Raw genomic sequence first — 57671 nt, 5'->3', positions numbered from 1 at the left:
TGTTTTTTTCACCTTTTCCTTTGCTTGTTCAAGCTGTTGCAAGGTAGTCAACGGGGCCTTGTCGGTAAAATAATCCTTCCCCGCATCCATAGCGCGCAGTCCGAGCGCGCAACGCTCCGAAGGTATGGCAGCCCCCGCAATGAGCTGGACCGATGCATCGTTTAATATTTCTTCCTCACTGCGCGCCGCCTTCACCTGGGGAAATGCTTTGCAAAAGTTTTCCACCTTGGCCGGATCGGGATCATAGACCCATTTCAAGCTGGCCCCCGCTTCCGTCAGCCCGTTGCTCATCCCGTAAATATGGCCATGGTCCAAGCCGATTGCTCCAAATACGAATTCGCCTTCTTCGCAAACTTTACGGGGTTCTCCTTTCGGAGCATAGTTCATTCCGCTGGCTTTTGACATCTCGTGATTCCTCCTATATTTCTCTTCCGGTCGTGATCTGCTCGTTATTAAAGTTTTCCACGCTGGCCTTTTTTTCGTAAAAATGAGGGGTATTAGCCCGCATGCCTTCTACCGTATAGAAAGGGTCTTCCTTGGATAAGGGAAGCTTAACGGGCTGCTTGGTAATCGCCGACTTGTAGATGGCAGTGATCAGCTCCAGCGCTTTCTTGCCGTCTTCTCCCGAGATCAGCACCGGTTCGCCCGTTTCTAGCGCATGGAGCACGTCATCGATTTGCGGAGTATGATGTTGGTATTTCGCTTCCGGAAGGGATTCGTAATATTCCTGCAGTTCCCGTTCCAGGGCTTCGTTTCTTTGCGGAAATCCGTTGCTGGTGGAAACGGAGGCATAAACCTTCCAAGGCGCTGATATTCTCGCCTTTTTTCCTTGAAGCACGATTTGCTGCTCCTCTCCGTGATGCACGACAGAGCTCGTGATTTGTCCGAGAGCGCCATTGCCGTATCTCAGCAATGCGATGGAAAGATCCTCTACCTCCGCGTTGTCATGGGAAGTGTTGGTCATCATGGCTTGCACTTCTTCAGGCATCCCCATCATCCAAACCGCCATATCAATATGATGCACCGCATGGTTTAAGGTGCAGCCGCCGCCTTCCTTCTCCCACGTGCCTCTCCACCACAAATCATAGTAGCAATGGCCTCTCCACCAATACGAATCGATCTGCGCATGTACGATGTCTCCCGCCAGCCCTTGCTCCAGTATCTTTTTCAAATTTATGAACGCGGTCCTGAAGCGGTTTTGCGCCACAACGGACAGCAGCTTTTTATTTTTTTCGGCCGCCTCCAGCATGGCGTCGCATTCCTCAAGCGAAGCGGCCATCGGTTTTTCCACCAATACATGCTTGCCCGCATTGAAGCTGTTTATTGCTATTTCGGCGTGCACATAGGGCGGTGTACATATGTCGATTAAGTCGATATCTTCTCTGCCTAATATTTTCCGATGATCGTCGTACACCTCCGCATCGTTAAGATGGTATCTCTTCTTCTTTTCCTCCGCCTTTTCCGGATAAATATCCACCAAAGCTACAATCCTGCATCTGTCGGGGAACTCCAAATAACCGTCGATATGCGCTTGCGAAATACTCCCGGTACCCACAACGGCGACGTTGATCATGTTATCTCCCTTTCCTTTGTTGTATTATTTCATTTACACCTTATTATTGATTTGCTATTCTGACCATATATTATTTGATTGCTTTTGTACTATATCACGATGGTTTTGTGCCAAAGCAAGCCAGGGGGATAGGATGAACAAAAACTCCAACGACCATTTATACGAAATATTTCCGGAAATCTTCAACGTGGTGGATAGAAACGCTACCCCGTCCTGGAGACTTGATAATGTTGTAAATTCTCACAACCTGATGTTGATTTATGACGGCCGGGTGCAATTTGCGCATGATCACGTGCAATTCCGGGCATCCCGAGGAGATCTGGTCTATTACAAGCCCGGCGTGCTGCGCAAAGCGCATACGTTTCCCGAGCATCTGATGAAATGCTTTGCCGTAGACTTCCAATACACTTGTCCCGTGCTCATCGATGATCATTGGAAGCTGATGAAGGCTAACCTTCCATTTTCCTATATTCAAAAAATTGAAGACGAGTTTCTATTTTCAAAACTGCTGGACTTGTTCTCTCAGTTGACCAAATCCGCTTTGTCCGGAAAACATCATAACAAGACCAAGCAAAGAGCGATCTTTACGGAGATCCTTACGCTGCTTTTTCAATATAAAGAAGGCAACCAATATAACTATTCAAATATGCGAAAGGTGCAAAAGATCATTCACTACATGACGCAGCATTACGCAAACGGCATTACCTTGCAGGAACTCGCGGATTATGCACAAATAAGCCCTTCCTATATGGGGAGCATCTTCAAAAAGGTGACGGGCAAATCAACGATCGATTACCTGATCGAAATAAGGATCAACAAAGCAAAGTCTTTGCTGAAGGACGGTTTGTCCGTTTCCGAAACAGCCAAGCTTGTCGGCTTTAATGATATTTACTACTTCAGCCGAACGTTTAAAAAACATGAGGGACTAAGCCCCACCCAATATGCGGATATATCCAGGAGTGAATTTTGACTTTTCGTCAATATGTTAGTGGCGACAATCCATTTCATGTGAAAGTAAATTATCGGTAAATATAAAAGCTTCGAACGACGATATCTTGATTGTAGTTGCCGAAGCCCTTGCCATAGAGAGTGAGACCTCCTCGGCCCCGTCCTGAATCTTCCGCAGAAATTCGAAATGTCCAATTCATCGCGTTTGTCTCAATATCACAGAGACTGATATCGGAAATTCTCTGCCCGTCGATATAGGTGCCTGTCTCCTTAATGCGAAGCACCTTCAATAAACCATATTGATTAACGTCCGAATGCCACCAATCCGGCGTCAATCGCCCCCGCGTCTTCCCGAAGTCCCCCGGACTCCTCCATAACCCTAAAGGCTTCCCATTGAGATAGAAGCGAATGTTTGAAGGCCAATTCTCGTTTACGCGCGGCGCTTCTGAACCGATCTCCAGCGATATTTCGATCTCATGCAGCTGCTGATCTTTATGCAAATAATTTGGAATTTTATATTCCACCCATCCTTTGGCGGTCCATAGAATGCCCGCGTTCACTCTCTCCGGCTCGATGAAGCAAGCCGGATTATCGTATTGGCCGATTAGTTTCTCTGTGGTCGCGATGCCGCAGGTCGGCCAGACCTCGTAGTCGGTATAATGTCCGATAGGCAGGGATAACTCGTGGAAGCTTAGGGACGCAGGGTCATCTGGAGATAGCTTAATTTGCAGAAACTCCAACTTCACGAAACAAACCTTGTACGTTCCCCCGTTTATTCTCTTCATTCTGCTGCCGACGATGCCAACCTCTTCAAGCTTTCGAATATGCCCGCTGACGACCGCGTTGCTCAGGAACAACTCCGCTGCCAGTTCTTTAACATGTCTCTCTTTCTCAAATAATTTTTCGATGATTTTTAATCGCACTTCGCTGGCTAATGCTTCATAAACGCGAAGCGAGTTCAAATCGGTGGAAATCAACACATTCTCACCCCGCTAAGGATTTCGTTTTAAACGAATCCTAGAAATTATAGTTGTCAGTACAATTCCATTATGTTACGAATATTATAGAATTTCAATATTTCTTTGAATTCGCTTATTACTTAATTCTAAAGGAGATCATTTCATGACCATTCGCTCCAACATGCTTATCGACAAGCATTATGCCGTTTCCGCTGTGGACCCCCGGATATACGGCTCCTTTATCGAACATTTGGGACGGGCCGTATACGGCGGGATTTACGAACCTGGACATCCGACCGCCGAAGCCGACGGATTTCGGCGGGATGCGCTTGAAGCGATTAAGGCGCTCAAGGTCCCGATTGTCCGATACCCTGGCGGCAATTTCGTGTCTGGATACAACTGGGAAGACGGTGTTGGTCCAAAGTCTGAACGAAAGCGTAAACTGGAGCTCGCCTGGTGGACAACAGAGACGAATGAAGTCGGAACGAACGATTTCGCGGAATGGGCCAAGCTTGCCGGAACGGAAGTGATGATGGCCGTCAACCTCGGTACCAGGGGGATAGACGATGCCAGAAATTTCGTAGAATACTGCAACCATCCCTCCGGCTCCTACTGGAGCGACATGCGGATCTCCCATGGCTACCGCCAGCCCCACCGCTTCAAAACGTGGTGTCTCGGAAACGAAATGGACGGACCTTGGCAAATCGGAGCCAAGACGGCCGTGGAGTATGGACGAATTGCCAACGAAGCGGCCAAAGTTATGCGCTGGGTAGACCCTACAATCGAACTGGTCGCCTGCGGGAGCTCGTCCCGGGGAATATCCACCTTTGCAGAGTGGGAAGCGACGGTCTTGGACCTGGCATACGAGGAAGTCGATTACCTTTCGCTGCACGCTTATTACAACAATAACGCGGGAGATACGGGCAACTTCCTTGCCAGCTCGCTGGATCTCGACCAGTTCATCGCTAGCGTGTCTTCGATCTGCGACTATGTTCAAGCTAAAAAGAGAAGCAAGAAGAAAATCATGCTGTCGCTGGACGAATGGAACGTATGGCACACCATTGGTTCCAGCCGCGCCACTGAGCGCTGGCAAGTAGCTCCTCCCGAGTTCGAGGACGTGTTTACTTTTGAAGACGCCCTGGCCGTCGGCTGTTACCTGATTACGATGTTGAAGCATTCCGACCGTGTGAAGATGGCTTGCCTAGCTCAATTGATCAATACAATCGCTCCGATTATGACGGAGACAGGCGGATCGCTCTGGCTTCAGACGACTTATTATCCATTCCTCCATGCTTCCAATTACGGTAGAGGCACAGTTCTGCAGTCCATCGTCGATTCTCCCAAATACGATAGTAAGGATTTTACGGACGTTCCCTATCTTGAATCGGTCAGCGTGTTCGATGAGGAGCAGGGCGTTCTGACGATCTTTGCGGTAAACCGGCATCTTGAAGAGCCCATGGAGCTCAATATCGACGTCCGCTCCTTTGAGGAAGTTCGTTTAATCGATCATATCGTTCTGGAGAGCGACGACTTGAAGGCAGTCAACACCAAGAGCAATCCGAACCGGGTCACACCTCGCTCCGGAGGCCAGTCCAAGGTGGATAAAGGACGAGTGCATTCCGTGCTAAGCCGGGCTTCTTGGAACGTCATTCGCTTGGAGACAACAAGAATTTAAGGGGACCAGTGTACGAGGCCAGTTAATCCAAGCTATCCCGGAAGAATATAAGCCACTCAATTCCGAATCGGTATTGGTGGCTTATGTTTTTACGCAGTAACTCTATTTAGTTTACAATCTGCCATCTTTGGTTAGCGCTGCGGCTCCCCCATTGGCCCAGATCATCGCCGACTTTACTTGAGCTTCTGTTGCTCGCCTTCGTTCACTCTTCCATCTCGATTGTCATACGCCTGGCGTTACGTAAACTTAACGTCAAGTGCATACTCTCCAACCCGAATATTTCCGGAATCCGGATTAAGGATATGCTGATTATTGATTCGCAAATTTCGGAATTCCACTCCCTTTACGAATCTGGACTCATCGTAACCTGCAATCAGTGACGGGTTATCGCAAGTTCCGTTGAAAGCGATCTGATCGAAATATATATTTTCCACCCGGAAGCCGGGACATGGATTATATTTGGGATTAAAGAGAACTCGGATGTCGATCAGCTGTCCGAGCTCGAACTGTTCTATTCGGATATCCCGGTAAGTCACATTCCGAACTGTATTGTTATCGCCGCAGTTAATTGAAATACAGCCCCAATAATAAGGCTGCGGCTCATGATGCTCGAGCACATCGATATTTTCGAAGCGAATATTTTCGACGATGTCTCCTTTTTCGTGATTGCCATGTCCGCCGACATTCATTGGATGAGCTACATCCGCCCATAAGACGGAATTGCGGACGGTGATATCCCTTGTATCCCCTTGATAGACCCAGCGGCTGCCATAGATTGCGATGCAATCGTCGGACGTCCGCAGAAACACATCGTCAATGTCCACATGGGCACTGGCCATCATATCGATGCCGTCCGACCACCCTCGGGTACTGAACGATTTGATATTGCGGATCGCGATATGCCTGGAACTCCCGATCATTACGGTATAATGAGGCGGATCAATGACAATGATTCCTTCGACGGTGATATGCTCGGAGAACATAAGCTGGACCGCGCGATAAAAAGTTGTCTTCTCGAAGTCGGACATATAGATGATCCCCCGGCCCCGGATCGTCACACCCTGTACATGATCGCAGATGAACGCCCCATAGACAACCGATCCCCCGGCGATGTAGACCGTCACATCGGAAGGCAAGTGGAATTGCGGCTGCTCCAGAACATGTACGCCGGCATCGAAGTAGATGACCGATACTTCCGGCGTGATTCGACGCTGAAGCTCTTCGGTCTGATGTTTGCCCGGAGCAACGACTAGGACGCCCGGATCATCCTTCATCGGAGAATCTTCTTCGACCGGATTAGCGAAAATGTGCAAATTATGAAAGCGTTCCCCGTTCACCTCAAGCGATAATTTGCGTGGACCGTCCATTGTGAACGTCACCCGGTTCCCGTTAATGACGCCGTCAATCCCCGCTGCAACCGGACGGATCGCCACGTCGCGAACTTCTCCTTCGTTTTTGATCACTTCGACTTCAACCGCCCCGGCGCAATCAAAATAGACCATAGAGGCGTTCCGCACATCATGCATGTCCACCTTTACGTTATAGCTGAACAGATGCCGCCATTCACCTTTCCCCTGCCGGACGCGCACCGTAAAATCCGAATTTCCTACCGCTCCCTCGGGAGCGGCGTAGGTGATTAAGCGATTTGACTCATATGTCATGGTCGTCTCATCCTTTTCTTATCATCTTATTTTGGCCGCTGCGCTCCTTGTACACCTGATTGACCTCGTCTGTCAGGACTTGGCCGCCTGATTGCAGCCATTGCGCCTTGAATGTGTCCAAATCGGAATCCGCATTCTCTTCGCCGATGATCGCTTTGATCGGATCATTCCATTTCTGAAATTCGTTCCATTCCGAGCAACTTCATTCCGTACGTGCCGGGCATCGCCTCCAATCTGATCCAATGCCGCTCGGTTTGAAGAACGAAGGCCCCCCCTGCTTCGGTTTCCGTCCGCAATGCCGACGCGCCACGTTCCTTCGGATACAGCACGGTCAGGAATCCATTCTTCGCTTCCGCCACCGCCCGGATATAGCTCATCATGGAGAAGCTGCTGCCCTGGCTGCCGAAGAAAGGCGTGGATCGTCCTTGCTCCAACTGGATGGACGTCACAGGAGCAAGGAACACGGTCTCCAGATCCACCCCGTAAGTCCCTTGCGAATACACGCGATTCCCTTCAACGGTCGCTCGCTCTGCGGCTACGGGAAGGCTGAACAGCACCGAGCCGGCAAAGTTCTCTACCGTATCCCGGATGAGATACAGATCCGGCTCCCGAATATACGTGACATGCCGGACATGCCGGCCTGCGCCTTCCGGATTGGCAATCTCGATCGTGATGCTCTCCATTACGTCGCCAAAGGACCGTTCCAGCACCTTGCTCGTCCTAGGCACATCCGCCCACCCCCGCTCGAGGCTGTAGGTTCCGGCGGACAAATTGATAGCTCCCCCAGCGGTGATCGGCCTGTCGTTTCGCCGGGTGGCGAACTGCAGGCAAGCGTGCGAATAGGAGCTGATATGCCATGGCGTGCTGCTGTCGAAGTACCCTTCGATTCCCGAATCCATGACCAGGGGGATCGAGTTCTTGTACAGAATGAAGGACCCTTGGTCCAGGTGCCCATGACCGATGCGCTTGGGACTCGACATGATGGCAAAGTAGCTTTCCCTGCCGCTACCGAAGTCCTTGCGAAAAACGGTAATGCCCGCATCGGGATATTCACCTGTAGACACAAGCGACAGGGAAGAGGAGGGCTTATACGCATCCCCTTCGCCCAGAATGTTCTCCAAAGCGACGCTTTCTCCCCAAAACCTTTTGAAAGGCTTGCCGGCCGCATTCCACGTATGGTACATTCTGTCGGCTAACTCTCGGTCCAGCTTGGCCGCATCCGACAGATATGTGGCCATCATGCCGAATTCCGCGCCTCCACCCAAGGCGTGGTCGCCGAAGGGCGGCGTGCCGATTCGTCCGTCAAAATACGTATACCCAGGCGTCTGCATGTCGATGCTGAAGCCGAACATGGGCAGCAAAGGCGTATCGGCGAACCAGTTCTCGCCCAATACGTTGTCCGCGACTTTAGCGTAGCCGGCAAAACGCTCTAACGCCGCGTGGTGGTAGCGGATGGATTCAGGCCACGACGAATCCGGGTTCACATTCAACTCCAATTGGGCCTTCAAAATAAAATGGGCATTGTTCAACCAAGTAAGTCGGTTAGGGAAATCCGGCAAGGCCATCATCATATACGCGGTGCCCGCGCACATGTCCGTCTGCCAGTTGCTGCAGCCCTCCTGGGCTTCGAACGGAGTCCATTCGGTACGGTCCCGCAGGTCCAGCATGTACCGCAGCATATATTCCGTCAGTGCATAGAAGCGCGCTTTCTCCTCTTCGGCAAAGACACCGGCGTTCCGAATCAAAGAGTAGCTTACCGCTGCCGCGCACAGCATCCTCCCTCCTTGAACGGCGCCATAGCTGTCGCTGCCCTCCGGACGCAGGTTGGTCGCCATCCAATGCTCCGCTCCCTGACAGAAATCATGGAAAATGTATAGGAGCTGGTTCTTGACCTTGTGAGCCAACGCTAAATCCCCTGTCAGCGCGTATTGAATGGCGTCACATTGCATGGGAAGCAAGAAGCCTCCTCCGGGCAATGAGGACTTGCGATTGAAGTAGCAGCTGTAGACGCCGATCACCTGATCGGTCCGATTCTTAAACGTGATCACCGCCTTCAGACCACGCTTGAGCTTCCCGTCCAGCTTGGCTTGGAAGGTCAGCGTGTAATCCCCTTCGCCATCTACCTCGACATCTTGCGTACATGTCCATGCCCCTTCGTCTTGCCCGGTCGGGTTACATATATAAAGCGAACGATTAGCTCCCTTTTTCGGGCTTGAAGCGTGAACCTGCGAAGACGGATTGGACACCTCCGGCCGCTTCCGATCCCCGCCGCCGCAGAAGGGGTACCGGCTCTCCCACTCCATAACGGGATTGCCCCTCATAGACTGGGGCCGCCAGGCGATGGGCTCCTCTTCTCCTTCGTCGAAGCCGCCGTTGGGAATGTCCAGGTTGTCGCCGCTTGCTGACAGAATCTCCACATTGTCGATCCAGACATGACCCAGTCCCGCTTGTTCGTTCTCCTCCGCCGGCAGTACAATTGAGACGTTTGCTTTCGTTGCTCCGGCCGGCGCTCTGAAGTTGATGAGCTTATCTGTGGAGCTCCACAAATAAAAGTGCTTGTTCATCTCCTCATAGTTGTCTTCTCCGCTCATGATGAGAGATATGGCGCGTTCGATGTCCTCCGGGCTATACTTCTCCGAGATCCGGGTAATCTGTTCATATTGCCCCTGAAGCAGTGGGTCGGCGGCGACGTTGGTCTTCACTCGCTCCAGCCCCTCTTGGGTCAGATATAGGGAAGCCGCCGAATCGACATCGGTTCGCAGCACCCGGGAGTGGCGGAATTCACGGAGACGGTCGAAGCAAACCGCGGCCTCTTTCGCCAGCGCGGCGAGGTTGCTGTATTCCGGTTGAAGGTTAGTGCGCATCGCGTCCTCAACCTTGCGGACTGCTTCTTCCAAGCGCATTGCCGCTTCCCGGCAGTAGCACCCCGGCGCCTTTCCCAGGCGGGACTGGCTGAGCAATTCCCGAGCTTTGCCTACGGCCAGCGCAGCCCTTTCCCGCACTGCATCGAGGCCGCCGCTGCGAAGATCCTGGCCTTCAAACCATTCCAAAGCCGCCTTTAGCCCATAGCGGCTGTAAACGCTCCCCCTGTCCTTGAACGGAGGCACCATGGTGTACCGTTCCAAGGCAAACTGCGCCGCCTCTTCCTCCCGAGGCAAGAAGAATTCCCGATTCCGGATGAACGGAAGCCGTGCGTGGCCTGCCAAAGCCTCTTTGGCAGGGCGAAGCATATCCACTAGTGCCAGCTTAGCTCCTTCCGTATAATAGCACCCGTTCTCTTCGAGCTGCCGCTCGGCCCGGTCGACCAGCGCTTGCAACTCCTCTCGAACGGTCCGACCTGACCGTTCGAGAGATATGCGAGTTGCATGCTCATTAACATCGAAACAATCCGGATCAAGATCACTCAGGTAGGCTCCATTGATCCGAACATCAATAAACCGAACGCCGGTCACTCCCCGTTCCGCGTTATACCCGTGTATCCGGGACGGATATGGTTTTCTTCCATTATAAGTGATATTCCTAAAGACAATATTCTCGATCGCCCTGCCCGGCACGGGGTTATACTTCTCGTTCCAGAGTACCCGAATATCGAATAATTGACACGTCTCGATGTCTTCTATCCGGATATTCTCATAAACGACATCCCTTACGATATTGTTGTCGCCCGCATTAATCGACAGGGCTCCGCGATAACCGGGTTGAGGCTCATGATGCTCCAGCACATCGATGTTCTCGAACCGGATATCGTGAATCGTATCTCCATTCTCCAGGTGGTTCCCGTGGCCCCCCATATTCAAGGCATGGGCTACATCCGCCCACAAGATAGAATTCCGGACCCTTATATGGCTTGAGTTTCCCTTGTATTGCCATCGGCTTCCGTAAATTGCGATGCAATCGTCGGAATTGCGCATGAAGACGTCGTCGATCTCGATGCGAGAGCTGGCCATGATGTCAATCCCGTCAGACCAGCCGCGGGTGCTGAAGGCTTTGAAGTTCCGGATTGTGATATTCTCTGACTGCCCGATGTAAATGCTGTAATGAGGGGGATCCACCGCGATAACACCTTCGACAAGGACGTTGCGCGAAAATTGCAGCCGTATCGCTCGAAAGGCCGAGAAACGGTGAAAAGGTTCCAGATGGATGATGCCTCGACCGCGAATCGTCACATTCTCTGCATGCGTACAGACGAGGGAACCCATCAATACCGCTCCTCCGGCAAGATAGACCGTGGTATCGGACGGGATATGTAGAAGCGTCTCCTCAATCCAATGCATTCCTGGAGCGAAATAGACGACGTTCGGCGTGCTTGACAATCTGTTAACGTTCTGGATCATCGCCTCCAGATGGTCTTGGCGATGAATGCCCGGCTCTATGACCGCCACATTCTCTCCGGACAGATCCGGTGCGTCCTTCTCTAAGGGATTAGCAAACAAATGCAGGTTATGGAATCGATCTCCGTTCACTTCAACGGACAGCTTGCATGGACGATCCAAGCGAAACAGAAGTGAATTCCCATGGCGCTCGTACTCGATTCCCACCGAAAGGGGACGAATGACGGCTTCACGAATGTTCTCTCGAAGACTGACAACCTCAACCTCCACTTCCCCCTCCATATCGAAATAAACCATCGAGGCTTCCCGTGTCTCATGCATATCTACCTTTACGCAATAAACGAACAACTCCTGCCATTCGCCATCAGGAACTCTAACCCGAACGGTGAAGTCATCCTTGCCTGGCGCACCAGCCGGTGCGGGATACACGACTATTCTATTCATACTTTTCCTCCAAACGCAGCTTCATGGCTCAAGAATCGTTACATGGGTTTCAAGTAAAGAGCGACTCCTCCCGAACCAAGCATCTTCAATTCCAACACGGATTCCTTCGTGACGTCCGCGGATCGAATACCCACCTTTGTTCGGGTATCCAGTTCCGGCCTATCTTCATAGATTCGCACGGCGTACTTCACTCCGGCTTGCAGAAAGGAGAGCGGAATGTGCAGCGTGCGAGCGTTCTCATTGTTAATGCAGCCGATGAACCATTCCTCGTCCTTGCGTCTGGCCATCGCGACATACTCCCCAATCTCGCCCGCAATTCCGACGGTCTCGTCCCAGGCGACCGGCAACTTCTCCCAGAATTCGATCTCCGGCTCCCCGTTCCAATCCGATGGCTTATCATACCAAAACATCATCTGCATCGGGCTATAGACGATAACGCCCATCGCCAACATGTGCGCGTGGGTTACTTTCAATCGCTTGTCGAAATAACAAAGCGTGTAATCGCCGGCGCCGGCCGGAAACCGCACGAACGGCAAGGTGGCATTATGCGTGGCTGTCGGAAAATGCTCGTTGCCGCGAATCCCTTCTTGCGTCAGCAGGTTGGGGTAAGTCCGTGAAAGACCGGTTGGGCGATAGGCGTCGTGAACGTTAACCATCAAGCCGTACGCATGACATTTCTTGACAGCCTCTACCAACCACCGCGTCCATTCCTGGGGCCCGACTTTTACAAAGCCCAATTTGATGCCGACGATCCCCCACTCCTTCCAGACGGGCAAGGCCTCATCGAGATAGGGCTCGGCAGCGGTTCTATCCACATACAGGAATACGCCAACCCCTCTCTCTTTGCCATAAGCAACGACTTTCTTTAGATCGAGATCGCGATCGGGATCTTCCCTTCTCGGATCGATAGCCCTATTCTCCGAATCAAGCGAACCATACCAGCCCCCGTCAAACAGCACATATTGAAGGCCATGATCCGCGCAAAAATCGATACATTGGAATGCGCTCGAGGTAGACAACTGTATATCCCGCAATGCCTTCCCTGGCTTTACATAGGGAAATGCTTCGTTATTGCCGGGCTCGCTCAGATTTAGAACGAGGTTGCTCCGGCCCAACAATTCCGCCGCATGATCCGCGAGGATAAACATACGCCAAGGCGTCGCAAAAGGCGTTCGTCCTACGACAGGGGAATCCATGCTGTCCTCTTCGTCCTCATTTAAGGTGAAACCGTAACCTACGTATTCATCCTCGCTGTAAAATCCGCACAAATGTCCGGACAGATGCACTTTTAAAGTGTTGTCCGCCTGCTCGTCCCGAACCATGAGCATTCTGGCATAATCGCTTAATCCGGCTTCATGAACGAGAACATAGCCGCCTTCAGGCAACCGCACGGCGAATGGACGTTCACAATATCCGCTCACATCGCCTACCGGTTTGACGAAGTAATTCCCTTCTACCCCATGCTCCTCCCAAGCTATGCTACCTTGCGGAAATGCAAATCGGGTCTCTTCTTCAACAAGTGTAAATTCCTTGATGAGCTCCTGCTCCGGTATCACGTATTGAAAGGCGGTTCCCTCCGAATAGGCCCGCAGATGAACTTCCATAAATCTCCCGCAACCATCCTCCAAGCAGACGATGGCTTCCTCGTAAGAGGCGTCTATCTCGGCACGCTCTCCGTATAAAGGGTTCCATGAGCCCTCCCTATTGTTTTTGGTTACGCTCCTTACTTTAAAACCACCGGATAAAGAAAGGTCCTTGGCCAAGCGAAGCCCCAGTCTTGAAGGCAATATAACCGTAGACCCGTGACGCTTAACGGTGTACCATATTTGTCCCCATTCATCCACATCAAGTTCAATACTATTCCCTCCATGCCTTGCTTCTATCATGATGTACCCTCTCTCCATAATGAGTATTAACTTTCTTCTTAGAATAATTTTATAGGCAGAAGAAGCTGTCAAACCGTGTTTGACTTCTCCTTCTGCCCAATAGAGATTAACTCACAACATCAGATAAGCGGCCCGGTGAGCCTATCATTGCTTCCAATCCTTCAGATAAAGCCGATTTACGGCTTCCGTCATATCATTGCCGCCTTGCTTTTTCCACTGCTCTACAAATGCGTCGTAGTCTTCCAGCGACTTCCTGCCAATGATGATCTGAGTATACAATGTCATCCACTGGTCGAACATCGCTTTGTTCAAGACGTTCAGATCTTCGCCCGATGGCGAGGTAATAGGACCCGGAGGAGTGGTTACAGTTACGGCCAGGTTATTCTCCCCGTAAACGCCATTCGGATCTTCAATCAATGTGGCCAACTGGTCTTTAACGGCGTTCGGCATGAATTCCTTTGCCAAATCCCAGTCATTTCCAAGCTGGGACAAGGCTCCCATCCAACCGAAACCTTCTTTTTGCTTGGCATCGTCATTGTTCAGTTCCGCCTTGACAACCGGGAGGCCATCGACGTAATCGAACGTTTTCCCTTCGATTCCATAATTCCGCAGGATGATCACATCTTTGCTTAACATTTTATTGACGACTTCCATTGCAGCATGCAGTTTGTCCCGATCCTTTTCCAAATGGCTTCCGAACGCCAGGAAATTGGTCCCGTTCAACAAATCGGACGCTACATAAATGGGCTTATCCCCCTGGTTCAATGCCGGATATGGCCCCCAGTCAAGCTGAATTTCCGGAATTTGCGCAGCGGCCAAGTCGGGCGGAGAGCCAGGGATATACGGCGGTTTTACGACATTGCCCGTTGTGCTGGCCACTTGCAGGAAGATCGTGTTGCCATTATAAAATTCATTGCTGTAAACATTGGAGTCCATGGTCACCCACTCCGGGTTAATATACCCGTCTTTATACCATTGCTGCAATTGAGCCAGAGCATCCCTCATTTCGGGCATAAGAGGACCATACATCAGCTTTCCGTCTTTCAGATGCCAACCATCAACGGATACGCCGTACGCCGCCATCTCCCACCGGAATGCCCCGACAAGCCAGTCCTTACCTCTGGCCGCGATAGGATATTTGTCCGGATATTTCTCTTTGTAGGCCTTGAACACGTCATCCCAATCCGCGATCGTCTGCGGCATCGACTTTCCGAGAGAATCCAACAGGTCGGTACGAACAATCATTCCGTACGGCGTCTGCAGGAGTTGTTGCCCAACACCCACTCCGGCGAACTTGCCATCCACCATCATGCGCGAGAACATACTTTCCTTTGAATAACCGTTGTTTTCGAAGTTTTTAAGTGCCAGGTTATACACGTCCGGCATGTACTGTTTAAACTCGTCTTCCGTAAATTTTGCCGTTGCCTTTTCCAACACGATTTGATTGCTCCAGGTCAAGAAGATATCCGGCAAATCTTGGGCCGACAGAAGCAATTGAATTTTGGCGAGATAATCCGCGTCGGGAACCCCCGTCACCTCCAGCGTATGGCCCCCCAGATTCTCGTTAATCTTCTTCATGACCTCAGAATCCATATTTGGCGTGAGGCGCATTCCGAGCATCTTGAAGTTGTAGTTCTTACTCATTGGTGTTGTCGAAGAATCGGATGTCGAAGACTTGTTATCCTTGCCCGAGCAGCCAGCCAGCGCACCAACCAACATAACTGCCGCAAGGGATGCGACAATCATCCGTTTGATTAACAAACGCATTACCCCCTTTAATTTTGTAATAAATATATTATAACGACATTGTCGCTATAAACGGTTTAAAGAAACGGAGAATCATCCCTTTACGGCCCCGATCATGATGCCCTTCACAAAATATTTCTGCAAAAAGGGATACACGAACAGAATAGGAGTAACAACGAGCATTAAGATCGCAGCCTTGACCGATTCCGGCGTATAATGACTGCCTTCCGACGCCAGGTCCAAAAGTACGCTTGTATCTGTCATCATATTTGCATCCTGCAGGACTTCCCTGAGCAGCATCTGCAGTACCTTAATCTGTCCGTTGGTGTTATAGATCAAGGCATCGAACCATGAGTTCCAATGGAAGACCATCGTCCACAAGGCTACGGTCGCCAAGACCGGAGTTGAAAGAGGTATAATAATTTTGTAAAAGACATACATATCATTAGCTCCGTCGATCTTTGCGCTTTCCTCTACTTCCTCCGGGATCGATACAAAAAAGTTTCGAATGATCAAGATGTTCCAAGCACTGCATAAACCCGGAAGAACCAAGGCCCAAATCGTATTGGTCAAATGAAGATCCCGCACTAGCAAGAAGGTAGGAACCAAACCTCCGCTAAAAAACATCGTGAATACGACAAGCCCCATCCATAGAGGACGCCCATAAAACCCTTTTTTGGAGAGCGGATAAGCCATCATGGCCGTTACCAATAGCGTCAGAAACGTTCCCAGAACCGTCCTCAAAATGGTCCAAAAATACGCTTTCAAGATTGTGCCGCCGGCAAAAATTCGTTTATACGCATCCATGGTCGGGCTTTCCGGGAATAGATGCAGACCAATCTTATTTGCTTCTCCCGGCGGACTAAAGGAGATGACGATCTGTTGCCAGAAAGGAAACACGATCGTAAGGCATAAGGCAATCATGAACACGGCGTTGAACAGATCAAAGGTTTTCTCGGACAAACTTTTTCTAATTTTCATCTTAGTATCCCCTTACCAAATGCTGCGTTCCGTAAACTTGCCGACCACCCAATTGGCTGAGACCACCAATACGGCCCCGATGATCGACTTGCACAAGCTTACGGCCGTCGAAAAGCTATATTCAAAGTTTTCCAAGCCAATACGATAGACATACGTGTCGATAATATCCGATACGTTATATACGGCTGGCGAGTACAAATTAAAAATTTGATCGAAGCCGCCGTCCAAAATATTTCCCAGCCGGAGTATAAACATCATGGAGATAATGGGGATCAGGCTAGGCAGTGTGATATACAGGCATTGCTTAAATCGACCCGCGCCGTCAATCCTTGCCGCTTCATACATCTCGCTCCCAACACCTGCGAGAGCGGCCAAATAAATAATGCTCCCATACCCGATTTCTTTCCAAATGTCCGTACCGATCAGAATCGGGACGAAGGTATCTGTATCCGCCAGCGGAACTCCCGTTTCCCATCCGAACAAATTGTATATATACCCATAAAGTCCATAACTGGGGGAAAAAATTTGAAACGCAACCCCCGCCACAACGACCCAGGACAGAAAGTGGGGGAGATAAGATATCGTTTGCAGCGTTCTTTTAAAAAACATGTGCGTGATCTCGTTTAATAATAAAGCGAATATGATCGGGGCCGGAAAACCGAGAATGATCTTTAAAAGACTGATTTTTAATGTATTTTCGATCAAAGTGAGGATATAGGGCGTCTCTAACATTCGCTGGAAGTACTTCAGCCCTGCCCAGGGACTGTGCATGATGCCAAGGATCGGATCATATTCTTTGAACGCAATGGTTACCCCATACATCGGGTAATATTTAAAAATAAAAAAGTAAACCAAGCCCGGCAGAAGCAACAGGAAGAGATATCTTTGCTTTACGATTTTCGCGATAGGCGTCGGAAGGGTCGGGCCTTGTCGCTTCCCTGCGCTTGTTGTCATTTCTCTCGCTTTCATTTTCTATCAACTCCTTGTGGGATAAGTGTAACAATGTCCCGGGTGTAATTGAATGATATTTTGTGGTGGTTTTCTTGATGTTTTGTGACTCCGGGATAAATTAGGAACCGCCGCCAAACACAAAAAACCACTCCCTTACCGTAGAGGGAGTGGTGCTTCCGACCGCTTTATGATTAGGTTTGCTTACTCTCTATCCTCGTACCCATTCCTTCGGCGAACTTCCCGTCACCTTCTTGAACATGCGACTGAAATGCTCAAAGTTGCTGTAGCCGCACTTTTCTGCGATTTCATACAGTTTGTACCGGCTTTCGACAATCAGTTCCTTGGCTTTGTCCAGTCGGATGCTATTCAAGTACTCGGGAAAAGTGACCCCAAGTTCCTTTTTGATAAGCCTGCTCAGTTGCGACCTGTTCATCCCTACCTCTTCGGCAACCGATTGAAGAGAAATATTTTGGGCGTAATGATCCTTGACATACACAATGACCCTAGAGACGGTATCATTATACGTGACGAACTGGCCGGCGATCACATTCAACAAGTTCTTGAGCCATTGGTTTAACTGCTCGACCGACCAGGTGTCGTAATTGTTATCGTCAAAGCTGGAGAGATAGCTGCCGCAAACCAGCGTCATGCCGTTGACCTCTGCAAACTCGTCGATCACGATCAAATACTTCTCGAAAAGTCTGGTAACCTCTCCGTACTCCGTTATATCGACTTCCGATTCCTCCAAACACAAAATCTCATACGCATTGCGCAAAAGGCCCGAATTCATGCTCTTTAACGCGCTCCGAAGGTATTCGACCCTTTCCGCGATTCGCATCGAGCGACTGCGGGACTTGTAACAAGCGTTTACGCCGCAAAGCAGCTTTCCCTGCCCATAAATAAACTTGGACCGGCACGCGGAGCAAGCGCCTTCGTACAGTTTTTTCAAGCTGGACGTATCCCCAGGCATCGGGCACAAGCCCCCCGATATTTTGACCTTCAAATAATTCGACAATGCTTCCTTCAATTGAACAAAAACCGTTTCGAACAGGTTAGAGCCAGATAGTGGCTCCGGCTGCGGCGCATAACAAACGACGACAAACTCCCCGGAAGAAGTATAGAAACAGTCCGCCGTATAAAAAGCGCGAATCACTTCGTCCATAATGTTCAGGACCGCAAACGAAAAAAACGGTTCGTCGCCATTCCATACGTTCTTCATCAAGCTGTTGAAATTATCCGCACTAATTTGCATGACTCTGCAAAATCCTTTGGTCATTTGGATATCCAGAGAGACCAGGTCCTTATGAAACAGATCTTCATCCTTCAGATATCCCCGTACGAGTTGATTCAACAAGCTTCCCTTTATATAATGCCTGTTTACGTACAACTCCCGACGGCTGTCGTCCGTCCGGCCGTGACCGACGACCTCGTCCGCCGGTTTGCCGAATGTTCTCTCTTCTTTGTCCGAATCGATCTCCTCCGCAAACTGATTAAGCAGCTGGATGAACACTTCCGGATTCAACTCGGTCTTTAAGATATATTCGTTGGAGCCCAGCTTGAAGGCTTCTCTAACCATATTGAACTCGTTGTACGAACTAAGTACGAGAATCTTCGCATTCGGATAAAACTCCCGGAAGCGGCGGATCAGCTCGATTCCGTCCATGACGGGCATCCGCAAATCCGTAATGAGGATGTCGATGTTCGCGTCTTTCGCCAGCTTGAGCGCTTCGCTTCCGTCCGCGGCCAGTCCGGCCAGACAGAAACCGGATTCCTGCCAAGGGATGATTGAGCTGAGCAACTCCAGTATTTTCTTATTGTCATCTACCAGCAGTATTCTTTTCATAGCGTGTTCCTCCGGTGTCTGTGGAAGTCTTCAAAACGATGATGGCCTTGGTGCCCCTTCCTTCCGATCTCTCGAAAAACAAACCGCTGTCTTCACCAAAGTACAGCTTGATCCGCCTGTTCACATTCATGATGCCAATACTGTTATAGGACATTCCATTCTGACGGTCATTTTCTTGAAGCCTTTTCATTGTCTCTTCGGTCATGCCCAATCCGTTGTCCTCAACGATCAGTTGCAGCCTATCATGATCCAGACGCGAAGAGATTCGAATCTCCGGGTCGCTCACCCCTGCTCCAAAGCCGTGAATGATCGTGTTTTCGACTAGCGGTTGAAGCAGCATGTTCGGGATCAAGCAGTTGACTGACGGCTCGCAGATCTCGTAAACCATTCTGATTTTCTCGTTGGACAGCACCTTCTGAATGTCTACGAAATCGCGAATGTTACACAGCTCCGTTTCCAGCGTAACCATCCGTCCCGCGTTGGCCAGTGTGCGTCTTAAAAGCCTTGACAGCTTCTGCAGCATCTCCGCCGTGTCCGGATCATGATTCGATACGGCGGACAGCCTGATCGTCGCTAATACATTGTGCAGAAAATGGGGATTGATCTGATATTGCAGCATGCTGAACTCGGTCTCGCTTCTTCTTCTTTCCTCTTGGATCAGTTTGTCCAGCAGTTCCTTGAGCTGAACGGCCATGAAATTCAAGCTTACTGCAATGCTGCCGAATTCGTCCCGGGATTTCACGTCCAGCCTCGTTTCAAAGTCGCCGGCCTGAATTTTTTTCATGGCTCCTTTGATTTGTTTGACGGGCTTGGAGACGTTTCTGGACAGAAGCAACGCAGTGATGACCAGAAATACAAATATCAGCAGAGAAACGCCCATCGTCGCAAACAGAATATTGCTCGTTTCTCCGATGATTTCTTTTCGCGGCATGACTTGTACAATTTTCAAATTCCAATTCGGCAAAGTATAATAAGCGATGACGAAGTCGCCGCTTTCCGATTCGTCTACATAATACCCGCTTGCATTGCTCTCATACGCCTTCCGGTATTTTGGCATATCCTTGATGTTGGTGAATATTTGGGATGAATCCGGCGATGCAATCACATGACCTTCGTTATCCGTAATGAACGACATTTCGTGTACATCGTCAATGAGGGTGGAAAAGCTTCGGATATCCATAAACAAAAACACGCTTCCCAAGTCCGTATTGGTAACCGAATTATAATCGATAAGCTCCCGGCCGTAACCGATATACAGGTCTTCCTCGCCGGGCTGGAGTCCCAACTCCAGCGCGCCTCCGAAATAAAGGGCACCGTTGGCGGCTTTGGTCTGAGTATAGATCGCATTTTGTTTGAATTTCTCTTCATCCAAAATGTCATTGCCATACTTATAGACCAGAACTTCATTTTTATATACCGTAAACGCTTTCACCATGTCATCCTCGAAAAATATAGCATCGAGGATATCTTTCAATTCCCGGTGGGCCTGTGTTGTATCATAGGATGTTTTATCGAAGCTGTTGGATTTGACAATATTCATGAATTCCGGCGTATATATGACCAAATCCATGTATTTTTTATAGGCTTGCATTTTAACTTCTAAATTTTTCGCTTTCTGTTCCAGTGAGTTCAAAACGGCGGCGCTGGTCTTCTCTTCTACGACGGAAGATGCCAGACGGTACGAATAGATCCCCATCGTCACAAGCGTCGGAATGAGAAGGCTGCAAAAGAACACCATTAGCCGAAAATTCATACTTCTCATGGGGAAATCTCCTTGAATTCAGTGAAAATACATGTACCCGTCAATTCAAGCTCATTTTAACATAATTTCTAGAACCCGTTCAGTGAGTTATCACTTTATCACAAATGGACGAGCGGGCTACCACAAATACAAATCGTTTCTTTTCAATTTAAAAATCGCTTCCATGAAATAAAAATCGCCGTATATGATCGGATGATGATGGTGTTTTGCGTGGTATGAAGCCGAGCCATATTGGATAAGCGCATCGGTTCGATCCGTCCAGTCACAGCGCAAATCCAAAGTTTTGAGCAGTTTAACTGCCGACTTCAGATACAGATCCTTCTCATGCTCGCCAACCGACTTTGCGAGTTCAATCAATCCGCACGCTGCAATGGCAGCTGCGGTGTCGTCTTCTAGCTTCGGTTCTGGGGGTTGCCTGAAATCGACCGGAATGATTCCGTCTTCCGGTATATTCGCTATGAAATAATGGGCAATTCGCTTAGCTGTATCTAAATATTCTTGCTTTCCCGTATACCGATAGCTCATCATAAAGCCGTACAGCCCCCAGGATTGACCTCTCGTCCAGGAGGATCCTTCCTCGTAACCCTGTCCGCCATATGTTCGAATGACCCCACCGTTAGTAGGATCAAATTCAACGATATGATTCACCGAGCCGTCCCGCCTCACAAACGCCTGCATAGTCGTGTCAGCGTGTTTTACGGCAATTTGAGCGAACCGGGGATCCCCCGTCTCTTCGGAGGCCCAATATAGCAGGGGAATATTCAACATACAGTCAATAATCGCCCATCCCCGCGTATCCCCTTCGTCCAGATCATTCCATGCCCGTATAAATCCGCCGGCCAAATTGAACCGGCCCGCCAATAAATTAGCCGCATGCAAAGCTCGCTTACGGGACTCCGCATTTCTCGTAACCTTATAATTCGCCACGCTGGTCGGAAGCCACATAAAGCCCACATCGTGATGCAGCCCGTAATAATCCGCAAAGCATTGGTCCAGTTTCTTCTCTGATACGGCAGCGATATCTTTGTACTTATCATCGCCAGTTTCATGATACATTAGCCACATCATGCCCGCCCAATACCCGTTCGTCCACCAATTGATACCATCTGCGACTGTTTTGGAAGGGTTATATGCCGATCGGTCGTCGTGTACCCCATTCAGAGTGGTGTAAGGAATCTTGTCGCGTGATTTCTCGCTAACCCACTCCATTTTCAACTTGAGTTTGTTCATTACCTCGTTAATCCAGTCGAATTCATTTACAATTAACATTGGGTTCTCTTCCTTTCTTAATACGGCTCCATTTGCCTTTTGCGTTTAAAGTATAACGCTGATTATCAAGCAATTGTTTTCAGTCTTAGTTGAAAAATGTTCAAATCTTGCCATGATCGCGCTATACTTGAACCACTAAATGATTAGTGGGAGCGATAGACATGCGTTATTTATTTGAACGGGTTCCCCTAAGCGATAAGCCGCTTATATGGGATCACTGCAATGTCTCAACAGGGCTTTTCTCCGGCTTCTATCATTGGCATCAATGCTGCGAGATCCTTGTCATTCACGAGGGAAATGGAACGATCATCGTCAATCAGAAAACATACGAGGTCCGGCGCAGTATGCTCTTTTTCTTCCAGCCGTTTCAGTTACACAAGGTTTATGCCAATATCAGCCCGGAACAACCTTATATTCGCTCCAAAATTCATTTCGACCCTTACGCATTCGAAGAGAAACTCCGCCCTTTCAGGTCGCTTCATTCCACTTTCATTGAATTATGGCAGGGTGACCACGCCTTGCCAGCTTTCAATCTAGGCGACACATTCGATTATTTGGAGCACGTTTTCGCCGTATATGAAAAGAATACTCAAGTAAGCGACTCAATAGGCGAGGCCGGTTTTGAATATTCGCTCATGCTTATTTTGCAAATTCTTAATGCCCTATCTTCCTTGCTTCAGCGGAATCAACCAGAAGGTACTCGTACGCTTAATCTGCGCCAAATGGGCTATGCCGAGCAGATTATGCAGTGGATCGAATCCCATTACCACGAGGATGTTAAGCTGGACGATATAGCTGAGGCGATGCATTTATCGAGATTTTACCTATCCCGTTTGTTTCAAAATGAAACGGGCAGCACTATTTCCCAATACCTTACCGCAAGAAGAATTAAAATAGCTTGCCGGTTACTTCAAATGACCTCACTGTCCATTGAACAAATAGGCCATAGAGTCGGTATCTCTAATCCGACTTATTTCATCCGCCTATTTAAAAAGGTGATTGGCACGACACCGTTGAAGTATCGCAAATTACTGCAAAAGTGACCAGTTTTTTGGAACGTCATTCATTTGATGGCAACAAGAAGCTAATCGAATGAGCTTGCGGCTGCGGCGGATTAAGATCCTTCGCGAGTTCAAAGACTATGTAACGGAGGGAGCCAGTTTGGCTCCCTCCGTTATGAGCGGCTTAATTTTACCAGAGTCCCTATATCAGTTTGCGATCTGCCATTGCTGGTTGGTGCTAGTGCCACTACTATATTGTCCAAGATCGGAGCCATTGGTCGTGCGGCCCACACCATCCAGATAGAGACCCGTTGCACGGTTTTGGAACCGTACATTATTGCCCGTTTTCACGATGGACCACTGCTGATTTGTACTGGTGCTGTCTTCCCATTGTCCGACAATGGAACCGTTCTCCGTACGCCCCATGCCGTCCAGATAGAGTCCGGTCGCAACATTTTTAAACCGCAAATAATTCCCGTCGGCTTCCTCAATCCACTGTTGATTGGTGCTGCTGCCGTTACTCCATTGACCGGCATTGGAGCCGTTGGTCGTGCGGCCCATGCCATCGATATACAAGCCGGTGGTGACGTTTCTCAATTTGACAGGCCCGCTGTTATACAACAGCGTAGTAAATGGCTGATGGTCGGTATGAATGCCTTCCGGGCGAAGCAATGCCGCTCTGGCTTTGGAATAGTACACCGGGTCGGAGGGGGTGGCATCGGCCAAACCTTTGACATTGTGGTAATGGTTCCAGACCATCTCATAGATCGGGCGGGTCTCGCCTCTGTTCCCCGAACCGATAACGGGCTCGTTCCTCCAACTGAAGGTATAGACCGGAGTGAACGGAACGTTATTGTCCCCGTTGTTGTACTTGGCCGTATACTCGAAGCCCTTCAGTATAATCCGGTTGGAATATTCGTATAGGTCTTCGAAGGAAGCATCTCCTTCATGTTGGTAATAGGACATCTGGGCCATCGTGGCCAGCATGCCGATTCCAAGCATCGTATGGGCTTGATCGCGTCCGCTCTCCTCGGCTTGGGCAAGGTTCGGATCGCTTGTCGGTTTCAAGTAGTTTGTGACCCTCCCGTTATGATTGCCGTTCTTGAATTCATTCACGGCTTCATTGTACATGGAGAGATCATTTGTCAGGATCCCGATGGCCATAATGGTAACCATCGCGGCGGTATCCTGATTTCCTCTGTAGTAATAAGGGTAGGAGCTGGGATTTTTGCCGTAGTGAGTATCCAGATAATCACGAAGCGCGGGATAGAAATAGTTGGCAAGCATATTCTTCACACTGGTTAACTTGCCGGCATTCACCCAAGCGCTGTCCGAACTCAATATATCCGCGGCCGCTGCGAACCGGTAGCCGGTCAATCCTGCCAACAACTGTTTTTCATCGCCTCCTACCACTGTATTCACCGTGCCGGACCAAGCATTCAAAATCTCTTCGGCCTTCAGCTTCGAATTATTGGCTTCAGTGGCGTTGCTCGATACCTTCCAGATAATAGCATGAACCAGCGCCGCTTCCGAATCGTCGAACATTTGACCGTTCCCCGAGTTCAACTCGGGGTGTCCTCCCCACCTTGCCGGTGCGGGCACGGGATGCGGAGTGTAAGTGGAAGAAGCAAATTTAGTCCCCTTATTCGCGTTCCACGAATCGATCCACGGGCTTACTCCAGCGGCCACCATAAGTTTTGCTCGATCAAAATCGGCTTGCGAATACAAAATTCCTTCATGAGTGAATGAAGAGGCGGCCTTTGCCTTCATAGGGCTAAAGGCAGGGAAGATGATCATAGCCGCAACCAGAAGAACAAACCACTTTCTGAAATTGGATTTATTCAATCGCACTATTATTATACCTCCTTTAGAATGACATCCGTTTTCAAACCAACCATGAATGAATCCGTTTTCAATAATAGATCCGTAATCGCCTCCTATTAATTCATATCGACCTGTGACGCGCGTATCCGCCTATCCGAATTCGTTCACATGTAACTCACCCCCTTTAAATCGCAAGACCGACATAAGTTTGCTGCCTTGTGCCGGCCCGGCGCATTGGCTCGCCAAGCCGGCAGCGATTGAACAGTTTTAGCTAAGTTCGCTAATTAATCGGTAAATAACGGCTGCGGTTTCCGCGCGCGTCGATGCTTGTTTCGGGCCGAACGTGCCGTCCTCGTAGCCAGTGATCAAGCCGGCGGCACGAATCGCGGATACGGCTTCTTTCGAATATTCAGCGATGGAGCTCTCATCGCTGAAAGATGGCACCGAATTCCCCGCATCGCTGTATTCGACTTTTGCAACCTTGCCCGCCCGATAGATCATAACCGCCATTTCTTCTCTCGTGATGATATCGTTCGATTCGAACAGCCGATCCGATTTGCCCGTAACGATGCCAAGCGAGTACGCAGCGGCTATAGCGTCGTAGGACCAGGTGCCGGCCCGCACATCTTGGAACGAAGGCGCGACCGACGAAGATTCGGCCTTCAGGCTCAGCGCATTCATGAGCATTTGCAGGAATTCCGCCCGCGTCACCGAACGCCCAGGCTGAAATGATTCCTCCGTTACTCCTTTCAAGATTTGTTTGGCTGCCAGCGAAACGATCATGTCCTTCGCCCACGAGGCAGAATCAAGATCCTCGAACGATGCCGGTGCGTAGACGATCGCAAATCGGCTGAAGTGCTCCGGAACGAAAACCATTTCGCCGGAATCGGAATCATAGCGGCTGTTTTTGACAACGTGCATTTGATCCGCATCGTCGATGTAGTAAATGACAAGACCTGCCGGATCCTCATCGCTACGCGGCGAATAGCTCAACGATACTGTAACCGAGTTGTTGAAGGCAGGTACCTTGTTGCCGTCGACACGAAGATCCAGATCGTAGACGTCGCGATTCCCGATGACCTCCGTTACCTTTTCCGGTAAAGCGGCCTGGTCTACCGGTTGGATGCCCAGGCTCAGTTGCTTGCTGTCCGTCCCAAAAATACTCGAAGCGCCGCCCGTCGAGATGGCGATTCGGACTCCGTTATGTTCGATGGCGATCGTTTGAACGGCCTTTTCGCCTTGCACGATGCTTTGGATAGGTAGAGAAAAGTCTGTTCGGCCGGAGGTGTCCCCGGAGTCGATCTTAAGCTGAAGAACACCGGTTGTATTGTTTGCGAGAGCTGCAGCAACGTCTTCCTCTGTCAGTTCGACCTTTACATTGCCAGCAACATCCGGCGTCGCTTTGACAATCGTTTCTCCGCCGCTATACGTTAGATCGGCCCCTGTCATGGAAGGCGGCGTCACAGAGGTCGAGCTCGAATTTGTCGTCGGCGTCACAGGGGTCGTGCCTGGATTCGACGGCGATGACGCGGCTTCTACCGTCACCTCGGTCGTCGCCATGAACGAGCCGTCGACCGTTGTTACCGTGATCGTCGCCGTGCCTGATTGCTTCGCTGTTACAACGCCGCTCGCATCGACTTCGGCAATCGCCTCATCGCTCGAGCTCCACGTCACGCTCTTGTTCGTCGCGTCGCTCGGCATTACCTCTGCCGTCAGCGGCGAGGTCTCGCCTTCCGTCAGCGTCAATTCGCTCGGCGTTACTGCCACACCCGTCACTTTTACGACCGTCGGCGTAGGCCCATAATCCACAATCCCGTGAAATCTCACCTCGGACATATTGCCGAACCAGGCATTCCCATTGTAAATACGGATGTACCGGTAAGAAGAATTGTCGGTAATCCCCAAGCTCTGCCAGTCTTTCGTGGAGATCGCTTTTGTCGAGATGGTCGTCCATGTCACATTGTCGTTGGAGCCCTGAATAACCGTGCCGTTGATTCGGGTATAGTATCCGTCTTGTCTGGCCAATATTTCCACATATGACAATTGCGCATGACCGCCTTCCTTGAAGTCAAATTCGACCCACCCTCCGGCTCCATTGCCATTCAAACGGTAGTCGGTTATCGTGTTCGGATCGTTATCAAACAAGGCGTTCGCTATGGCAATCGCGTCTGTCGGTGCTCTGCCATAGGAATCGGTCACATTCGTAATGGATGTCACATCGCGGATCAGATCCGATTCATCGGTCAGGATCAATTGAGATCCGTCGGTGGTGAAGATGGTTTGCATGGCATCGACTCCGTCCACCGTCTGGTAATCGAGCTTAAAGCTCACGGGACCGAGGGCCGTCCCGGCTCCCATCACCGCTTCCGCCGTCCAGTTCAAGTTGTTGTCCGAATACACCGCAGCGGTTACGCCTTGGATCGTAGCCTGAACATTCCGAATCGCTTCCGTCGATTGGAAGGACAATTTCGCCGTATCTCCAATGACGATGCGTCCTCCATATGACTGATCCGAGCCAATAGAAACATTGGAAAGCTTGTTGACGACTTCATGGCGCTGCCCGAAAATCCGGAGCTCGCCTAGTTCTTCTATGGCAACACCGTCCGAAGATTTATCGAATAAATCATCGTGTGTTTCAATCATTTGGAATTTAAAAAAGCGAAATGGCATGTCTTGGAGGTCTTCCTGTACCGTTAATGTCTGCGGTTGTTCCGTTACCGTAGTAATACCTGGCGTCAGCCGCGTCCAATCCGCTTTATCATTGGAGCCATATACGGTGATTCCGGCTCCACGCTCAGGAAATGCGGCCCGCGGCTGAAGCTGGAAAGATTGAGCCGAAACTTGGAAGCTGGGCCCAAAATCGAAAATAGCCGCTAAATCCGCTCCGCCGATCCACGTATCATAGGTTCCATCTGTCACATAATACGGATCGAAACTGGGCAAAAAGAGCAAGTCCCGGTAAGCGACACTGCCATCATCACCTAACGGTGTCAATTCCTGCAGCCCGTTAACGGCTTCGAGCAGATCCGTTAGCTTCTCGTAAAAATCCGCATCCGTCGCGCTTGCGATCACATTTTCAATATCATCATATACGATCTCGAAGGAATCAAGCGTCGAACTAACATAATCGGTTCCCGGATTGTAAGTTGCGCTCACCGCATTGACTGCCGATTCGCGGTCATTCGCGACAACGATGGTAACGTCTCTCGTGGACACGGTTGTACCGTCCGACACTTCAATCATCATATTGTAAGTGCCCGCTTGCGTCGGATTCCAGGAGAATGCACCGGTATTGTTATCGAACAAGACCCCTTCAGGCGCATTGTCGATCTGATAGGTCAAGACATCCGAGGCGGCCGCATCCACTGCCGAAAAGTCAAGGTCGAAGCCGACTTCGGAGCCGACATATCCATACCGCTTCAATGGAGCGTTGCCGTCTGTAAACACCGGCGGAGACAGTTGGGACTGAGCGCTGACATTAATCTTGTCTATATCGACCGTCGTGCCGTTTCCGATCACCGTGAAATAAGTAAGATCGGCAAGGCTGGCATATTCATTGATCGTATAGTAAACATATCTCCATTGCCCTTTGGTGTCCGGCAACGAAATCGTATCGTTAAAGGCTTTAAGTTTAGCCGTTCCATCGGTCCGGATTCTGATCCCGATTTCTTTGGAAGTGCCGCTGGAACCGACAAGCGCAATTTTGCTGCCCTCTTCCGTTGCCATGATGCGGACAAAGAAAGTGTTCTCTTCTTGCATAGTAACCGAGTTATTGTCAAGGGCAGTGTACCGATCCTCAACCTCTCGCAAATCCGGATCGGATACAGGCTTCGGTAAATACTCGCTTCCTTCTGCCTCCGCCTCCTTCGGGATATAGAGCCAATATTCCCCTCCGGCATCCTGTGAATCCCAGTAGAAAGGCTGCCTCATATGAAACATCTCGGAGAAATACGGAGCAACCTCCTCCATATTCAACCCTTCGGCATACTTATAATAGTAGTACAAATCGTACATATTGGCGCCCGGACCGCTAAGTCTTCCACGATAAGCCGGGCTGATGGTGTTATAAAGAACCTCTGGATTGCCGCTTGCATCCGAATGCGCAATCGCCGGGATCCAGGGCGTGTCATAGCCGAGCATATAACGGGCAAAATAGTCGGTTCCCTTCAGGATACGCTTATCCAGGAAGTCATATGGGGTTACAGCGTCCGAAGCCGTGGATACCGTTCCGGTAACCGGATCCACCTTGCTTCCCTGGGCCGACATTAGTCGACTTATGATGGATACATTGATAATATCGCCGGTGCCATGGGCTTGATCTCTACCCATCTCAACAATCTGCACTTGCGGTTCTTCAACCGCTTCTCCCGTTTCCTCATTCGTATCCATCCATCTGAACAACTGCTTGATGGAACCATTCTGACCTTGGTCAAGAGCGGTTTGATTGACGGTAAACCATTCGACCGCCTCATTATACCGCTCCCGATTGCCGGTGAAGATATAACCGGCCATGGAACCAATCAGCGGATACAGATGCTGGTTCATGAAATAATTGTTATCGTGATTAAAGGTATCGGTGATCGGATTGATCAGGTTGTTCGAGAAATCCTGGGTATCTTGGTCCGTCCACACGAGGCTCGGATCTTGCGTACTTGTATATCTCAGAATTTCCGCAGCACTGACCATACGATACAACGCCATCCCCGTATGAATATGCCCATCAGGAAAATAAACATATTTCGATGGATCCATTTGAGACCAGATGCGAATGATATGGAGAGTATTGCTCCGATAAACTTCGTCGCCGGTAATGTAGTATAAAAGAGCTTGAGTGTAGGCTCTCAGTCCATCAGTCATAAATTGGGATTGAATCCCAGTGCCATTGAAAGCATTGTTTGCCGGCAAATTAGGATCCGCGGCGCTTTGATTGGCCGATTCTACCGTCTTTGATGATGCCGAGGACTTTAGCATGTCATTGAAATACGTATTCCAAGGTTCTTGCTGCGCTCGAACCTCCGTTCTTGCATTCTCCAAAATCTCCTTTGTGAGTCCGACGCCCGGATGAATGAAATCGCTTTCGTCAATGAATTCAGTAATCTGCGGCAAATAACCCGTAAAGATTGAGCTAGTTGTCTCATTCTCCGCCGAGGCCGTTCCTGACATCTGGGGCAATAATGCAACTATGCAGCAGATTGATATAGAAATGGATATCAGTCGCAAAAATTCTTTTCGAAATCCGCTACGATTTCGCAATTTCATTAAATTCACTCCTCCGGTTTATCAGTTGATTTTTTTGATTGGATGACTCAACGTGTTAAGTCTGCTAGACGTGTTGCCGAGATCTAATCCTTATCCGCTCGATCAGCGTATGATGGCGAATCTCACCTCCCTTCGTGGAGCTATAGAATGAACTTCAGCTAAACTCAATATCATTCGCATGCGGTCCGATATGAAAGTGTTCGGCATCCGGACCCGCAATGTATCGATCGTTGATCCGCAGGTTTCGAAACCGAACTCCTTCCACGAGCCGAGAATCGTCGAAGCCCTGGATCAAAGACGGTTCGCATTCTCCATGGAAGGAGATATTCTCGAATAAAATGTTTTCAGCCTGCTTGCCCGGTTCCGGGTTGTATTTCGGGTTAAAGAGGACTCGAATGTCAAATAAACGCCCAAGCTCGAACGGCTCTACCCGCATATCATGCATATCTACCTTTACGTTGTAACTAATCAATCGCTGCCATTCCCCGGACCCTTGTCGAACCCGGACGGTAAAATTCGAATTTCCGGCCGCTTCCGGAGGAGCCGGATAAGCGATCGAGCGTTGTTGTTCCTTCTGCATGGTTAATCCCCCTCGATGACTCTATTCCTAGAATGGGGTTTGACGACGTTTTCGACCAGAACGAATTGTGACGAAGTCGTTGATTTTGAACAATTGAGATACTATAAAATTTGTCTTTTTCTTCAAAAAATGATGTTTCGTTGCAAATGATAATAGGCTGCCGATGATCGGCAGCCGTCACGTATTTCGATATGTCGTATTCCCCGCCAGGGCGGTGCTTGGTTACTTGCCGCCAGCATCCAAATAAGCTTGTACCTGTTTAATGACCTCTTGCCGTATCGTGTCCAGACCTAAAGTGCGCCATTCCTTGTTCTGTTCCCTCGCGTAATCCTTCCAACCCTCAACCATGCCGGTCATGAGCAGATCGGAAGCTTGCAGCATAGCCGGTTTGACCTTGGCGATTTCCGTCGCTACTGGCGTAGAATCAAAGACAAATCCCGATAATGGAAGCTGGTAATAGCTGCCCTTGTCCCTTGCCCATTGCGTGTAAGCCAGTGTCTGCGGATCGTTATCCGTCAAGATACGGGACATGGATGGATTATTCGTTAGTTCATAGCCTGGAAAGCGGTAATTGGATGAGTTGGCCGTCAGCTTATAGCCCATGGCTCCGCTCTCAACCCAATGTTCGCCTTCAATTCCCAGTTCGAACAAATCATGATTTGCTTGACTGCTAAAGAGCCAATCCAGAAATTTCATCGTACGATCCGTATTCTTGGAGGTGACCGGAATGACCAGGCTGTTATTGGCCCGGAACGTGTTGCCGATGGATGCCGGCTGCTTATCGCGTTGAGACTGACTCCCGACAAGGAACGGCTCGTAATCCGCCCCAGGATCGAGACGCTGCAAGTCCTGCCTGTTTGCGGCCATCTTGGAAATGGTCGTGTCGGCAAGCGACGCCTCCTTGATTAAGTCCAGCGAATCTTCCGCTTCGGACGACAACGGATTCGCATTGTTATATTTTCGAAATTGAACCCGGGTCTCAAAATGTCCGTAAATGGCGTCATGGGAATTAAAAGGAGCCGGAAAGTTGGCAAATTCCAAGTCGGGATCGCCGATGGTCGCGGCGCCAATGACCTTCTTCCCGTCCTTGGACAGCGCCACGCTGAACGGAATGCCGCCCGTGAACGAATCTGACATAATTGGCGCTAATCGAATGTCGTCGTGCCCTTTCGCATCAGGCAGGCCCAATCGAAAGATGCCTCGGATGCCGATCGCCGCCGGAGTATCATCCGGATATTGTTCCAGTACTTTATCGTAATAATCGGTTAGGTCATTCATCGTTTCCAGCGGCTTCATGCCTAGCGACTCTCGAATATCCTTCCGGATCGCAATGATCGGCGGGTCGTAATAGGAATCGAACAACGGAATCGTATAGATATGGCCGTTGATTTTATTGTCATCCATCATTTCCTTCGGAAACGCTTTCTTCAATCCTGGATAATCATCATTGTTAAAATACTTGTCCAATTGTTGATAATAGCCCATGTTCACATTATTGAATAAATTTTTGGTCCATGGCGCATCGAACATCAGGTCGACGGGCTCACCGGTAGACATCCTTAACATCATTTTTTGTTCATACTCAAGGTAGGGACTAAACTCGAATTGAAGCGTGGTGTTTAATGTTTGACGCGTTAATTGATCAAACCTTTGTACAATTTTATCCATGTCTACGGGTTCGTCGCCGAACAGCATTACTTTCAAAGTGACCGGATTGGGAACATCCGATACCAACGGTTGCGAGCCCTGTAAATTTGACCTGTTCGCATTCTTTTGAGGGCCATGGGATAAGCAAGCGGACGCGAGCAGATTTATGCAAATAATTATAATCAACCCCAGAGCAAGTCTGAACTTTTTGGGTTCCATTTGTATCTCCCCCTTATTTGTGGAACCGATCAAGTCCTCACCCCATCGCCAAGGCTTCCAGTTTATGCTCCCTGCGATAATGATCAGGTGTCATGCCCACATGCTTCTTGAATAACACATAGAAATAGTTCGTATTCTCAAAACCCACGTTTGCGCCAATCTTCCTTGCAGGATCATCTGTTTTGATTAGAAGCTCTTTGGCTTTTTCCACGCGAAGCTCCGCAAGATACTGAGAAACGGAAATACCCATCTCCTCTTTGAATAATCGTCTCAAGTAGTTTGTGGACAGGCCCACGGATTGAGACATCCGATCAACCGATAGATTATGATCCAAATAGTTTTCGTTCAGATAATCAACCATGGCCGCAACGGTCTTGCTATTCTTGGATTTGGATTCCTGATTGCGATGCTTGATGATCCGGTTGCATAGCTCAAGGTACCATGCTTCCATTTGTTCCAATGTGTCAAACTGCAATAATTCTTGCTGGCAAGTATGGATCTCCAAGACGCCTGCCTGTTCGAAGCTTGGAATGCTCTTGACTACTCGGATTGTCATGATAAGCAGTTGAATAAGGGAATGGATAATCTCATCATGCTCAAACGCCAACATTTCTGCAAAAAATTCAGACGTATATTCTTTAAGGGTCTCCATATCTCCGACTTTAAGATTGGTCATAATTTGCTTCTCCAGCGAATTCGGATATTCATACTCTCTAGATTCCGCCGACATCCGATCGTCGTAGGACAGGATGCTGTTGGTACCAAATATCAATCGATATAGGGCGGCTTGATAGGCGCTATCCCTGGATTTACGCAGCTGTCCCATATTGTGCGCGACAGTACCAATCCCCGCAGTAACGCTTAACTTCAAAAATCTTTTTGTGTTTTTTTGTATTTCGGCCAAAAAATCCCTTAAAACGCTTACATGTGCTTCTGCGTCGGTGCCAATATTGAACACTAAATCCAGGGAGTCGTATCCATTCCAAATAACCTCTAATTTATAAGTACTTCCAACGATCTCCTGACTGATATTCTGTATGGCGTATTTGAACAACGAAAGGTCAACCGTATCATATTTCTGTGAGAGATCATGGAATCCGTCAATTTTGAGCACGCAGACCACATAATGATCAAGGGCCGACCCAATTTGCAGATTTTCCATCGCCCTCCTCAATTCCTCATTATTGTTAATGGTCCCATTGAGCACAGACCGAAGAAGATTTTGTCTTCGCACGGGTACAGATCGATTGAAGTCCGTTTGCAAGGTCTGTACTTTGCCTTCCAATAACGAGAATGATTTGTTTAGCAAATCATATTCGTTCAGGTTGGCCTTATCTTTATTCTCTGTTGATGCTTTGATTCGATTAAGAAGATTAGAGATCGGTGTATAAATAATCCTTGTAAAAAAGGCCGATGTAATCGTAATGACAAGAAAACAAGCCACAGTCAGAATAAGTATAAAATTCTGCAGGGTATGGACACTTCCTAACAATTGGCTCTTTTCTGCGAATACAATGAAACTCCAGCCTAGATTATCCGATTTCACATAAGAAATGCGATAGGCTTTACCTTCGACCTTCTGATCCATCTCTCCATTCTTGCTTGTAGAACTTAAAATCGTTGAAAAAAACGGTTGGATTGATGCGTTGTCGTAAGACCAAACATCCGGCTCGGAAATGATGAGACCTTGATCGTTAATAATCATCAACTTGTTCGAACCTGCATCATTGCCTTTCAAAATCAGCGATTGAAGCATCTTCTGGTCCAAGTTCAACACCATGCTGTTTTGTTCTTGATCCGAACCTCTCTTTGAATAGACAATCGATACATAGCTCTCATTGGTCACCTTGTTTGCATCTGTTGAATAGGACAGGGTCGCCGTTCGCGGAATAAACAATCCGTTCCTTGATGAATTTTCCTCTTTCAGAAAATTTGTCATACCTGGATCAAAAAAATGATCGATCGTGCTGAAAGCCTTGGCCGAATTGAACACAGTGTCAGTATTGTAATTGTAAACATAAATAGACGCCACCAATGGGTTTGCATTTTTAAAATCCTCCAACTGGCTGTTAATGTCATAAATTTCCTGGGTAGTAAAGGAGGTTCCATTCAACGCTTTAGAGATCGACACATTATTCAAATAAAGTTCGGAATAATAATTGTACGTAAAGGTAAGCAAAATATCCGTCGTGTTATAGGTTTGATTCATCATTCTGGATGAGGATTCCTCAACTTCCTGCGTCATGTTCGAGGAAACCTTCATGAGCACCAGATACGAAAAGCAGCTGACAAATAATAAACCGATCAACACGTAAGAAAGAATGATTTTAACCAGCATATTTTTCATCCGAAAAACGGTCACGAACTTTCTTATTTTTCTCATGTTAAACCACCCACCAGATGAATTAATGTGCACTCGTATTATACACTCTACCAACACCTAAATGGGAGCTTTGGTTTGTTTGAAAATCATCAAACTGTTTGAAGTCTGTTGATTTCCAATAAATAATGCCTGCACAGACACTAGAGTCCGTACAGGCATTGGCGTTAATGGATTATTTAGTTCTTTTGAGCAAGGAAGGCATTGATTTGTTTCGTTAATTCATCTTTTATTTTTTCTACACCCGCATCTTTCAGATCCGCATTCATCTTTGATAAGTTTTCATTAACGTCGCCAAAACCGGAGAGCAAGAACGGTAAGTAATTAGCGATAACGGTATTGCACTTCGCAATTTCATTTTTTACCGGTTCCTGTTCAAATATAAATCCTGCAAGCGCATTTTTCTGATACGAATCCGGATTAAATTCAAATTGATAATATTGTTGGAGCTTATCCGGCAATCCTGCAGGTATTCTGTTTAACGTCGGGTTCCAAGTCAACTGGTAACCCGGGAACAAGTAGTTTTGGGCTGCGTCAACCCCATCCGGAAGCTTCCACTGATCGTCTCCCACAGCCTCCCAGTTCGTCCCTTCGATGCCGTAAGTAAACAAGTCATTGTTTTGCTGGCTTGAGAAGATCCAATCCAGAAACTCCATCGTTCTGTCAATGTTTTTAGAACTAGCCGGTATGGCCAGGAAATTCCATGCCTTGCCGTCCGTAGATTGACTATGTGGTATCATTTCCTGATTGTTCTTAAAGATCGGCCAGAAATCAAGCTCTGCGTTTGCCACTTGCGACTTAACTTTGGCTTCTTGCGACTGGAAATTACTTAACGTTATGAATCCAGCAGCGACTTGTTTTCCTGTCCCAGCCGTATTGGACAGGGCATCTGCCGGAATAAACTTGTTAAATCGTTGAGCTTGCTTAAATTCATTCAGGATGTATTCTTTTCCGTATTGCGGATTAATATTAGCCCATTCCGAATCCGGATCTCCATAAGCGGCCACGCCTGCCACGGATTTCTCGTCATCCGCCAATTGCACAAGAATGTAGTTTAATTTAGGGTTGGCGCCACCTGTAAACGGGAACACTTTTCCTTCCAGCTGCTGTGCGTTGATGTCGGTAAACATTTTAAAGAAAGCATATGTTCCGTAATTTCCAAAAGGTTGCATATCTTTTTCGTTTTGGCTTACTTTGTCCAGGAAGTTATATAAATCGTCATAACTGTTGATCTCACTCATGCCATACTTATCCAACAAATCTTTGCGATACCAAACACCTTCCATATCCATAAATGAATTTGTAATCGGAATGACATAACTCTTGCCATAGAGCTTATTGTCATTAACATATTGTTCTGAAAATGCTTGTTGAAGTCCGGGATACTCGGGGTTGTTAAAGTATTTACTCAAATCCGCAAAGGCGCCGTCCTGAACGAATTTTTCCATACCATTCCCGGTTGAAGCATACATGAGGTCAATGGGTTCACCGGATGACAACCATAACTGCGACTTTGCAGCATAGTCGACAGGGGGCGTAAAGCTAATGTTTAAGGTCGTATTAAGTGTGTCCTTCGTCTGTTTCTCAAATTCCTTAATGACGGGATCCACATTTCGATAGTGCGTATTATCATCTCCAAACAAATTGATATTAAGCTTTACCGGGTCCTTTTGCGCGGTTTGCGCATTGCCGTTATCCGACGAATTTGTTGACGCAGAACCGGCATTACCGCTTGTACTGCTTGCATTTTGAGCGCTGTTGTTCGACTGACATCCGGCTAATGATGCCGCAAATATGGCTGCAGCAAGCGGCAGCGCCATTAATTTCAGCCTTTTTTTCATGTTTTTTTCCTCCCCTGATTTTATATACTAAACCGCAGATGCGGGCTTAGCCTTTTACAGCACCAACCACTAATCCTTTAATAAAGTACTTTTGAATATATGGATAAACAAAGATAATCGGACCTACCGTGACAACGGCAGTTGCCATTCTGGCCGTATTGCTTGGAATTAGCGTATTAATCGGAAGTCCTGGTATTGCATTCATTTGGTTGGCATAATCGATTCCTCTCAATACCTTCATGATGAGGTATTGCAAAGAATAGAGGTCAGGATTGTTAATATAAAGCGTGGCCGTAAACCATTCATTCCAGAAACCAAGCGCATAGAACAATCCGATCGTCGCAAGTGCCGGTTTGGCTAAGGGAAGGACAATTTTAAACAAGATATAGATGTCATTTGCTCCATCTATTTTGGCCGACTCAGCTAACGATTCAGGAATTTGTTTGAAGAAATTCCTTAACAGGAACATATTAAAAGGATTAATTAACATCGGCAGAATATAAACTAAAATATTGTCCTGAAGGTGCAAATATTTGGATTGCAAAAGATAGGTAGGGACCAAGCCGCCGTTAAACAACATGGTAAAATACACGAAAAAGGCAATCTTATTTCGATGAGTGAACGTTCTTACGGAAAGCGCGTAAGCCATAGCACTGGTAAAGATAAGGCATAGGATCGTACCCAGAATCGTGAAAATGATCGTTACCTTGTACGCGTTAAATATTGTATTGTCTTGAAATACTACCTTATAAGCGAATACCGATAGATGTTTTGGGATAAGAGCAAAGCCGGTTTGCTGCACTGATTTTTCGTCCGAAAATGAACTGGATACAATAAGGATAAACGGGATAATACAAAATATAGAAAATGCCAGCATGAACAGATAAGAAAATAGATCGATCCATTTACCATCCTGCTTCCTTTCCATTCTAATCCTCCCCACTAAAAAATAGATGAATCCGGATCGTACTTTCTCGCCAACGCATTCGTTAGGAAGACGATGACAAAACCTACAAATGATTGATAAAGACCTATAGCCGTAGACATGCCCATATCATTCATCTGCCTTAGCATTCTGAATACATAGGTGTCAATGACATCGGTAGTTGAATACAAATTAGGGTTATCCCCTACAATCGCATAAATCATGCCCAAATCCCCATGAAAGATGCCGCCGATGCCAAATATGGTCAGAAGGATGGCTGTTGTTCTAAGCTGCGGCAGGGTGATCTTTGTAATACATTTCAAGCGGCTGGCCCCATCAATTTTGGCTGCTTCGTAAATTTCCTGATCAATGCCTGCTATTGCAGCCAAATAGATAACCGAACCGAAACCTGCTCCTTTCCATATTCTTAATACGACAAGGATTCCAACCCACAAGTGCGGATTCGAATAAAAATTAATTTCCTGTCCTTCTTGGATAAATCCAAGCGCTTGTAAGGTGGTATTCACAAATCCCACATCTGTTGAAAGCAAAGCATAAACGAACATAGAAGCGAGTGTCCAAGAAATAAAATTAGGCAAAATGACTATAGATTGCGTGATTTTCTTATAATTCTTGGATCGGATTTCAGATAATACAAGGGCAATCAAGATCGAAAAAAACAGTCCGGAGAGAATGAACAAGATGTTTAAGAATACCGTGTTCAAAGTTACGATCAGCCAATCCTTTGAAGTGAAAAAATATTCGAAATTTCTCAGACCCACGAATTCACTTTTGAATAGTCCTTTGATGGGATTAAAGTTTTGAAAGGCGACAACGACCCCGACCATTGGCAAGTACTTAAAAACAATGAAATATAACAGACCTGGCAGAACTAACAAGTATAGATAGAAATTCTGCTTTAGATCCGACAGGAGGGTCTTTTTTTTCTTTCTGACGACCTTGCTGTCGGCATTCAAAGCCACATTCATCTTCAACATCCTTCCTATATCCATTTTTTCATTAGAATCGACATCGCCACGACCGTCCACAATAATAAGGCTCCTTCTTACCCCCTTGCTAAGTTGACCGAATGATGAACGCTGTACTCGAGTCAGCCAGAATTTTGTCTTGTAGGGCTACTATCGCAAAGTTCCGATGCTTTGAATACTTTAAGAAGCTTCAAACTCAACGAATTTGAGCCATTTGTGCTCTTTAAAAAGCAACAAATTGATTTAAAAGTACGACATGATTTACCACGTCCCCGCCTCTTTTCGATAGGACATAAAACCCCCGGCTTGATGTCATAGAGGACATCAAGCCGGGGGTCTGAAGTTGTTGCGAGTGGTTTTTAGCGAATGCTTATTTAATTGGTTTCGACAGAACGGTTGGGCAAGAAATTAACCGCGAAAATAGTAAAGACTCGTATACTATTCGTGAGGATAGTGTCTTCTTATCCTAAAATTCTGATGGCAGCTTCTTCAACGGAATTTCAAATGGGGCATCTCCAAGATCTCCTGCCGCGCATTCGTTACCATCTACATATATACGAAGTCCCTTTCCTTTCCCATAACGCGTTCCATCCCGATCATAGGCTACGGTCACTGTATGTCCGTGATAATCCAACTGATCCAAGCAGAAATAGTTCCAGGCTTCCTCCGGTACCAGCGGTCGTACCACAAGTACATCATCTTCGCGCGGTCGGATACCTATAAGACCGGTGATGACTAAATCATTAAAGGTGGAGTGATTTAATCCTTGCCCCGTTCCGTCCTCCCTTGTGCGGTAATGGCTTTTTGCATAGGTGTTTAGCAGATTAAAATAATCCGCTTTACCGACGATTTCTTGGTCATAATCGTTCAGGAGGTTAGCCATTACCGATCTGCATCAACATCGGAAAAACTCCCGATGCTTCGGAGACTCCAGAGGGACCACTTTAAAAAATCCCGCCTGTTGATCCCATAACTTCTCCTGTACAAGCTCCTTTAGGCTTTCCGCCTTCCGGATAAACCTTTCTTCTGTTTCCAGATCACCGGCCATGCGAGCAGCTTTAGCTATAGCCAAAGCGTCATCGCTGACGATATTCTGTTTTGAGCCAAAAAAGAAGCCTTCAATATCAGGCTTCTTTTCTGAATGATTAGTTCCGATTCGAATATATCGTTCTTAGTGCATCACGCATTTCCGGTTTTATCGCAATTTCAGAACGAATGGACTTGACCAAGCTTTCTGCTTCTGCAACACTGGATGCTTGGCCGAGTTCAAGCATCAATCCGGTAGCTACAGTCCCTGTGCGATTACGGCCACCAGAGCAATGAAAATACACTTTCTGATCATGGTCCAATCCTTGTTTAATCGCTTGAATGGCTCCTGCGATCGAAGTTTCTTGTCCGCTTGTATCTTCGACAATTGGGTAATGATGCCGCATAACCCTTTTCGGGAAATCGTTTGGCTCCTTACCATCATCCCTTAAGTCATACACATCGGTAATGTCCTCGTTCCGCATCGCTTCCTGCAATCCATCAATTCCACCAATAAATACTTTGCCTTTAACCAGTTCATGGTAATGAGCCATGTTTTCTCTCCTCTCCATATATCCAGCTTAGCAGCAGTTGCTTCCGCCGCTAATCACTAACCCTGCACCTTCTTCATCTTGTTCAAGATCCAATGTCACTTGGCTTACCAATTCTTCAACTTGAGGATCGATCGCTACCTCAATATCATTGATGCTTTTTACAATATCCGTTTCCTGAGCGTTTTCGAGCGTCAATTGAAAGCTCGGACCGCAGCAACCGCTAGCAAGAACAAATCGCAGCGTCGAGACTCCGGCTTCTTTCATCATTTCTTCAATATAACTTTTGGCTCCATCTGTAATAACCAAGACACTCAACCTTTCATAATCAGTTTATTCAATTGATCGTATCCTTTTATTTGATCCGGCTCCCATGGAATGATCACCGTATAGTGGTTTGAAGTTTCATCAATGTCCCGTATCCAGGAGTGCTCTGCCAATGCCCTGCTTTGTAAGACCGGATCTGTCGTCCCAACAGCAGCAAAACTTTGATTAATAACCCACCATTTTGTCGGTATGCCGGCACGTTTTAAATCATCATTTAATCGAACAGCCTCATAATAGGGAGTCGCCTCAGCTAAAGTGACGATGACCACACTGGTTTCTTTCGAATTTCTCAAACGAGGTAACAACTTTTGAACAGATGGCGGTATCTGACCGGATGACCGCTCAATTTCCTTATGGTATTCCTGAGTGGCATCGAGCAGCAACAAGGTATGACCGGTTGGAGCTGTATCGATCACCACGATTTCCTCCCCGCTTCGGTCTACCAATTCGGCAAAGGCTCTGAAAACCGCGATTTCCTCCGTGCACGGTGACCTTAAATCCTCTTCCAGGTATGCGAGTCCATCCTCATCAAGCAAATCCTTGTTTTGATCGATGATTTCCTCCTGGTATTTTTGCACTTCCACCTTGGGATCAATCCGGCTCACCGTGATATATTCAGTATCCTGAATGACAGAACCAAGATGTGCGGCCGGATCCGTCGTACTCAGATGTACCCGATGACCACGTTCAGCCAGCCCTACGGCAATCGCTGAGGCAATCGTCGTTTTCCCCACGCCTCCTTTTCCCATGGTGAAGACCACGCGGGTTCCGGCCGAATCCAAGTCTTGAATGAGTTTTTGTATGGACGGTATAGACAACTTTTGATGTACAGCTGGAACCGTTTCTGGGACATCGGGATCAAAGAAACGGCGCAAATTCTGCAGCCCGGTTACGTTAAAAGGAGCCATAGGAATTTGGTAAGTCGGAAGCGCCTGGATCACCGACGGAATTCGCTCCATCGCTTCCAACTGTCTTTCGTAAACTCCTTTAGATACGGGATCGTCCGGTTGATGTTGATTCAGAACACCGTTGATCACGAGAATTTGGCGATGAATACCGATCCCTTTTAATTCGACAGACGCCCTCGCCGCCTCGGTAAGCGGGGATTCGTCCGGTCTGGTGACGATCACCAGCATGGTTTGTTTCTCATCCGTTAAGGTTTGGACCGTTTGCTCATAAACTTTCTTTTGATTTTGCAAGCCGGCAAGCGGGCCTAAACAAGAAGCTCCATGCGTGCTCTCGTTCAGAAATCCGCTCCAAGCCGTGGGAAGTTGCAAGAGTCGCAGCGTATGGCCCGTCGGTGCAGTGTCAAACAGAATATAATCGAATCGATCCTTAAGTTCCTGATCCGTCAAAAGAGCTGAAAATTCATTAAACGCGGCAATCTCAACAGTACAAGCGCCCGATAATTGCTCCTCCATCGTGGCAATCACCGTGTCAGGCAGTTTCCCTCGATACGGCTCGACCATAGATGCTTTGTATTCCGCTGCCGCGGTTTCGGGATCCAAATTTGCGGCATATAGGTTATCCGCACCATCTACCTGAACAGGATGATTCGTAAACGACATGCCAAATACGTCCTGCAAATTCGAAGCCGGGTCCGTGCTGACCAATAACACCCGCTTACCGGAATCGGCTAAAGAAATGGCCGCTGCGCAAGCCGTAGAGGTTTTCCCTACCCCGCCTTTACCAGTAAAGAACAGGTAAGGAGTTAGTGGTATCGACTGTGGATCAAACCGAGTTGGCATCTTCAAATCCTTCTTTCCTTTACGGTTGTACTTTGATTTCCAGACGAACCCTTGGTTTCTTGATGAGTTCATCTTCGGATAGTCCCGTCCAAGCGCACAGCTCTTCATTGCTTGGATAGTTTCGCTCCTTAACCACTTGTCCGTCCACGATGACAATCGGCAACACATCCGGACCTTTGTCGGAGAGCAACTGCTCCACCAATGGGTTAGCCACAAAAGCCGCAGGTTCACTTGCCAAGTTATAACGGGTCACGCTATATCCTTTTTTGTTCAAATTGTTTACCGCGATGGAAATGCGGATCAACTCAGGATCTACGCCAGGGCCACAAACGCCCGTAGAGCAACACATCGCCGGATCATAGATTTCCATGTTCTTCATACAAAGACACGCTTCCTTTCCCATAGAAAATAGCCGAGAAACCTCTCGGCTGCTTTGTTTATTACTCTCCGGTTTCAGCAAACTGCTTGATACGCGCGCCAATTTCATCGCGTACGCTTTGGAACACGGCCCATTTCTCTTCGTTCGTGCCTTGCGCTCTAGCCGGGTCATCAAATCCCCAATGCTCGCGTTTTACGTGCGGAGGGGTCATCGGGCAGCGATCTGCAGCGTCGCCGCACAAAGTGACGACCATATCGGCGTTGTTGAGCAAGTTCATGTCGATGATATCCGACGTTTGTCCGGAGATATCGATGCCAACCTCCTGCATCGCTTTAACCGCATTAGGGTTCAGTCCATGCGCTTCAATGCCTGCACTGAATACGTTCCATTGATCGCCCAGATATGTTTTGGCCCATCCTTCAGCCATTTGACTGCGGCAAGAGTTCCCTGTGCACAAGAAATAGATCGTTTTCTTTTCCATGATTCATTCTCCTTTATGGTTGGGTTAGTTCAGCATCAAAATACTTGCGTTTGAAGCGTAAAGCTACATTCACTAATGCGATCAACACCGGCACTTCCACCAGCGGTCCAATAACGGCCGCAAAGGCTACTCCTGAATCAAGGCCGAATACGCCGATCGCCACCGCAATGGCAAGTTCGAAATTGTTACTGGCTGCCGTAAACGACAGGGACGTGGCAACGGGATAGGATGTCCCTGATTTTTTGGAAAAGAAGAAGGACACTATGAACATCACCACAAAATAGATGATCATCGGAATCGCAATGCGTACAACATCCAGAGGCAGCGTTACGATCAGATCGGCTTTTAATGAGAACATGAGAATAATCGTGAACAATAAAGCGATCAGAGCAAGCGGACTGATTTTGGGAATTAGTACTTTTTCGTACCATTCCGAACCCTTTAATCGGATCCCAATCATGCGCGTCAATAATCCAGCCAGAAAGGGAATTCCTAAATAAATCAGTACACTCTCGGCAATTTGCCCCATGGAAATATTCACTTCAGCGCCTTGGACCCCAAACCAGCCGGGTAAGACCGTGATAAACACATAGCTAAATACCGAGTAGAACAGAATTTGAAAGATGGAGTTGAAAGCGACTAACCCTGCAGTGTACTCCGGATCTCCCTTAGCCAAATCACTCCAGACCAGTACCATGGCGATACATCTGGCCAAGCCGATCATAATGAGCCCAATCATGTACTCCGGCAAATCGCTCAGAAACAGGATCGCCAGGAAGAACATTAAGATCGGGCCGATAATCCAGTTTTGCACCAATGAGAGCAGTAATACCTTCCAGTCCTTGAAGACCCGTCCCAACTTCTCGTATTTGACTTTGGCCAGCGGCGGGTACATCATAACGATCAGGCCGACCGCAATCGGAATCGAGGTGGTTCCCACTTGCATCCGCGACAATATGTCCGCAAAATTAGGAATCAACGTTCCGAGGATCAGTCCAACTCCCATCGCCCCAAAAATCCAAAAGGTCAAATAACGGTCGAGAAAGGACAATCTTTTTGTTGCGCCTTGACTCATTTCGAGTTCCTCTCCTTTATTTCTGCCTTAAGAAAACTTTATCGAAATTATTATACACTTATATCGTTATATAAGTAAATAATAATATGTTTATGACTATTCGCAAGGTCCACGGCGCCCTTTTCCTTCTAATTTCCCGACTTTATTCTGCACGCTTGGTAATTGCTTTAATGCATAAGCAACAGAAGGTTGATTATCAAGGCGCAGCGAATAAAAAACCCATTGTCCTTTTTTGGTCTCGGAAACAAGCCCCCCAGCCTTTAATTTGCGCATGTGCTGACTCACGTTAGGCTGGGACATCTGTAACAGCTCAACCATTTCACAAACGCAAAGATCTTTTTCTTTCAAAAGAGCCAAGATCATTAACCGATTTCGATCACTCAACAATTTGTAAACGTCGGATGCTTCTTGGTAAGTGTCCATGATTCCCCTCCTCTTGGATTCCCTTCAAACACATGCATTATGAAATAATAATATCATTACTTAATTATATTGTCTGCAGCAATCTACTTTATGGTCAACTTATAACCGACGGAAGGAATCGTTTGGATTTCAATGAACGGAACCGCAACTTGCAGCTTCTTGCGAATGGCCGAAACCAGAAAGATGATCCGATTTGTTTTGTAAACGTAAGTTCCAAAAACAGCTTCCTGCAATTGCTGGGTGGAAAATACCGTCCCCGGTTCTTTTAACAGATGAAAAAGCAGCGAAAATTCATCCTTACGGAAGGCGATTCGATGATCCAAATAGGTGATTTCCCATCGTTTAGGGTAAACCTCGATGACGCCAAGACGAAACACCTCATCTTCTTGAACGGTGGAAAGAGGATAAAGTTCATTCTCCATTACCCGCCGCATAATAGCATTGATCCGAGCCATCAGTTCGGAGTAGCCAAAAGGTTTAAAAATCACATCCTCCGCTCCCATCGAAAGAGCACGAACAACTTCCTCTTCCTGGCTCCAATCACTAAGAAGGATGACAGGGAAATCCCCTATCTTGCTCAGCTTCGCCAATGTCCCCAACCCGTTATGAAGCGGACCGCCGACATTGAAAATCACGATTTCGAAGGAAATGGATAAAGCCGCCCGGGGGGCTTCCTTTATATTTTGGCACCACTCTACGGTGTTCCCTTGCCTCGTCAAACTATATCTAAGGAGCCTTCCAACGGTGAGATCCTCATCAATTAAAAGAATGGGGTAATTCATCGTTAAGGATTCAGTTCGGGACGTTGGCCGTTTACCAGAAAAACTACATTCTCGCCTATATTGGTTGCATGATCGGCAATCCTTTCAATGTAGCGGTAAACAAAAATTTCCGTTCGTTCCCCCATTTTCACCAGCAAGTTTTGAAGCTCCGCAAGTCCTTGATCCAACTCTTTGCGCCTCGTCATGGCTTGATCTCTCCCCTATAATGATAATCCAGGCATCAGCCGAACCTTCCCGAGATGTACTCCTCCGTCCTCTGCTTTTTGGGGCTTGTAAACAATCGTTCCGTTTCATTATATTCAACCACTTCACCGTTCAGAAAGAACACCGTTTGATCAGAGACTCTGGCAGCCTGATGCATATTGTGAGTCACCATCACGATCGTGTACTTTTCCTTCAGTTCATTGACCAGTTCTTCAATTTTCAAGGTTGAAACGGGGTCCAGTGCGGACGTTGCTTCGTCCATGAGCAGAATGGCCGGGTTTACCGCAAGAGCCCTGGCAATACAAAGCCGTTGCTGTTGTCCTCCTGACAGGCTATAGGCAGAGCGTTTCAAGTGATCTTTGACCTCATCCCACAATGCGGCTCCGCGAAGACTTTGTTCTACGATTTCGTCCAAGTCTAATTTTTTGGTGATTCCGTGAATTTTCGGGCCATATGCTACGTTTTCGTAGATGGATTTCGGAAAAGGATTCGGTTGCTGGAACACCATCCCTACCTTCTTGCGAAGCGTTTCGGCATCAAGGTCCCCTTGATACAGATCCACGCCTCCAATCCTGACCGAACCTTCTATTTTCACATCAGGGATCATATCGTTCATCCGGTTTAACGTACGAAGCAATGTGGATTTGCCACAGCCGGATGGGCCGATGAAAGCAGTTATTGTATTGGCCTGAATAGGCAAGTTAATATCCTTTAGCGCGTGATAAGTCCCATAGTGCAGATCAAGGTTTTGGATGTCTATAATGGCACTCATAATCCTTCCCCCGGTTAATTTTTATTCTGGTATTTATTTCGAATTAATACGGCTGATAAATTCATCAAAATCAGAAGAGCTAGCAGCACCATAATACCGGCAGCAGCCAACTCGTGGAATTCAACTTGGGGCCTTGCGATCCAATTATAAATTTGGATCGGTATGACGGTGAATTGATCCAGCGGATTATCCGGAAGAAATGCTACGAAAGTTAACGCACCAATCATAACAAGCGGCGCTGTCTCGCCAATCGCTCTCGACAGAGATAAGATCACTCCGGTCAAAATACCTGGAATTGCTGAAGGGAGCACGGCTCTCTGCACCGTCTGCCATTTATTCGCTCCCAGGGCGTACGAAGCATCTCTTCTGGATCTTGGTACGGCGCGAATCGCTTCTTGTGCAGACACAATGATGATAGGCAACACCAATAAGGCCATCGTTAGCGCACCGGACAAAATACTACGCCCCATCGCCAGAGGTTCAAATCCGCCGGCCCGAACGAATAGAGTCAAGCCAAGAATGCCATAAACGATGGAAGGCACGCCGGCCAAGGTACTGATATTGATTTGAATCAGCCTAGTCAGACGATTCTTCGGCGCATATTCTTCGAGATAAATTGCTGCCCCTACTCCGAAAATCAGAGCGACTGGAGCCATAATGACAACCATGTAGGCGGTTCCTACAAGCGCGGATAAGAGTCCGGCTTCCTTAGGACGCCGTGAAGGGAAATTCGTGAAAAATTGCGGCGATAAGGCATGAATGCCATCGATCACAACGTCAACGATCAAGGCCGTCAAGCAGACAATGCCAAATGAGGTGCAGACGATGAACAGCAAATGCAAGTAAAGGTCGGTTTTTCGGCGAGCCCGGTTAAGTCTTTGATTCTCCAGTTCAAACATGACTAATACTCCTCCTTAAAGCGTTTAGCCATATAGTGGGCAAAAATATTAAGCAGGAACGTGATCGCGAATAACGTCATCCCGACCGCAAAAATGGTTCCGTACTCAACCGATCCGTGCGGCGTATCTCCAAGACTCACCTGTACGATATAGGCCGTCATGGTTTGAATACTGTCCAGCGGATTTCCGGTTAATGTTGGGGTAGATCCGGCCGCTACCGTAACGATCATCGTTTCGCCAATCGCTCTGGAGAAGGCCAATACAAACGAAGCCACAATACCGGATAACGAAGCTGGCACGACAACTCTAAGAGCGACTTCAAGCTTTGTTGACCCTAGAGCGTAGGCTCCATCCCTAAGTGAACGCGGAACAGCCAACATAGCATCTTCGCTAAGCGAAGCAATCATGGGAATGATCATGATCCCTACCACGATACCCGCACTTAATGCGTTGAAAACAGGGACATCCTGACCAATGGTTTCACGAAACACCCACTGAATCATGGGTGTAACAAAGCTAAGCGCAAAGTATCCATAAACAATGGTCGGTACCCCCGCCAGAACTTCCAAAATGGGTTTGACGACCTTTCGAACTTTGCTTGGGGCGTATTCGCTGAGATAGATCGCACTCGCCAAACCGATAGGCATGGCTACGAGGCAGGCGATAACCGTAATCAGCAATGTACCGCTAAGTAATGGCAACACGCCGAATGATTTAGGTTCAATTAAAGGAGCCCATTTCGTAGAAGTGAAAAATTCTAAGGGCGATACAAGCCGAAAAAAATGGATGGTTTCGGACAAAAGCGTGTAGACAATAGCGATGGTCGTCAACACGGATACAGATGCAAATAGGAATAGCAACTTGGGTATAAACCAATTCATCAGTGATTCTCGTTCGTTTCTAAAGGATACGGTTGGTTTTACGGTTTTTGGTTCATGTTCAGCGCCCAAATGGATGACTCTCCTCACTTATAAAAATTCCTTTGGGATAGGGATGAAAACAAATCCCCCTTCAAAGGATAACCATAAAAATGAAGGGGGATCGTCCCGTAATGACTATTGGCTTTAATAATTATTTCAATTTAGCTTTTGATTCAGCTAACTTATCATCAGGAAGCGGTACATACCCTACCTCAGTCGCTAACTCACCCGCATGATCAACAAAGTAATTCACGAATTCTTTAACCTCAGGACGTTCATAAGAGCTCGTTTTGACGTAAATGAAAAGCGGTCTGCTCAATGGCGTGTAGGATCCATCCCGTACCGTCTCCACAGTAGGTTCGACAGCAGTACCATCCTCATTGACAATAGGAACCGAACGCAACTTGTCTTGGTTTTCTTCATAATAAGCCAACCCGAAATAACCCAATGCATTCTTATTTCCTGCAATACCTTGAACCAAGGCGTTGTCGTCTTCACTAAAAGAAACCTGATCATCATTACGGCTTGCTTGAGCCTCTCCATTTACGGCTTCGGTAAAATAATCAAAAGTACCGGAATCCGCGCCCGGGGAGAAAATATTGATCTTTTCATTTGGCCATTCCGGACGAACATCAGACCAGTTGACCACCGTACTTTCCGGTTTGAAAATCGCATTCAATTCTTCCACGGTCATTTGGTCTACCCAATCATTTTGCGGATTGACGATGACAGACAAACCATCATAAGCCACCATCAATTCGATATATTCAATTCCGGCAGCCTTAGCCGCTTCCGCTTCCGAGTCTTTAATCGGTCTTGAGGCATTACTGATATCGGTCTCGCCGGCAATAAATCGTTTAAAACCGCCGCCGGTTCCCGAAACCCCTACCGGAACCCGCACGTCGCTGTGCTCTTTACTAAATTCTTCGGCTACAGCTTCCGTTAATGGAAACACGGTGCTGGAACCGTCGATTTCAATTTGACCCGACAGTTTTGTCTCTCCTGCAGAATTCGATGGTGCCGCTGAACTTTTTTGTCCATTCGTTTCCGTGTTACCGGCTCCTTGATTAGCCTGATCATTGGATTGACCGCATGCCGCAAGCATACTCACGGTGGCAGTAATCAGCAAAATCATTAACCCTTTCTTCAACAACAAGACCCTCTCCCATTCAAATATAATTATGTTACGATGTGATCGTATATTTTGAATGTTTGAAGAATATTCTCGTTTTGTAATATCTATGTAAAATAAATAGTTTTCGTTTGATTTCCTAGAATATTTCTAAATTCATCTTGAATTTCATATAAGATAATGTTTATATGATTATGGCATAATACATTGAATAAATACACTGCTAAATGAAGATGTTGGGGGAAGCGTTATATGAAAAAGGAGGGAATCCCATGACTCATAGAGCCCTTATTATCCATGATGAAGCAATAACTGGTGAGTTCATCGCGCAAAAACTGGCCGAGAAAAATTACGTGCCTGAAGTTATCCCTAACGGAGAACTCGGCATTAACGATGCGTTGAATGCTTCCTTCGATCTTGTTATTCTCGACCTTATCAGGAATGGCGAAAAAAGCGGGCTTCAAATTTTGCGGACGATAAGACAAAAGAACAATCGAGTACCCGTTATCATTTTGTCGGATCAGAATCAGGAGAAGGTTATCGTTGAAGCTTTGGAGAGTGGGGCTGACGAGTTTGTAAGAAAGCCGTTTGGAATGGCGGAGTTTATGGCCCGAGTCGAAACCGTGATCCGAAGAACCCATAAAAATAAACGTCCGGAGCAATCTGCCTACTCCAGACGTTATTATCAAATCGGAGAATTAACGATTTCCCCGGATAAATATGAGGTTGAATCAAGCGGACAAATCATTGATCTAAACCCGAAGGAATTTCAGCTCTTGCATTTTCTTTCCCAACGAGCCGACTTGCCCTTATCGCGTAAAGTTCTTCTCGACTCCATATGGGGAACGGAGTACAAGGGTAGTCCACGAATCGTAAATGTTTATATCAGCTCACTGCGCAAAAAACTTGAGCCGCATCAAAACACGATACAAATTAAACGCGTTCAAGGTATCGGGTATAAACTGGTTTTATTGAACCGCAATTAATCACAAACCGAAGCGGCCGTTTGTTGGTCCAGCCAATCAATCATCGCGGCTTGGGAAGGAATATGATTCAAAACGTCTTTGACATAAGGCTTATCCTCAATCGTCAAAGAGTAATAGGTCCACTTCCCTCTTCTGATTTCGCTTACCAATCCCCCTGCCTTCATTTTACGCAAATGTTGGCTTATGCTTGGTTGTGACATCTGAAGGATATCCACAATGTTGCAAACACAAAGCTCCCTTTCTTTCAATAGTCCCAGGATCGTGAGTCTGGATTTATCTCCCAACAATTTAAAGGTCTCGGCCATTGTATCTAATGTATCCATGAGTGTTCCCCTCCAGAGATGGCGCTAATTTTCAAAAACACATATTTATATAATTGTATTATAATATAAGTTATTCTAAAAGTCTTTACTTGAATGCCCCTTCATGAAAGAGGCTTCAATGTTCTCAATTTTGTCAAGATATGTAGCGAATATCGCATTTCAAAACTAAAAAATTAGTTTTATAATTCAGTCATAGAAACAATGCGAATGGAGGTATACGTTATGGACCATGCAATGCAACAAGATTGGCGTCCCAGAAGTGATGATGAAATGGCCGCTGCGCTCAATAAATCGCTGGATGCCCTTCCTTTACTAAAGGATAAAGATAAATTAATCAATCGGGCTCAATTTTTTGCAGCCTTGGGCGATGAAACCAGACTAAAAATCATCGGCATTTTAAGAGTGCATGATTGCTGTCTTTGTGAGCTGGTTGCAGGATTAAATATTCCCTCTTCTACACTGAAACATCATCTACAATTTTTGGAACGTGGAGGTGTTGTCCGGTCCCGAAAAGAAAAAAAATACACCATTTTCTCTTTAGCCCCGGATCAAAATCTAGACGCCTATCTATAATTGTAGATTGAAAGTGAGATGAGTCATGATGTTTAATTGGTTAGATTTTTTGATCCGCTGGCTCGTAGAATCTGTCTTTGGTGTTTCCATGGATACGAGATTAGGATCCAGTATCCATTTCTTTTTCTTTGATACGATAAAAATCTTGATTTTACTTGGAATCATGATTTTCCTTATTACTTATTTACGCAGTTATTTTCCTCCAGAACGCACCAAGAAAATATTGGAGCGATTTGGAGGAATAAAGGGCAATATTATGGCTTCCTTACTTGGAACCGTAACGCCATTTTGCTCTTGTTCTTCTGTACCGATTTTTATCGGTTTTGTAGAAGCCGGCATTCCACTTGGAGTGACTTTCTCCTTTCTTATTACATCACCGATTGTTAATGAGGCTGCTTTCGCTGTGTTGGTAGCTTCATTTGGCTGGAAAATTGGCTTGATTTATGTTGTTTTAGGTGTATTGGTTGGTGTTATTGGAGGAATGATTATAGGTGCCTTGCATATGGAAAAACAGGTGGAAGAATACGTATATCAGGTAAGCGCTACTAGAGAAATGGAAATTTATCGGCCGTCGATTAAAGAGAGAGTTCGGATGTCTTGGGATAGCGTTAAGGATATTATACGGCGAGTTTGGATCTATTTATTGATCGGAATTGGGATTGGCGCCTTTATTCATGGTTGGGCTCCTTCAGAACTATTGGGAGAAATTGCAGGACCAAACAACCCGTTTGCTGTTGTTATCGCCGTTATTGCAGGAATCCCCCTCTACTCTAATGCGCTAGGTACCATTCCGATCGCTGAAGCATTAATTCAAAAAGGCGTTGGAATGGGAACAGCACTGGCCTTTATGATGGCGGTCACGGCCTTGTCCTTGCCGGAGATAATTTTGCTTCGCAAAGTCATCAAACCCAAACTCATTGGCGTTTTCACTTTGATTACTGGCATAGCGATTATCGTTGTTGGCTATTTGTTTAATATTTACGTTTAACTTTTCGTTTAGCTATACTAAAACAAAGCAATTGGAGGATGAATGATGATGATGATTAAGATTTTGGGTTCTGGATGTGCCAACTGTAAAAAACTAGAAGAACATGCCCGTGAAGCGGTGATACAGCTCGGAATCGAGGCAAGCTTCGATAAGGTTCAGGACTTTAAAGATATCGCGTCTTATGGTGTTATGAAAACACCGGCTCTAGTTATTGACGATCAAGTAAAAATAATGGGAAGAGTCGCTTCGGTAGATGAGATCAAGAGATTGCTGCAAATGTCCCTGATTTAGAAATTTGTTTACTCAATTCAATTTCGCGCCGGCATCCTGATGCTGATCTTTACCAGCTACGGCAATGGAAAGGATGGACCCCTTGGCTCCTCTTCCTTTCAATATTACAGCCGGATACTTCATTGTTACCTTGGAGCCGATGTTGCCGTCCACCCATTCCATTGTGGCGTTTTCCTCTGCCACAGCCCTTTGGGTTACCAAGTTGTAGATATTAGGAGCCCAATTCTGAATTGTCGTGTAACGAACACGGGAATCTTTCCGGCAAATAATTTCAATAACTCCGCTATGCAGAGAACTGGTACTATAAATAGGTGCTGTACATCCTTCAACATAATGGACGAAGCTTCCCTCTTCGGCAATAATTAATGTCCGCTCGAATTGGCCCATATTTTCGGAATTAATACGGAAATACCCTTGTATCGGAACCTCACACTGAACGCCCCGCGGAATGTATACAAAGCTGCCGCCCGACCAAACCGCACTGTTAAGCGCTGCAAATTTATTGTCAGCGGGCGGGATGATCGTTCCGAAATATTGCTTGAACACTTCAGGATATTGCTTTAAGGCCGTATCCGTATCAAGGAAAATAACGCCCTGCTCCTCCAGCTCCTTCTGCATACTGTGATAGATGACTTCCGACTCGTATTGAGCGGATACGCCTGCCAGGAACTTTTGCTCCGCTTCAGGAATCCCCAGCTTATCAAAGGTGGCTTTGATCTCGGAAGGAACCTCCTCCCAGGTCTTTCCCTGCTTTTCAGAAGGACGAACGTAATATTGGATGTCATCCAGATTTAGCCCGGCCAAATCCGCTCCCCATTGGGGCAACGGCATTTTGTAGAATTGTTTCAAAGCTTTCAGCCGAAAATCGAGCATCCATTCCGGTTCTTCCTTGATTCGGGATATTTCCCGGACAATCTCTTCAGTCAGACCTTTTCCGGATTGAAAAATAGACTGGTGCCCGTCGCGAAACCCGTATTTATATTCGCCCATATCCGGCGCTTTTTTAGCCATTAGTAACACTCCTTTTAACTTTCCAGGACTCATTTGATTTGCTAGGATCTGCCGAGCTTGCTCTCCACCAAATCTTGCAGACGACCGCGAACTGCCTCCAGCGGGATTTCCGAAATGACAGGCGCGAGGAATCCGAAAATAACAAGATATTCGGCTTCACTCCGTGATATCCCGCGCGACATCAGATAATAGATTTGTTCCGCATTGACCTGCCCCACGGATGCAGCATGGCCGGCGGTTACATCATCCTCATCGATCAGCAGGATCGGATTGGCATCGCCGCGCGCTTTAGGACTTAACATAAGCACGCGTTCGGTTTGCTGACCATCGCAATGGGTTGCGCCTTTTTCAATCTTTGTAATTCCGTTGATAATGGCGGTAGCTTCATCAAGCATGACGGCACGCGTAATCATCTGACTCACCGAGCTTCTGCCAAAATGCCGGGCTTGCGTTGTGTAGCTCGATTTTTGAATGCCCGTGCCAATCGCAATCACCTTCGTGTCGGATACCGACCCATTGCCTTGAAGCAATGTCTTGGTATCGCTGGCGGTATAACCCTTATTCATTTCGCCGATAATCCATTCCACCGCCCCATCGGCAAGAACAACCGCCCGCCGCTCGGTGAAATCCGTTGTTGCTACAGCAAGCTGATGAACCGAAGCGACTTGCACCTTAGAGCCCGCTCCCGCAAAGACCTCAACCACACCGTTATGCAATGCCTTGACATCATCCCCGCTCGACAAACAATGATCCACATAAATGATCTTGCTGTTGCTCCCGGCCACAATTAAGACGTGAGGAGCGAAACGCACCCCGCTTGTATCGTTAAGAAAGATCGTTTGAATCGGCGCTTCAACCTCGACACCGTCCGGGACATATAGAAAAACGCCACCACTCCATAAGGCGCTGTGTGCAGCTGATAAACGATGCTCTTCCGGCTTCACTGCCTGATAGAGATAACGTTGAACCAATTCCTCATGCTCTTTTGCCGCAGTGTGCAAGTTCGTTAAAATAACTCCTTGGGCGGCTAAGCTCTCGGACAATTCCGTATACACTACATCCGAATTGACCTGAACGATCAGTCCCCCTTTCACTGGAGAAGCAACCAAACCTCGAACAACCTCCGGCGCATCTTCCAAACATGACCACGGATTCTCCGCTTTGTAATCTCCTGTTTCGTAGATATCCCATTTCTCAAGTTTAGTTTTCTCCACTTTAGGCAGCTCCAGCGTCCCTGCCAGCTTGAGTGCCTGAATTCGACGTTCAAGCAGCCAATGAGGCTCACCTATAGCACTTGACCAAGCGCGTAAAGCGTTCGCGTTCATTAAATTTATGGCTTGTGTCCCCACTTGCTTTTCCTCCTCAGCTTTTAAACTTCTTCTGCGACCGTCTCATCCGTAATCCCAAGCTCCTCTTTTACCCAATCGTACCCTTCAGCCTCCAAACGATGGGCAAGCTCCGGGCCGCCGGATTTGACAATTCGACCTTGCATCATGACATGCACAAAATCCGGGGTGATATAATTCAACAGGCGTTGATAATGGGTGATGATTAAAAAACCTCGATCCGGGCTGCGCATCTCATTTACACCATTCGCCACAATACGCAGGGCATCAATATCAAGCCCGGAATCCACTTCGTCCAGAATCACAAACTTGGGTTCAAGCAGCATCATTTGCAAAATTTCATTTCGCTTTTTTTCGCCGCCGGAAAATCCCTCATTCAAATAACGATGCGCGAATTCCGGATTCATCTCCAGCCCTTTCATTTTGCTCTCCATTTCACGGATAAAACGGATTAAGGAGATCTCCTCACCTTCTTCACGCCGTGCATTGATGGCACTTCTGAGAAAGTCCGAGTTCGTTACGCCGGCAATTTCACTAGGGTATTGCATCGCGAGAAACAAGCCCGCCCGGGCACGCTCATCCACTTCCATCTCCATAAGGTCTTCATTGTCCAATGTCACCTTGCCATCCGTAACTTCGTATTTGGGATGGCCCATTAAGGCCGAAGCCAATGTGCTTTTTCCCGTCCCATTAGGCCCCATAATCGCATGAATCTCTCCGCCATGAATCTCCAATGTGAGCCCTTTTAAAATCTCTTTCCCTTCAATCTTGGATCTTAAATCCTCAATCTTTAAGGTCGTCATTCTCCCTAACTTCCCTTCCGTAGAGTTTTTCGGCACGCGCCAGCAAATCACTCATAAATTTTCCGATCGTCTGTAACTCCGTCTCAGAATAGGATTCGATAAATTGGTAAAAATTTTCTTCTTTCTCTTGATGCAGCTTTTTATGCAAATGATAAACACGTCTTCCCTTATCCGTTAAGCTAAAATAAATCTCCTTCCGATTGTTGTTCAGTTGACTTTTCATAATAAAGTCCGTTTCCAGCAGCTTTGAACAAATATTAGTAATGCTTGCTTTGGACAAATCCATTTTCTTCACAATTCCGGTATGGTTTATAGGTTCATAATCACCGATGCAATCGATAACGTGTACACTTGTAATATTGTTAGAAAGCATGTCGATCTGGTGCTCTTTGGCTTGTTGCCGAAACATGTCAATTTCATGTTCAGTATACAACTCGTTCAGATGCAGCATTTTTATATACTGCTCGTAAAGATGACCTTTAAAATCATTTTGAAACTCCAATTTCGCAATCCCCCTCTCTTGTAGTTAGCAGACCAAGTTCAGTGACAGCACCAGACTGCGATCCTTTTTTGTTCAGTACTGAACAAAATTTATATTAGCACAACCGATAATGATAATCAATATCATTTGCATATAATGTGACGAGATTCTTTCGTTTGTCTTCCGGACGTAATATCCAAGAGAGCACACGCAGCCGCAGGAAACAGGTCACGGGAAGTATGGATCATTATCCAGGAACTCATCCGACCGTAATCGTGAAACGGAAAGGGGCACGCTGATAAGAAGCAAACGCTTAAACGGGAGCTTGCGAAGATTCAGGTGATGGATCGAATGCAGGGACTGTCGCGGGAAAAAATTATGGTAATTCTACAACAGAAAAAGGACCAACTCCTCCCCGGTAATGAAACCGAAAAGAAATTGATCCTCCAAAAGTGCGTAGAGAAAATTGTCATCCTGTATAAAGTTGAAGGTGAGACCTTTCATGTCGATCTCACAGTTAGGCTTAAGAATGATGCCGGTGAAGGGACTCGAACCCCCACGGTTTCCCTCACGATTTTGAGTCGCGCGCGTCTGCCAATTCCGCCACACCGGCAAAGAAACGCGCCCTAAGAGATTCGAACTCCTGACCTTTTGATTCGTAGTCAAACGCTCTATCCAGCTGAGCTAAGGGCGCATAATATGGAGCGGACGACGGGAATCGAACCCGCGACCCTCGCCTTGGCAAGGCGATGCTCTACCGCTGAGCCACGTCCGCATAACAAAAATGAAACTGGTGAGCCATGAAGGACTCGAACCTTCGACACCCTGATTAAAAGTCAGGTGCTCTACCAACTGAGCTAATGGCTCGTACAATGAAGCAACGAAGAAGATAAATGGCGGAGCCGACGGGATTCGAACCCGCGGTCTCCTGCGTGACAGGCAGGCATGTTAGGCCTCTACACCACGGCTCCACACTAGAGTATTGCAGGATCCCCGAAGTTGGGGATAATTGCGGGGGCAGGATTTGAACCTGCGGCCTTCGGGTTATGAGCCCGACGAGCTACCGGGCTGCTCCACCCCGCGTCAGTAAAAAGGTTTTATTCAGACTCAACTTCACTTTTTGGGGTGAAGTTTATATGGTGGAGGCTGAGGGGATCGAACCCCCGACCCTCTGCTTGTAAGGCAGATGCTCTCCCAGCTGAGCTAAGCCTCCATGGTGACCCGTAGGGGATTCGAACCCCTGTTACCTCCGTGAAAGGGAGGTGTCTTAACCCCTTGACCAACGGGCCTTATGGCTCCCCGAACAGGACTCGAACCTGTGACAACTCGATTAACAGTCGAGTGCTCTACCAACTGAGCTATCAGGGAATATTGCTTGGCGGCGTCCTACTCTCCCAGGACCCTTCGGTCCAAGTACCATCGGCGCTGGAGGGCTTAACGGTCGTGTTCGGGATGG

Annotated in this window: 45 protein-coding genes, 9 tRNA genes, 1 rRNA gene and 2 pseudogenes (1 of these 57 running past the window's edge); 7 read left to right on the top strand and 50 right to left on the bottom strand. The window is 47.5% G+C overall.

Annotated elements, in window-relative coordinates; genetic code table 11:
• Positions 1–405: the 5' portion of a Gfo/Idh/MocA family protein gene (locus ACQ4N8_RS16375; protein ID WP_430705419.1), read on the bottom strand. 666 nt of this gene lie to the left of the window's left edge; 405 of the gene's 1071 nt are visible here — the first part of the coding sequence; its start codon is at positions 403–405; its stop codon lies off the left edge, out of view.
• A gap of 13 nt (positions 406–418) precedes the next feature.
• Positions 419–1573, bottom strand: a complete 1155-nt coding sequence (locus ACQ4N8_RS16370) for a Gfo/Idh/MocA family protein (RefSeq protein ID WP_430705418.1) — start codon at positions 1571–1573, stop codon at positions 419–421.
• Between the two features lie 133 nt (positions 1574–1706).
• Between ACQ4N8_RS16370 and ACQ4N8_RS16365 the strand changes: the two genes are divergently transcribed.
• Positions 1707–2543, top strand: coding sequence for a helix-turn-helix domain-containing protein (locus tag ACQ4N8_RS16365; RefSeq protein ID WP_430705417.1), 837 nt, complete (start codon positions 1707–1709; stop codon positions 2541–2543).
• Positions 2544–2592: 49 nt separating this feature from the next.
• Here ACQ4N8_RS16365 and ACQ4N8_RS16360 read toward each other — a convergent pair whose 3' ends face one another.
• Positions 2593–3501 carry an ArsR/SmtB family transcription factor gene (locus tag ACQ4N8_RS16360; RefSeq protein WP_430705416.1) on the bottom strand — a complete coding sequence of 303 codons (909 nt, stop codon included), beginning with the start codon at positions 3499–3501 and terminating at the stop codon, positions 2593–2595.
• Positions 3502–3643: 142 nt separating this feature from the next.
• Between ACQ4N8_RS16360 and ACQ4N8_RS16355 the strand changes: the two genes are divergently transcribed.
• The gene (locus ACQ4N8_RS16355; RefSeq protein ID WP_430705415.1) at positions 3644–5155 is read left to right on the top strand and encodes an alpha-N-arabinofuranosidase; all 1512 of its coding nucleotides are present in this window, start codon (positions 3644–3646) and stop codon (positions 5153–5155) included.
• Positions 5156–5391: 236 nt separating this feature from the next.
• On the opposite strand, the gene ACQ4N8_RS16350 is transcribed toward ACQ4N8_RS16355, so the two are convergent.
• From ACQ4N8_RS16350 to ACQ4N8_RS16310, 9 genes are all read right to left on the bottom strand, one after another.
• Positions 5392–6816 carry a glycosyl hydrolase family 28 protein gene (locus tag ACQ4N8_RS16350; protein ID WP_430705414.1) on the bottom strand — a complete coding sequence of 475 codons (1425 nt, stop codon included), beginning with the start codon at positions 6814–6816 and terminating at the stop codon, positions 5392–5394.
• A 164-nt stretch (positions 6817–6980) separates the two neighbouring features.
• Positions 6981–11591, bottom strand: a complete 4611-nt coding sequence (locus tag ACQ4N8_RS16345; protein WP_430705413.1) for a glycosyl hydrolase family 28 protein — start codon at positions 11589–11591, stop codon at positions 6981–6983.
• 38 nt (positions 11592–11629) lie between these two features.
• Positions 11630–13477 carry a glycoside hydrolase family 97 catalytic domain-containing protein gene (locus ACQ4N8_RS16340; RefSeq protein WP_430705412.1) on the bottom strand — a complete coding sequence of 616 codons (1848 nt, stop codon included), beginning with the start codon at positions 13475–13477 and terminating at the stop codon, positions 11630–11632.
• Between the two features lie 144 nt (positions 13478–13621).
• Positions 13622–15238, bottom strand: coding sequence for an extracellular solute-binding protein (locus ACQ4N8_RS16335; RefSeq protein WP_430705411.1), 1617 nt, complete (start codon positions 15236–15238; stop codon positions 13622–13624).
• Positions 15239–15316: 78 nt separating this feature from the next.
• Entirely contained in the window at positions 15317–16204 is an 888-nt protein-coding gene (locus ACQ4N8_RS16330) for a carbohydrate ABC transporter permease (protein ID WP_430705410.1), read from the bottom strand.
• Between the two features lie 12 nt (positions 16205–16216).
• On the bottom strand, positions 16217–17173 hold the full coding sequence (locus tag ACQ4N8_RS16325; RefSeq protein ID WP_430705409.1) for an ABC transporter permease: 957 nt from the start codon (positions 17171–17173) through the stop codon (positions 16217–16219).
• A gap of 190 nt (positions 17174–17363) precedes the next feature.
• Positions 17364–18998, bottom strand: coding sequence for a response regulator transcription factor (locus ACQ4N8_RS16320; RefSeq protein WP_430705408.1), 1635 nt, complete (start codon positions 18996–18998; stop codon positions 17364–17366).
• Positions 18973–20760: a cache domain-containing sensor histidine kinase gene (locus ACQ4N8_RS16315; RefSeq protein ID WP_430705407.1), complete on the bottom strand. Its 1788-nt coding sequence runs from the start codon at positions 20758–20760 to the stop codon at positions 18973–18975. The genes ACQ4N8_RS16320 and ACQ4N8_RS16315 overlap by 26 nt, the downstream gene beginning before the upstream one ends.
• 117 nt (positions 20761–20877) lie before the next feature.
• Positions 20878–22029: a glycoside hydrolase family 88 protein gene (locus ACQ4N8_RS16310; protein WP_430705405.1), complete on the bottom strand. Its 1152-nt coding sequence runs from the start codon at positions 22027–22029 to the stop codon at positions 20878–20880.
• Positions 22030–22190: 161 nt separating this feature from the next.
• Between ACQ4N8_RS16310 and ACQ4N8_RS16305 the strand changes: the two genes are divergently transcribed.
• A complete protein-coding gene (locus ACQ4N8_RS16305; protein WP_430705404.1) occupies positions 22191–23072 on the top strand; it encodes an AraC family transcriptional regulator in 882 nt (293 codons plus the stop codon).
• A gap of 165 nt (positions 23073–23237) precedes the next feature.
• Here ACQ4N8_RS16305 and ACQ4N8_RS16300 read toward each other — a convergent pair whose 3' ends face one another.
• The 23 genes and pseudogenes from ACQ4N8_RS16300 to ACQ4N8_RS16190 form a co-directional block, all read right to left on the bottom strand.
• Entirely contained in the window at positions 23238–24596 is a 1359-nt protein-coding gene (locus ACQ4N8_RS16300; RefSeq protein ID WP_430705403.1) for an RICIN domain-containing protein, read from the bottom strand.
• Between the two features lie 525 nt (positions 24597–25121).
• Positions 25122–30113 (bottom strand): S-layer homology domain-containing protein, encoded by a 4992-nt coding sequence (locus tag ACQ4N8_RS16295; protein WP_430705434.1) that lies wholly within the window; start codon positions 30111–30113, stop codon positions 25122–25124.
• 154 nt (positions 30114–30267) lie between these two features.
• On the bottom strand, positions 30268–30693 hold the full coding sequence (locus ACQ4N8_RS16290; protein WP_430705402.1) for a hypothetical protein: 426 nt from the start codon (positions 30691–30693) through the stop codon (positions 30268–30270).
• A gap of 222 nt (positions 30694–30915) precedes the next feature.
• Positions 30916–32361, bottom strand: a complete 1446-nt coding sequence (locus ACQ4N8_RS16285) for an extracellular solute-binding protein (RefSeq protein WP_430705401.1) — start codon at positions 32359–32361, stop codon at positions 30916–30918.
• A gap of 235 nt (positions 32362–32596) precedes the next feature.
• Entirely contained in the window at positions 32597–34942 is a 2346-nt protein-coding gene (locus ACQ4N8_RS16280; RefSeq protein ID WP_430705400.1) for a helix-turn-helix domain-containing protein, read from the bottom strand.
• Between the two features lie 176 nt (positions 34943–35118).
• A complete protein-coding gene (locus ACQ4N8_RS16275; protein WP_430705399.1) occupies positions 35119–36780 on the bottom strand; it encodes an ABC transporter substrate-binding protein in 1662 nt (553 codons plus the stop codon).
• Between the two features lie 46 nt (positions 36781–36826).
• Positions 36827–37708, bottom strand: coding sequence for a carbohydrate ABC transporter permease (locus tag ACQ4N8_RS16270; protein WP_430705398.1), 882 nt, complete (start codon positions 37706–37708; stop codon positions 36827–36829).
• A gap of 14 nt (positions 37709–37722) precedes the next feature.
• Complete coding sequence (locus ACQ4N8_RS16265) at positions 37723–38754, bottom strand: ABC transporter permease (protein ID WP_430705397.1); 1032 nt, start codon at positions 38752–38754, stop codon at positions 37723–37725.
• Between the two features lie 406 nt (positions 38755–39160).
• Positions 39161–39577, bottom strand: coding sequence for a glycosyl hydrolase family 65 protein (locus ACQ4N8_RS16260; RefSeq protein WP_430705395.1), 417 nt, complete (start codon positions 39575–39577; stop codon positions 39161–39163).
• A 12-nt stretch (positions 39578–39589) separates the two neighbouring features.
• Positions 39590–39766: an MGH1-like glycoside hydrolase domain-containing protein gene (locus ACQ4N8_RS16255; protein ID WP_430705394.1), complete on the bottom strand. Its 177-nt coding sequence runs from the start codon at positions 39764–39766 to the stop codon at positions 39590–39592.
• A 73-nt stretch (positions 39767–39839) separates the two neighbouring features.
• Positions 39840–40274 carry a protein-tyrosine phosphatase family protein gene (locus ACQ4N8_RS16250; protein WP_430705393.1) on the bottom strand — a complete coding sequence of 145 codons (435 nt, stop codon included), beginning with the start codon at positions 40272–40274 and terminating at the stop codon, positions 39840–39842.
• A 27-nt stretch (positions 40275–40301) separates the two neighbouring features.
• On the bottom strand, positions 40302–40580 hold the full coding sequence (locus ACQ4N8_RS16245) for an adhesin (RefSeq protein WP_430705392.1): 279 nt from the start codon (positions 40578–40580) through the stop codon (positions 40302–40304).
• Positions 40581–40585: 5 nt separating this feature from the next.
• Complete coding sequence (gene arsA / locus ACQ4N8_RS16240; RefSeq protein WP_430705433.1) at positions 40586–42346, bottom strand: arsenical pump-driving ATPase; 1761 nt, start codon at positions 42344–42346, stop codon at positions 40586–40588.
• A 19-nt stretch (positions 42347–42365) separates the two neighbouring features.
• Positions 42366–42725 carry an arsenite efflux transporter metallochaperone ArsD gene (gene arsD / locus ACQ4N8_RS16235; RefSeq protein ID WP_430705391.1) on the bottom strand — a complete coding sequence of 120 codons (360 nt, stop codon included), beginning with the start codon at positions 42723–42725 and terminating at the stop codon, positions 42366–42368.
• 61 nt (positions 42726–42786) lie between these two features.
• Positions 42787–43206, bottom strand: coding sequence for an arsenate reductase (thioredoxin) (gene arsC, locus ACQ4N8_RS16230; protein WP_430705390.1), 420 nt, complete (start codon positions 43204–43206; stop codon positions 42787–42789).
• Positions 43207–43219: 13 nt separating this feature from the next.
• Positions 43220–44281 carry an ACR3 family arsenite efflux transporter gene (gene arsB, locus ACQ4N8_RS16225; protein WP_430705389.1) on the bottom strand — a complete coding sequence of 354 codons (1062 nt, stop codon included), beginning with the start codon at positions 44279–44281 and terminating at the stop codon, positions 43220–43222.
• A 96-nt stretch (positions 44282–44377) separates the two neighbouring features.
• Positions 44378–44704 carry an ArsR/SmtB family transcription factor gene (locus tag ACQ4N8_RS16220; RefSeq protein WP_430705388.1) on the bottom strand — a complete coding sequence of 109 codons (327 nt, stop codon included), beginning with the start codon at positions 44702–44704 and terminating at the stop codon, positions 44378–44380.
• A gap of 83 nt (positions 44705–44787) precedes the next feature.
• A complete protein-coding gene (locus ACQ4N8_RS16215) occupies positions 44788–45486 on the bottom strand; it encodes a response regulator transcription factor (RefSeq protein WP_430705386.1) in 699 nt (232 codons plus the stop codon).
• 2 nt (positions 45487–45488) lie between these two features.
• Positions 45489–45653, bottom strand: a pseudogene (locus ACQ4N8_RS16210) (PhoU domain-containing protein); the annotation flags it as partial.
• Positions 45654–45706: 53 nt separating this feature from the next.
• Positions 45707–46462 carry a phosphate ABC transporter ATP-binding protein PstB gene (gene pstB / locus ACQ4N8_RS16205; protein ID WP_430705385.1) on the bottom strand — a complete coding sequence of 252 codons (756 nt, stop codon included), beginning with the start codon at positions 46460–46462 and terminating at the stop codon, positions 45707–45709.
• A gap of 14 nt (positions 46463–46476) precedes the next feature.
• On the bottom strand, positions 46477–47361 hold the full coding sequence (pstA, locus tag ACQ4N8_RS16200) for a phosphate ABC transporter permease PstA (RefSeq protein WP_430705384.1): 885 nt from the start codon (positions 47359–47361) through the stop codon (positions 46477–46479).
• Positions 47362–47363: 2 nt separating this feature from the next.
• Positions 47364–48242, bottom strand: coding sequence for a phosphate ABC transporter permease subunit PstC (pstC, locus tag ACQ4N8_RS16195; protein WP_430705432.1), 879 nt, complete (start codon positions 48240–48242; stop codon positions 47364–47366).
• A gap of 190 nt (positions 48243–48432) precedes the next feature.
• Positions 48433–49434 carry a PstS family phosphate ABC transporter substrate-binding protein gene (locus tag ACQ4N8_RS16190; protein WP_430705383.1) on the bottom strand — a complete coding sequence of 334 codons (1002 nt, stop codon included), beginning with the start codon at positions 49432–49434 and terminating at the stop codon, positions 48433–48435.
• Positions 49435–49685: 251 nt separating this feature from the next.
• Here ACQ4N8_RS16190 and ACQ4N8_RS16185 point away from each other — a divergent pair, with 251 nt between their 5' ends.
• Positions 49686–50399 carry a response regulator transcription factor gene (locus ACQ4N8_RS16185; RefSeq protein ID WP_430705382.1) on the top strand — a complete coding sequence of 238 codons (714 nt, stop codon included), beginning with the start codon at positions 49686–49688 and terminating at the stop codon, positions 50397–50399.
• Here the strand turns inward: ACQ4N8_RS16185 and ACQ4N8_RS16180 are convergent.
• Entirely contained in the window at positions 50396–50722 is a 327-nt protein-coding gene (locus tag ACQ4N8_RS16180) for an ArsR/SmtB family transcription factor (protein WP_430705381.1), read from the bottom strand. The two genes, ACQ4N8_RS16185 and ACQ4N8_RS16180, sit on opposite strands and share 4 nt — an antisense overlap.
• Positions 50723–50944: 222 nt before the next feature.
• On the opposite strand from ACQ4N8_RS16180, the gene ACQ4N8_RS16175 reads away from it, so the two are divergent.
• Genes ACQ4N8_RS16175 through ACQ4N8_RS16165 form a run of 3 tightly spaced genes read left to right on the top strand, consistent with a single transcriptional unit; the run spans position 50945 to position 52574 of the window.
• Complete coding sequence (locus tag ACQ4N8_RS16175) at positions 50945–51295, top strand: ArsR/SmtB family transcription factor (protein ID WP_316140952.1); 351 nt, start codon at positions 50945–50947, stop codon at positions 51293–51295.
• A gap of 25 nt (positions 51296–51320) precedes the next feature.
• The gene (locus ACQ4N8_RS16170; RefSeq protein ID WP_430705380.1) at positions 51321–52283 is read left to right on the top strand and encodes a permease; all 963 of its coding nucleotides are present in this window, start codon (positions 51321–51323) and stop codon (positions 52281–52283) included.
• 45 nt (positions 52284–52328) lie between these two features.
• Positions 52329–52574 carry a thioredoxin family protein gene (locus ACQ4N8_RS16165; protein ID WP_430705379.1) on the top strand — a complete coding sequence of 82 codons (246 nt, stop codon included), beginning with the start codon at positions 52329–52331 and terminating at the stop codon, positions 52572–52574.
• 18 nt (positions 52575–52592) lie between these two features.
• Here ACQ4N8_RS16165 and sufB read toward each other — a convergent pair.
• From sufB to rrf, 14 genes and pseudogenes are all read right to left on the bottom strand, one after another.
• Positions 52593–53585: pseudogene (gene sufB, locus ACQ4N8_RS16160) on the bottom strand (Fe-S cluster assembly protein SufB); the annotation flags it as partial.
• A 41-nt stretch (positions 53586–53626) separates the two neighbouring features.
• Complete coding sequence (sufD, locus tag ACQ4N8_RS16155) at positions 53627–54910, bottom strand: Fe-S cluster assembly protein SufD (RefSeq protein ID WP_430705431.1); 1284 nt, start codon at positions 54908–54910, stop codon at positions 53627–53629.
• A gap of 44 nt (positions 54911–54954) precedes the next feature.
• Entirely contained in the window at positions 54955–55734 is a 780-nt protein-coding gene (gene sufC / locus ACQ4N8_RS16150; protein WP_430705378.1) for a Fe-S cluster assembly ATPase SufC, read from the bottom strand.
• A complete protein-coding gene (locus ACQ4N8_RS16145) occupies positions 55715–56236 on the bottom strand; it encodes a MarR family transcriptional regulator (RefSeq protein ID WP_430705377.1) in 522 nt (173 codons plus the stop codon). The genes sufC and ACQ4N8_RS16145 overlap by 20 nt, the downstream gene beginning before the upstream one ends.
• Positions 56237–56748: 512 nt before the next feature.
• Positions 56749–56828 (bottom strand) — tRNA-Leu (locus tag ACQ4N8_RS16140).
• A 7-nt stretch (positions 56829–56835) separates the two neighbouring features.
• Positions 56836–56909: transfer RNA gene (locus ACQ4N8_RS16135), tRNA-Arg, on the bottom strand.
• A gap of 6 nt (positions 56910–56915) precedes the next feature.
• Positions 56916–56990: transfer RNA gene (locus ACQ4N8_RS16130), tRNA-Gly, on the bottom strand.
• Between the two features lie 16 nt (positions 56991–57006).
• Positions 57007–57082, bottom strand: a tRNA-Lys gene (locus ACQ4N8_RS16125).
• A gap of 27 nt (positions 57083–57109) precedes the next feature.
• Positions 57110–57186 (bottom strand) — tRNA-Asp (locus tag ACQ4N8_RS16120).
• Positions 57187–57224: 38 nt separating this feature from the next.
• A tRNA-Met gene (locus ACQ4N8_RS16115) sits at positions 57225–57298 on the bottom strand.
• Positions 57299–57352: 54 nt separating this feature from the next.
• Positions 57353–57428, bottom strand: a tRNA-Val gene (locus ACQ4N8_RS16110).
• 1 nt (position 57429) lies between these two features.
• A tRNA-Glu gene (locus ACQ4N8_RS16105) sits at positions 57430–57504 on the bottom strand.
• A 3-nt stretch (positions 57505–57507) separates the two neighbouring features.
• Positions 57508–57583 (bottom strand) — tRNA-Asn (locus ACQ4N8_RS16100).
• Between the two features lie 5 nt (positions 57584–57588).
• Positions 57589–57671 (bottom strand): 5S ribosomal RNA (rrf, locus tag ACQ4N8_RS16095); the annotation flags it as partial.

Origin of the sequence: Paenibacillus macerans (assembly GCF_050565405.1) — a bacterium.
Classification (GTDB): domain Bacteria; phylum Bacillota; class Bacilli; order Paenibacillales; family Paenibacillaceae; genus Fontibacillus; species Fontibacillus macerans_B.
This window is presented reverse-complemented; position numbering and strand designations above follow the sequence as displayed.

What these genes read in the sequence shown, in the direction of transcription:
- ACQ4N8_RS16370 (WP_430705418.1), bottom strand. Translation starts at nt 1,573, where the DNA reads ATGATCAACGTCGCCGTTGTGGGTACCGGGAGTATTTCGCAAGCGCAT.
- ACQ4N8_RS16365 (WP_430705417.1), top strand. Translation starts at nt 1,707, where the DNA reads ATGAACAAAAACTCCAACGACCATTTATACGAAATATTTCCGGAAATC.
- ACQ4N8_RS16355 (WP_430705415.1), top strand. Translation starts at nt 3,644, where the DNA reads ATGACCATTCGCTCCAACATGCTTATCGACAAGCATTATGCCGTTTCC.
- ACQ4N8_RS16350 (WP_430705414.1), bottom strand. Translation starts at nt 6,816, where the DNA reads ATGACATATGAGTCAAATCGCTTAATCACCTACGCCGCTCCCGAGGGA.
- ACQ4N8_RS16345 (WP_430705413.1), bottom strand. Translation starts at nt 11,591, where the DNA reads ATGAATAGAATAGTCGTGTATCCCGCACCGGCTGGTGCGCCAGGCAAG.
- ACQ4N8_RS16340 (WP_430705412.1), bottom strand. Translation starts at nt 13,477, where the DNA reads ATGATAGAAGCAAGGCATGGAGGGAATAGTATTGAACTTGATGTGGAT.
- ACQ4N8_RS16330 (WP_430705410.1), bottom strand. Translation starts at nt 16,204, where the DNA reads ATGAAAATTAGAAAAAGTTTGTCCGAGAAAACCTTTGATCTGTTCAAC.
- ACQ4N8_RS16325 (WP_430705409.1), bottom strand. Translation starts at nt 17,173, where the DNA reads ATGAAAGCGAGAGAAATGACAACAAGCGCAGGGAAGCGACAAGGCCCG.
- ACQ4N8_RS16320 (WP_430705408.1), bottom strand. Translation starts at nt 18,998, where the DNA reads ATGAAAAGAATACTGCTGGTAGATGACAATAAGAAAATACTGGAGTTG.
- ACQ4N8_RS16315 (WP_430705407.1), bottom strand. Translation starts at nt 20,760, where the DNA reads ATGAGAAGTATGAATTTTCGGCTAATGGTGTTCTTTTGCAGCCTTCTC.
- ACQ4N8_RS16310 (WP_430705405.1), bottom strand. Translation starts at nt 22,029, where the DNA reads ATGTTAATTGTAAATGAATTCGACTGGATTAACGAGGTAATGAACAAA.
- ACQ4N8_RS16305 (WP_430705404.1), top strand. Translation starts at nt 22,191, where the DNA reads ATGCGTTATTTATTTGAACGGGTTCCCCTAAGCGATAAGCCGCTTATA.
- ACQ4N8_RS16295 (WP_430705434.1), bottom strand. Translation starts at nt 30,113, where the DNA reads ATGAAATTGCGAAATCGTAGCGGATTTCGAAAAGAATTTTTGCGACTG.
- ACQ4N8_RS16290 (WP_430705402.1), bottom strand. Translation starts at nt 30,693, where the DNA reads ATGCAGAAGGAACAACAACGCTCGATCGCTTATCCGGCTCCTCCGGAA.
- ACQ4N8_RS16285 (WP_430705401.1), bottom strand. Translation starts at nt 32,361, where the DNA reads ATGGATAAAATTGTACAAAGGTTTGATCAATTAACGCGTCAAACATTA.
- ACQ4N8_RS16280 (WP_430705400.1), bottom strand. Translation starts at nt 34,942, where the DNA reads ATGAGAAAAATAAGAAAGTTCGTGACCGTTTTTCGGATGAAAAATATG.
- ACQ4N8_RS16275 (WP_430705399.1), bottom strand. Translation starts at nt 36,780, where the DNA reads ATGAAAAAAAGGCTGAAATTAATGGCGCTGCCGCTTGCTGCAGCCATA.
- ACQ4N8_RS16270 (WP_430705398.1), bottom strand. Translation starts at nt 37,708, where the DNA reads ATGGAAAGGAAGCAGGATGGTAAATGGATCGATCTATTTTCTTATCTG.
- ACQ4N8_RS16260 (WP_430705395.1), bottom strand. Translation starts at nt 39,577, where the DNA reads ATGGCTAACCTCCTGAACGATTATGACCAAGAAATCGTCGGTAAAGCG.
- ACQ4N8_RS16250 (WP_430705393.1), bottom strand. Translation starts at nt 40,274, where the DNA reads ATGGCTCATTACCATGAACTGGTTAAAGGCAAAGTATTTATTGGTGGA.
- arsA (WP_430705433.1), bottom strand. Translation starts at nt 42,346, where the DNA reads ATGCCAACTCGGTTTGATCCACAGTCGATACCACTAACTCCTTACCTG.
- arsD (WP_430705391.1), bottom strand. Translation starts at nt 42,725, where the DNA reads ATGAAGAACATGGAAATCTATGATCCGGCGATGTGTTGCTCTACGGGC.
- arsC (WP_430705390.1), bottom strand. Translation starts at nt 43,206, where the DNA reads ATGGAAAAGAAAACGATCTATTTCTTGTGCACAGGGAACTCTTGCCGC.
- arsB (WP_430705389.1), bottom strand. Translation starts at nt 44,281, where the DNA reads ATGAGTCAAGGCGCAACAAAAAGATTGTCCTTTCTCGACCGTTATTTG.
- ACQ4N8_RS16220 (WP_430705388.1), bottom strand. Translation starts at nt 44,704, where the DNA reads ATGGACACTTACCAAGAAGCATCCGACGTTTACAAATTGTTGAGTGAT.
- ACQ4N8_RS16215 (WP_430705386.1), bottom strand. Translation starts at nt 45,486, where the DNA reads ATGAATTACCCCATTCTTTTAATTGATGAGGATCTCACCGTTGGAAGG.
- pstB (WP_430705385.1), bottom strand. Translation starts at nt 46,462, where the DNA reads ATGAGTGCCATTATAGACATCCAAAACCTTGATCTGCACTATGGGACT.
- pstA (WP_430705384.1), bottom strand. Translation starts at nt 47,361, where the DNA reads ATGTTTGAACTGGAGAATCAAAGACTTAACCGGGCTCGCCGAAAAACC.
- pstC (WP_430705432.1), bottom strand. Translation starts at nt 48,242, where the DNA reads ATGAATTGGTTTATACCCAAGTTGCTATTCCTATTTGCATCTGTATCC.
- ACQ4N8_RS16185 (WP_430705382.1), top strand. Translation starts at nt 49,686, where the DNA reads ATGACTCATAGAGCCCTTATTATCCATGATGAAGCAATAACTGGTGAG.
- ACQ4N8_RS16180 (WP_430705381.1), bottom strand. Translation starts at nt 50,722, where the DNA reads ATGGATACATTAGATACAATGGCCGAGACCTTTAAATTGTTGGGAGAT.
- ACQ4N8_RS16175 (WP_316140952.1), top strand. Translation starts at nt 50,945, where the DNA reads ATGGACCATGCAATGCAACAAGATTGGCGTCCCAGAAGTGATGATGAA.
- ACQ4N8_RS16170 (WP_430705380.1), top strand. Translation starts at nt 51,321, where the DNA reads ATGATGTTTAATTGGTTAGATTTTTTGATCCGCTGGCTCGTAGAATCT.
- ACQ4N8_RS16165 (WP_430705379.1), top strand. Translation starts at nt 52,329, where the DNA reads ATGATGATGATTAAGATTTTGGGTTCTGGATGTGCCAACTGTAAAAAA.
- sufD (WP_430705431.1), bottom strand. Translation starts at nt 54,910, where the DNA reads ATGAACGCGAACGCTTTACGCGCTTGGTCAAGTGCTATAGGTGAGCCT.
- sufC (WP_430705378.1), bottom strand. Translation starts at nt 55,734, where the DNA reads ATGACGACCTTAAAGATTGAGGATTTAAGATCCAAGATTGAAGGGAAA.